At 40.7% G+C, this 57671-nt stretch carries 51 protein-coding genes, 1 tRNA gene and 1 pseudogene (1 of these 53 running past the window's edge); 20 read left to right on the top strand and 33 right to left on the bottom strand.

The window, feature by feature from the left end; translation table 11 throughout:
* On the top strand, window positions 1-1774 hold the 3' portion of the coding sequence (locus KV40_RS22290) for an N-acetylmuramoyl-L-alanine amidase (RefSeq protein ID WP_036486139.1). Its footprint begins 167 nt before the window's first position; 1774 of the gene's 1941 nt are visible here — the last part of the coding sequence; its start codon lies off the left edge, out of view; its stop codon occupies window positions 1772-1774.
* 22 nt (window positions 1775-1796) lie between these two features.
* Entirely contained in the window at window positions 1797-2633 is an 837-nt protein-coding gene (gene murI, locus KV40_RS22285; protein WP_036486138.1) for a glutamate racemase, read from the top strand.
* A 13-nt stretch (window positions 2634-2646) separates the two neighbouring features.
* Here murI and KV40_RS35125 read toward each other — a convergent pair whose 3' ends face one another.
* On the bottom strand, window positions 2647-2790 hold the full coding sequence (locus tag KV40_RS35125; RefSeq protein WP_156114117.1) for a hypothetical protein: 144 nt from the start codon (window positions 2788-2790) through the stop codon (window positions 2647-2649).
* A 925-nt stretch (window positions 2791-3715) separates the two neighbouring features.
* Between KV40_RS35125 and sds the strand changes: the two genes are divergently transcribed.
* Entirely contained in the window at window positions 3716-4690 is a 975-nt protein-coding gene (gene sds, locus KV40_RS22280; RefSeq protein ID WP_036486137.1) for a solanesyl diphosphate synthase, read from the top strand.
* Window positions 4691-4736: 46 nt separating this feature from the next.
* On the top strand, window positions 4737-5735 hold the full coding sequence (galE, locus tag KV40_RS22275; protein ID WP_036486135.1) for a UDP-glucose 4-epimerase GalE: 999 nt from the start codon (window positions 4737-4739) through the stop codon (window positions 5733-5735).
* 6 nt (window positions 5736-5741) lie between these two features.
* Here galE and KV40_RS22270 read toward each other — a convergent pair whose 3' ends face one another.
* The 7 genes from KV40_RS22270 to recA all read right to left on the bottom strand — a co-directional run bounded on the left by KV40_RS22270 (window position 5742) and on the right by recA (window position 14549).
* The gene (locus KV40_RS22270; RefSeq protein ID WP_036486133.1) at window positions 5742-7055 is read right to left on the bottom strand and encodes a glycosyltransferase family 1 protein; all 1314 of its coding nucleotides are present in this window, start codon (window positions 7053-7055) and stop codon (window positions 5742-5744) included.
* Window positions 7056-7146: 91 nt separating this feature from the next.
* Window positions 7147-10086 carry a glycosyltransferase gene (locus KV40_RS22265; RefSeq protein WP_072013870.1) on the bottom strand — a complete coding sequence of 980 codons (2940 nt, stop codon included), beginning with the start codon at window positions 10084-10086 and terminating at the stop codon, window positions 7147-7149.
* 152 nt (window positions 10087-10238) lie between these two features.
* A complete protein-coding gene (gene rpmF / locus KV40_RS22260; RefSeq protein ID WP_036486132.1) occupies window positions 10239-10418 on the bottom strand; it encodes a 50S ribosomal protein L32 in 180 nt (59 codons plus the stop codon).
* Window positions 10419-10477: 59 nt separating this feature from the next.
* Entirely contained in the window at window positions 10478-11248 is a 771-nt protein-coding gene (locus KV40_RS22255; protein ID WP_036486130.1) for a hypothetical protein, read from the bottom strand.
* Between the two features lie 110 nt (window positions 11249-11358).
* Complete coding sequence (gene ctpB, locus KV40_RS22250) at window positions 11359-12687, bottom strand: carboxyl-terminal processing protease CtpB (protein WP_036486247.1); 1329 nt, start codon at window positions 12685-12687, stop codon at window positions 11359-11361.
* A 193-nt stretch (window positions 12688-12880) separates the two neighbouring features.
* Entirely contained in the window at window positions 12881-13366 is a 486-nt protein-coding gene (locus tag KV40_RS22245) for an NUDIX hydrolase (protein WP_052055831.1), read from the bottom strand.
* Between the two features lie 115 nt (window positions 13367-13481).
* A complete protein-coding gene (recA, locus tag KV40_RS22240) occupies window positions 13482-14549 on the bottom strand; it encodes a recombinase RecA (RefSeq protein ID WP_036486128.1) in 1068 nt (355 codons plus the stop codon).
* A gap of 699 nt (window positions 14550-15248) precedes the next feature.
* Here recA and KV40_RS22235 point away from each other — a divergent pair.
* The 3 genes from KV40_RS22235 to KV40_RS22225 all read left to right on the top strand — a co-directional run bounded on the left by KV40_RS22235 (window position 15249) and on the right by KV40_RS22225 (window position 18216).
* Entirely contained in the window at window positions 15249-15485 is a 237-nt protein-coding gene (locus KV40_RS22235; protein ID WP_081942911.1) for a winged helix-turn-helix transcriptional regulator, read from the top strand.
* Between the two features lie 65 nt (window positions 15486-15550).
* On the top strand, window positions 15551-16420 hold the full coding sequence (locus KV40_RS22230) for a phosphodiester glycosidase family protein (RefSeq protein WP_072013869.1): 870 nt from the start codon (window positions 15551-15553) through the stop codon (window positions 16418-16420).
* 950 nt (window positions 16421-17370) lie between these two features.
* Window positions 17371-18216, top strand: coding sequence for a class II fructose-bisphosphate aldolase (locus tag KV40_RS22225; protein WP_036486126.1), 846 nt, complete (start codon window positions 17371-17373; stop codon window positions 18214-18216).
* Window positions 18217-18382: 166 nt separating this feature from the next.
* Here the strand turns inward: KV40_RS22225 and cphA are convergent, their stop codons facing one another.
* Together cphA and KV40_RS22215 are read right to left on the bottom strand one after the other, a co-directional pair.
* Window positions 18383-20995: a cyanophycin synthetase gene (cphA, locus tag KV40_RS22220; RefSeq protein ID WP_036486124.1), complete on the bottom strand. Its 2613-nt coding sequence runs from the start codon at window positions 20993-20995 to the stop codon at window positions 18383-18385.
* A gap of 166 nt (window positions 20996-21161) precedes the next feature.
* The gene (locus KV40_RS22215; RefSeq protein ID WP_036486123.1) at window positions 21162-22010 is read right to left on the bottom strand and encodes a cyanophycinase; all 849 of its coding nucleotides are present in this window, start codon (window positions 22008-22010) and stop codon (window positions 21162-21164) included.
* A gap of 331 nt (window positions 22011-22341) precedes the next feature.
* Between KV40_RS22215 and trmD the strand changes: the two genes are divergently transcribed.
* On the top strand, window positions 22342-23031 hold the full coding sequence (trmD, locus tag KV40_RS22210) for a tRNA (guanosine(37)-N1)-methyltransferase TrmD (RefSeq protein ID WP_036486122.1): 690 nt from the start codon (window positions 22342-22344) through the stop codon (window positions 23029-23031).
* A gap of 51 nt (window positions 23032-23082) precedes the next feature.
* Here trmD and KV40_RS22205 read toward each other — a convergent pair whose 3' ends face one another.
* The 6 genes from KV40_RS22205 to KV40_RS22180 form a co-directional block, all read right to left on the bottom strand.
* Window positions 23083-24177 (bottom strand): cell wall metabolism sensor histidine kinase WalK, encoded by a 1095-nt coding sequence (locus tag KV40_RS22205; protein ID WP_036486121.1) that lies wholly within the window; start codon window positions 24175-24177, stop codon window positions 23083-23085.
* 94 nt (window positions 24178-24271) lie between these two features.
* Window positions 24272-24700: a PA14 domain-containing protein gene (locus KV40_RS22200; RefSeq protein WP_081942910.1), complete on the bottom strand. Its 429-nt coding sequence runs from the start codon at window positions 24698-24700 to the stop codon at window positions 24272-24274.
* Between the two features lie 33 nt (window positions 24701-24733).
* On the bottom strand, window positions 24734-24955 hold the full coding sequence (locus KV40_RS22195) for a hypothetical protein (RefSeq protein ID WP_036486119.1): 222 nt from the start codon (window positions 24953-24955) through the stop codon (window positions 24734-24736).
* A 22-nt stretch (window positions 24956-24977) separates the two neighbouring features.
* Window positions 24978-25856 (bottom strand): glycosyltransferase family 2 protein, encoded by an 879-nt coding sequence (locus KV40_RS22190; protein WP_036486118.1) that lies wholly within the window; start codon window positions 25854-25856, stop codon window positions 24978-24980.
* A gap of 451 nt (window positions 25857-26307) precedes the next feature.
* Window positions 26308-26427, bottom strand: coding sequence for a photosystem II protein Y (locus KV40_RS22185; RefSeq protein ID WP_036486117.1), 120 nt, complete (start codon window positions 26425-26427; stop codon window positions 26308-26310).
* 167 nt (window positions 26428-26594) lie between these two features.
* Complete coding sequence (locus tag KV40_RS22180; RefSeq protein WP_036486115.1) at window positions 26595-27134, bottom strand: gamma carbonic anhydrase family protein; 540 nt, start codon at window positions 27132-27134, stop codon at window positions 26595-26597.
* A gap of 105 nt (window positions 27135-27239) precedes the next feature.
* On the opposite strand from KV40_RS22180, the gene KV40_RS22175 reads away from it, so the two are divergent.
* The 3 genes from KV40_RS22175 (at window position 27240) to ftsH3 (ending at window position 30284) form a co-directional block, all read left to right on the top strand.
* Window positions 27240-27746, top strand: coding sequence for a TIGR02652 family protein (locus KV40_RS22175; RefSeq protein ID WP_036486113.1), 507 nt, complete (start codon window positions 27240-27242; stop codon window positions 27744-27746).
* 6 nt (window positions 27747-27752) lie between these two features.
* Window positions 27753-28196, top strand: coding sequence for a VOC family protein (locus KV40_RS22170; RefSeq protein WP_036486111.1), 444 nt, complete (start codon window positions 27753-27755; stop codon window positions 28194-28196).
* A gap of 237 nt (window positions 28197-28433) precedes the next feature.
* Window positions 28434-30284: an ATP-dependent zinc metalloprotease FtsH3 gene (ftsH3, locus tag KV40_RS22165; RefSeq protein WP_036486108.1), complete on the top strand. Its 1851-nt coding sequence runs from the start codon at window positions 28434-28436 to the stop codon at window positions 30282-30284.
* Here ftsH3 and KV40_RS36775 read toward each other — a convergent pair.
* On the bottom strand, window positions 30247-30480 hold the full coding sequence (locus KV40_RS36775) for a hypothetical protein (protein ID WP_253274351.1): 234 nt from the start codon (window positions 30478-30480) through the stop codon (window positions 30247-30249). The two genes, ftsH3 and KV40_RS36775, sit on opposite strands and share 38 nt — an antisense overlap.
* Window positions 30481-30844: 364 nt before the next feature.
* Here KV40_RS36775 and leuC point away from each other — a divergent pair, with 364 nt between their 5' ends.
* From leuC to KV40_RS22145, 3 genes and pseudogenes are all read left to right on the top strand, one after another.
* Window positions 30845-32272, top strand: a complete 1428-nt coding sequence (gene leuC / locus KV40_RS22155) for a 3-isopropylmalate dehydratase large subunit (RefSeq protein ID WP_036486106.1) — start codon at window positions 30845-30847, stop codon at window positions 32270-32272.
* A gap of 130 nt (window positions 32273-32402) precedes the next feature.
* Window positions 32403-32873, top strand: a complete 471-nt coding sequence (locus KV40_RS22150; protein WP_036486103.1) for a DUF4079 domain-containing protein — start codon at window positions 32403-32405, stop codon at window positions 32871-32873.
* 195 nt (window positions 32874-33068) lie between these two features.
* Window positions 33069-33290: pseudogene (locus tag KV40_RS22145) on the top strand (DUF5615 family PIN-like protein); the annotation flags it as partial.
* Between the two features lie 7 nt (window positions 33291-33297).
* Here KV40_RS22145 and KV40_RS32415 read toward each other — a convergent pair.
* The 7 genes from KV40_RS32415 to KV40_RS32410 all read right to left on the bottom strand — a co-directional run bounded on the left by KV40_RS32415 (window position 33298) and on the right by KV40_RS32410 (window position 41044).
* On the bottom strand, window positions 33298-34920 hold the full coding sequence (locus KV40_RS32415) for a DUF6745 domain-containing protein (RefSeq protein WP_052055830.1): 1623 nt from the start codon (window positions 34918-34920) through the stop codon (window positions 33298-33300).
* Window positions 34921-35025: 105 nt separating this feature from the next.
* Entirely contained in the window at window positions 35026-35292 is a 267-nt protein-coding gene (locus tag KV40_RS22135) for a MoaD/ThiS family protein (RefSeq protein WP_036486100.1), read from the bottom strand.
* Window positions 35293-35295: 3 nt separating this feature from the next.
* Window positions 35296-36225 carry a GTPase Era gene (gene era / locus KV40_RS22130; RefSeq protein WP_036486098.1) on the bottom strand — a complete coding sequence of 310 codons (930 nt, stop codon included), beginning with the start codon at window positions 36223-36225 and terminating at the stop codon, window positions 35296-35298.
* Between the two features lie 2 nt (window positions 36226-36227).
* Window positions 36228-37349, bottom strand: coding sequence for a succinylglutamate desuccinylase/aspartoacylase family protein (locus KV40_RS22125; RefSeq protein WP_036486097.1), 1122 nt, complete (start codon window positions 37347-37349; stop codon window positions 36228-36230).
* 245 nt (window positions 37350-37594) lie between these two features.
* Window positions 37595-38509: an RluA family pseudouridine synthase gene (locus KV40_RS22120; RefSeq protein WP_036486096.1), complete on the bottom strand. Its 915-nt coding sequence runs from the start codon at window positions 38507-38509 to the stop codon at window positions 37595-37597.
* 24 nt (window positions 38510-38533) lie between these two features.
* A complete protein-coding gene (locus KV40_RS37390; RefSeq protein ID WP_371260814.1) occupies window positions 38534-39301 on the bottom strand; it encodes a carbon dioxide-concentrating mechanism protein in 768 nt (255 codons plus the stop codon).
* Window positions 39302-39481: 180 nt separating this feature from the next.
* Entirely contained in the window at window positions 39482-41044 is a 1563-nt protein-coding gene (locus KV40_RS32410; protein WP_052055829.1) for an AEC family transporter, read from the bottom strand.
* 765 nt (window positions 41045-41809) lie between these two features.
* Here KV40_RS32410 and ribBA point away from each other — a divergent pair.
* On the top strand, window positions 41810-43480 hold the full coding sequence (ribBA, locus tag KV40_RS22105) for a bifunctional 3,4-dihydroxy-2-butanone-4-phosphate synthase/GTP cyclohydrolase II (RefSeq protein WP_036486094.1): 1671 nt from the start codon (window positions 41810-41812) through the stop codon (window positions 43478-43480).
* 9 nt (window positions 43481-43489) lie between these two features.
* On the opposite strand, the gene KV40_RS22100 is transcribed toward ribBA, so the two are convergent.
* The 3 genes from KV40_RS22100 to pds form a co-directional block, all read right to left on the bottom strand.
* Window positions 43490-44725: a hypothetical protein gene (locus KV40_RS22100; RefSeq protein ID WP_036486093.1), complete on the bottom strand. Its 1236-nt coding sequence runs from the start codon at window positions 44723-44725 to the stop codon at window positions 43490-43492.
* A 175-nt stretch (window positions 44726-44900) separates the two neighbouring features.
* Entirely contained in the window at window positions 44901-45821 is a 921-nt protein-coding gene (crtB, locus tag KV40_RS22095) for a 15-cis-phytoene synthase CrtB (RefSeq protein ID WP_036486092.1), read from the bottom strand.
* Between the two features lie 122 nt (window positions 45822-45943).
* Window positions 45944-47365: a 15-cis-phytoene desaturase gene (pds, locus tag KV40_RS22090; RefSeq protein WP_036486091.1), complete on the bottom strand. Its 1422-nt coding sequence runs from the start codon at window positions 47363-47365 to the stop codon at window positions 45944-45946.
* Window positions 47366-47643: 278 nt separating this feature from the next.
* On the opposite strand from pds, the gene KV40_RS22085 reads away from it, so the two are divergent.
* Window positions 47644-47850 (top strand): hypothetical protein, encoded by a 207-nt coding sequence (locus KV40_RS22085; protein WP_036486089.1) that lies wholly within the window; start codon window positions 47644-47646, stop codon window positions 47848-47850.
* A 122-nt stretch (window positions 47851-47972) separates the two neighbouring features.
* On the opposite strand, the gene KV40_RS22080 is transcribed toward KV40_RS22085, so the two are convergent.
* Window positions 47973-49097 (bottom strand): 5-(carboxyamino)imidazole ribonucleotide synthase, encoded by a 1125-nt coding sequence (locus KV40_RS22080; protein ID WP_036486087.1) that lies wholly within the window; start codon window positions 49095-49097, stop codon window positions 47973-47975.
* 82 nt (window positions 49098-49179) lie between these two features.
* The gene (locus tag KV40_RS22075) at window positions 49180-49500 is read right to left on the bottom strand and encodes a DUF3067 family protein (protein ID WP_253274349.1); all 321 of its coding nucleotides are present in this window, start codon (window positions 49498-49500) and stop codon (window positions 49180-49182) included.
* A 253-nt stretch (window positions 49501-49753) separates the two neighbouring features.
* Here KV40_RS22075 and petC point away from each other — a divergent pair, with 253 nt between their 5' ends.
* Window positions 49754-50296, top strand: coding sequence for a cytochrome b6-f complex iron-sulfur subunit (gene petC, locus KV40_RS22070; RefSeq protein ID WP_036486085.1), 543 nt, complete (start codon window positions 49754-49756; stop codon window positions 50294-50296).
* Between the two features lie 74 nt (window positions 50297-50370).
* A complete protein-coding gene (petA, locus tag KV40_RS22065) occupies window positions 50371-51363 on the top strand; it encodes a cytochrome f (RefSeq protein WP_036486083.1) in 993 nt (330 codons plus the stop codon).
* Window positions 51364-51442: 79 nt separating this feature from the next.
* Here petA and KV40_RS22060 read toward each other — a convergent pair whose 3' ends face one another.
* Window positions 51443-52093, bottom strand: coding sequence for an L-threonylcarbamoyladenylate synthase (locus tag KV40_RS22060; RefSeq protein WP_036486082.1), 651 nt, complete (start codon window positions 52091-52093; stop codon window positions 51443-51445).
* A gap of 77 nt (window positions 52094-52170) precedes the next feature.
* On the opposite strand from KV40_RS22060, the gene larC reads away from it, so the two are divergent.
* Window positions 52171-53406 carry a nickel pincer cofactor biosynthesis protein LarC gene (gene larC, locus KV40_RS22055; protein WP_036486081.1) on the top strand — a complete coding sequence of 412 codons (1236 nt, stop codon included), beginning with the start codon at window positions 52171-52173 and terminating at the stop codon, window positions 53404-53406.
* A gap of 301 nt (window positions 53407-53707) precedes the next feature.
* Here larC and KV40_RS22050 read toward each other — a convergent pair whose 3' ends face one another.
* The 3 genes from KV40_RS22050 to glnA form a co-directional block, all read right to left on the bottom strand.
* On the bottom strand, window positions 53708-54736 hold the full coding sequence (locus KV40_RS22050; RefSeq protein WP_036486080.1) for an alpha/beta fold hydrolase: 1029 nt from the start codon (window positions 54734-54736) through the stop codon (window positions 53708-53710).
* 192 nt (window positions 54737-54928) lie between these two features.
* Window positions 54929-55000: transfer RNA gene (locus KV40_RS22045), tRNA-Gly, on the bottom strand.
* A gap of 309 nt (window positions 55001-55309) precedes the next feature.
* On the bottom strand, window positions 55310-56731 hold the full coding sequence (gene glnA / locus KV40_RS22040; RefSeq protein WP_036486079.1) for a type I glutamate--ammonia ligase: 1422 nt from the start codon (window positions 56729-56731) through the stop codon (window positions 55310-55312).
* Between the two features lie 359 nt (window positions 56732-57090).
* Here glnA and apcB point away from each other — a divergent pair, with 359 nt between their 5' ends.
* Window positions 57091-57600: an allophycocyanin subunit beta gene (gene apcB, locus KV40_RS22035; RefSeq protein ID WP_036486078.1), complete on the top strand. Its 510-nt coding sequence runs from the start codon at window positions 57091-57093 to the stop codon at window positions 57598-57600.
* Window positions 57601-57671: the final 71 nt, after the last annotated feature.

Below are 57671 nucleotides of genomic sequence, written 5' to 3'. Positions count from 1 at the left end.
TCGTTTAGTCATCGATTTACCAGGAACTACTCTAGGTCGAGAAACAATCAAAGAAAATTACAGCGGCGCAGTTAGAGGCTTCCGTATCGGACAGCCAGAACCCGAAACATCTCGAATCGTGGTTGAGTTAGCCCCTGGATATACTATAGATCCCGACGAAATTGAATTTCGCGGTGTTTCTAGCACTCAATGGTCGGTAAAGATTCCCACGCCAAAGGTAGCTCCTATATCGACAGCCACTCAACCTCAAACCGTTCGTACCAATCCTGCTACCAGACAACTTCCTGGAGTTCGACCCGCTGTTGCTGCTCCAGCTCCTATAGAGGATAATACAGACAATAGTAGTAATGTCTCTTCAGTTGCTAGCTCTCCCTATGTAACCACTACTCGCAACGGCTTTTTTATCAGTATTGATGGCAGTCGCCAAGATCGGATTACTTCCAGTCGTGAAGGCGATCGCTTGAATTTTGACATGGAAGGAGTAATACTTCCTGAAGATTTAGCCGCTCAGTCGGTAGCAGTCGCTCAATACGGCGTAGATGAAATTGAGTTTACTCAAACATCTACTTCCCCTCCAGTCGCTAGAATGAGTTTGAAAATAGCGGCAGGTAGTCCAGATTGGCTGGCAACTTTTAGCCGCATCAAAGGTTTAATTTTGATTCCCAGGGGAAAACTCCCAGATTCTACTACTACCTCATCTTCAATAACCGAAACCTCGGATCGTTCGCTGTCAGAAACTACCGAGACCGTCCCTTCAATAACTGAAACGCCAGATCGTCTGTCTTCTATATCACGAGCGACTGAAACAGAAGAAGCGGCAGTCATTAAGGAGATTGAATTGGTTGACGATGATACTCAACTACGAATTCGTGGCGATCGCGACTTTCAGGCTGCTACCACCAGAAGGGCTAACGGAGTTTACGAAATTAAAATCGACAATGCCGAACTTTCAGATAACTTTAAAGGACCGCGAAGTCTGGAAGCAGATGGTTCGATCGCTCAAATCCGCGTTCGAGAAGAAGGTACTGCTGTAGCAATCGCTATTACTACTAAATTAAGATATCGCCTCGGGCAGCTAGAACCTCAAAACAAAGCGGTTGCTTTTCCCATTCAACGGGGAGCGGCACTGCTTCCCGATGACAACAGCCCGCTAATGTCGCCGCGATCGCTAGAAGTTCCTCAAGCAGAATCAACTACTACTAGCCCCCTGCTTCGTCCCCTACCACCTTTAAATAGTCCGATGGTGGTTATTGATGCGGGTCATGGAGGACAAGATCCAGGCACTATGGGTAATGGTTTGGTTGAAAAAGACATTGTTTTACCGATTTCTCTCGACGTAGCCGAAATTCTCCGCAAACAAGGTATCGATGTCAAAATGACTAGAGACAGCGATTATTTTGTCAGCCTTGAGGGTAGAACCGATTATGCTAACGAAATTGATGCCGACTTGTTCGTCAGCATTCATGCTAATGCCATCAATCTTTCTCGTCCCGATGTTAATGGTTTAGAGACTTATTACTATAAAAATGGACGGCGTTTGGCGGAGACAATTCACTGGAGTATTCTTAATGGAGTCAACATTAAAAATCGTAATATCCGCCGCGCTAGATTCTACGTACTCAGACACTCGGTAATGCCTGCAGTACTAGTCGAAGTGGGTTTTGTTACTGGTGCCGAAGATGCTCCCAAACTAAAAGATCCCAATCATCGCCGCCAAATGGCAGAGGCGATCGCTAGAGGAATCATTTTATATATTAAAGAAAACAATCTATAATACGTTCTATTAATAAAATCAAATGTTAACAAAATCCAATCTAAGAATTGGCTTATTTGATAGTGGTGTGGGTGGACTAACCGTATTGAGAGAAGTCTATCGTCAACTGCCTCAAGAGTCTCTATTATATTTTGCCGATTCGGCTCGATTGCCTTACGGTACGCGATCGCCAGAAGAAATCCTTCAATTTGTCCGCGAAATTTTGGACTGGATGTGCGCTCAAGGCGTAAAAATGATAATTATGGCTTGCAATACCAGTTCGGCACTAGCTTTAGAAATAGTTAGAAAAGAATACGACATCCCAATTTTGGGAGTTATTTTATCTGGTGCTAAAGCTGCCGTAGCTACGGGCAAGCGCATCGGTGTCATTGCCACTCCTGCTACTGTAGCTAGTAATGCCTATCCCCAAGCTATTCAGGAAATAGACCCTTTTACCTCTGTCTGGCAAATGCCCTGTCCCCAATTCGTACCTCTTATCGAACAAAATTTAGTCTATTGCGATCGCACTAAAGAAGTTGCTCGACGCTATCTAGAACCCCTGTTGCAGCAAGACATCGATACTTTGGTCTATGGCTGCACTCACTACAGGCATCTAGAAGGAATTATCCGCTCTCTATTGCCAGACAGGGTTCGAGTTATCGATCCTGCAAAATACATTGTCATGGCAGCAGAAAAGGAATTGTCAATCATGAGTCTAAAAAACAACTTATCTGCTCTACCGACTCGCTTTTGCGTTAGCGGCTCTCCCCAGCAATTTGCCAGCCTGTCTCGGCAGTGGTTGGGTTTCACGCCTAACGTCGAGCAGATAAATGTAAAAGAGCCATCAATTTTTATGATGACTCTCAATTTATTACAATAAGTTATAACTCTAATTAGTTGCTGGCTTTTTCAATCTTCCCCGAAGCTAAAGACTTTGGTCTACTTTGCAGTTCGGCTATTTTTAATGCTCCATAGATTACGAACAGGTAGGCGGCAGCGAAGAAGGTTATAAACACGGGTAAATTTTCGTATTGCATCAGTCAAATAAATATTGTGTAAGTGTAAGGGTTAAAAATTGAGAGCCCGAAAATCCGAGTTTACGGTGAAGTTCCGCAATCGGTATTTAACAGGTTGTTAGCCGAGCGAGTGCGATCGAGCATTAAACAATTGTTCGATAAACGATAAGCTTTAAACAATAAAAGTTTAGCTGTTCGGTGTTACTCGATCTATTGCTCATTGGTAGCTGCTCATTGCTAACTACTATGGCTTGAAGAAGTTAGAACAAACCTAGAGCATATCTGCGGACATAATCGCTGTATTTATATGCCCCAGTGAGTTTGCGCCGAGACTCTCCGACCGACCTTTTTACTCGCTTCAACTAGAGCGTTAATTAAATAGAGATAAAACCGTTAAGTTTTATCTACATTAGTAATAAGCTGGTAAACTACCGCAGAGCAATTTGTTATGTAAACTAACACCGCTTACTCTACTTTGTTCCAATTATGCCGATCGATACTTGCACTTGCTGCGCTCTGATTTAGCCAGTTAAGGCTTTCAAAAAATCGAGCACTTAAAAAACATCAGACTCAATACAAAAATTATCTTGGCTCAAAAGAGCTACTTATAATTTCTGAACCTCAAGTATTTTACTATTTGCTTATCGAGCCGTGCCTTTAAATCTACTAAAACCATTAAGTATTGTATGGTTTACTTAAGATAAAATCAAGATTTTATCGGCACAAATTGGATTGGGCTTCGATCGTATTAGTTCTCTTAAAACTTCTACATCTTAGAATAACACAAGAGTCGGCATTAGCACTTTACTGAAATCAAGCTTAACATCCCTCTTAATCGAGTCTTTAACAGTAGTTGACAGTTGGCTTTACAGTTAGGTTTACTTAAAATAAGTACAATAATATGTAAACTTTCTTAAATTAAACATCTGCCAGATTTGGCTTAACAATGACATTTTCAACTAGTTCGTTATTAGCTCCTGTAGAGCGCGACTTACAGATTCTAACCGACAATTTAAAACAGCTTATTGGCGCACGTCATCCAATTTTGGGGGCGGCTGCCGAACATCTATTTTCGGCAGGTGGCAAGCGAATTCGACCCGCAATTGTGTTTTTGGTGTCTCGCTCGACAATGAGTAATGGAGGTCTAACACACAGACATCGTCGTTTAGCAGAAATTACTGAAATGATTCATACTGCTAGTTTGGTACACGATGATGTAGTAGATGAAGCTGACTTGCGCCGTAATGTGGCTACAGTTCACAGTCTTTTTAACAATCGTATTGCCGTATTAGCAGGTGACTTTTTATTCGCTCAATCTTCTTGGTATTTAGCCAATCTCGACAATTTACAGGTAGTTAAACTGCTGTCAGAAGTAATCAAAGACTTTGCCGAAGGAGAAATTTTACAGGACTTAAACCGTTTTGATGTCAACTTATCAATCGATCGCTATCTTGAAAAAAGCTATTACAAAGCAGCCTCTCTTATAGCTAATAGTGCTAAAGCAGCAGCAATATTAAGCGAAGTAGAGCCAGAAATTTGCGATCGCCTCTATGATTATGGTCGCTATCTGGGATTAGCTTTTCAAATTGTCGATGATATTTTAGACTTCACGACTGCCACTGAGGTATTAGGCAAGCCAGCAACCTCAGATTTAGCAAGCGGTATTTTAACCGTTCCCGTGCTTTATGCTTTAGAACAAAATCCTCAGTTAAAAATACTGGTCGAACGAGAATTTTCAGAAGTCAACGATCTCGAACGAGCCTTAGAAATAATTGAAGCCAGTGACGGAATTAAAAAATCTCGCGAACTAGCTGCTCATTATGCTCATCTTGCTGCTGACAATTTAAGCTGTCTATCTCCATCTGAATCTACTCAAGCTCTAAAAGAACTTACCGATTATGTTCTCAGTCGTTTATATTAGACACAAATCGGTCAAATGGTAGATAGCGTTTATTTTAAAAATACCAGTGTCAACAGAACAACCCACTATTTTAGTTACTGGAGGAGCGGGCTATATTGGTTCTCATGCCTCACTCGCACTCAAAAAAGCAGGTTATCGAGTTATCGTCCTCGACAATTTATCTTACGGGCATCGAGAATTAATCGAACAGGTAGTAGAAGTAGATTTAGTAATTGGAGATACTAGCGATCGCGCCTTATTAGACAAACTTTTTACTACTCATAATATTGCAGCAGTAATGCACTTTGCTGCCTATATTGCCGTCGGCGAATCGGTTAAAGAACCAGGTAAATACTATCGTAATAATGTTTCTAGTACCCTGACTTTGCTAGAAGCAATGCTAGCACATGGGATCGATAAATTTGTATTTTCTTCTACCTGTGCCGTTTATGGTATGCCGCAAGAAATTCCCATGACCGAAGCTCATCCTCATAGCCCACTCAGCCCCTATGCAGCGAGTAAAGATATGGTAGAGCGAATTTTAAGCGATTTCGATATTGCTAGAGGTTTAAAATCGGTTGCTTTTCGTTATTTTAATGCTTCGGGGGCAGACCCTAGCGGCACTTTAGGAGAAGACCACGCACCAGAAACCCATCTCATACCCTTAGCTTTATTAACGGCTTTGGGTAAGAGAAAAACGCTTTACATTTTTGGTACGGATTACGATACCCCAGACGGTACGGCAGTACGAGACTACATTCACGTTAGCGATTTAGCCGACGCTCATGTTTTGGGTTTGGAGTATTTATTGTCTGGTGGTGAATCACAAGTATTTAATTTGGGTAACGGCAATGGTTTTTCGGTAAAAGCAGTAATTGAAACCGCCAGACAAGTCACGGGTAAAGATATTCCTGCCGAAATAACCGACCGCCGTTCTGGAGATGCTCCTATTTTGGTTGGCAGTAGCGATAAAGTTCGTCGAATATTAGGTTGGAATCCTCAATACGCCGATCTAAATAAAATTATTGGCGATGCTTGGCGATGGCATCAGCAACGGCATGGCTAAATCTACTTAAATAAAAAGTTTTTGATAGGCAGACGATAATCTTGTCAAATAATTTTCCCTACTAAAAAATTTGGCTCTTATTTTGCCAGTATGGGACAAATGAGTACGCAAAGCAGTATCTTGAGTCAAACGTTCTAGTTTGTTAGCAATATCATCCGTACTGTAGGGGTTGACATATAAAGCAGCATCCTGACAAATTTCTGGTAGCGAAGATGTATTGGAAGTAATTATCGGACAGCCAAAACTCATCGCTTCTAACACTGGTAAACCAAAGCCTTCATAAAGAGAAGGAAAGACCAGACAGTAAGCACCTCGATATAAATATTCCAAGTCTTCATCAGATACAAAATCTAACACTAATGCCCATTTAGAGATATTGTCTGTTTGAGATTTTGGCAAAGAGTCTAACTTAGCTAAATCCTGCTGCCACAGCCAGCCTTTTTTGCCTACGACTACTAAAGGCATAGTAGTTGAAGACTGCTTATAGGCATCGATCGCTCGTCCTAAATTTTTTTTTGGTTCGATCGCCCCAACAAATAAAATATAGTTATTAGCTTGAAGATTGTGTGTCTGAAGATAGTTTATTACTTCTACTTCTGTTTTATGACCGCGCTCGATCGCTACTGGCTGATAAGTTACTGCAATTTTGTTTTCGGGACATTTATATATTTCGATTAAATCCTGTTTGGTATTTTCTGAAATAGTAATAATCAACTCGGAAGTATCTATAGCAGATTTAACTAGTCGATAATAAAACTTTTTATTATCAAGAGTGGTAGAAGGCAGCCGTAAGGGTATTAAATCGTGAATTGTCGTGATTTTTTTTGCTCCAACGATCTCAATTGGCAGGGGATATGTAGCGTGCCATACATCAATTTTTTTGGTAGGAGCTATTTTTAATTGTAAAGAAAATTTCTTAAAACTTTGATTGGCTAATCGATAGCATAAGGGAAGATGTAAAATATTTTTACGCTCGAAAGACTTGCTATTAAAATTATTTTGTCGTTCGCACAATAAGGTATCTGTAAGCGACAACTGCTTGGCGGTAACAGAGGTATTGAATAGCGTCCTTAAAAAATAGCTTATATAGTAGTTTAAATATTTTAAATCGCTTTCCAAAGTAGGCTCAAAAAACATCTTTTCAACATTTATCTTAGTTAAACCTTGCTTGTGGAATGGGATACTGTAAAGAATATCCACTTTAGCATTTAGTTTTTGTAAAGCTCTAACCAAACTAATTCCATAAGTTTTAATCCCAGTTCCTTTAGGTAATTCTAAATTATAGCCGTCAACTAAAATACGTCTGTTTTGCAAATTCATATGAATGAAATGTAATATATAACAGCAAAAAAAGCACTGTTAATTATCTAAAAGTTTTTCTATTAGCTATAAAAAACAAATAAATTTGTAGCTAAATATTAATACTATAGTCTTCAATTTTTTTAGTAAGATGAGGACTATAACAAGGATCGTGGTCGAAAAAATGCTGCCACTTTTGCTTCATATACTCAACTTCTTTCGCTGCTCTTGCTTGTTTTTCGCGAGTATTATCATAACCTCGACTTTTAGATTCGTAATGATACAAGACTACATGAGGAAGATAGACATTATAATAACCACGCGCGATCGCTTTCAAACAAATATCGACATCATTAAAAGCTACGGCTAAATTGGTTTCAAATCCTTGGATTTGAGAAAATACTTCTCGCCGACACATCAAACATGCACCAGTCAGCGCAGAATAATTATTTATCGAAACTGCCTGCGAAATATATCCCGAATGTCCGTAGGGAAGATTTTTGTGGCTATGTCCTGCAACTCCACCAATACCGAGTACTACTCCCGCATGTTGTATAGTTTTATCCGGATAGAGTAGTAAAGCACCTACCATGCCAATTGAGGGTCTTTGTGCCTGTTCTACCATCGCTTCTAACCAGTCTTCACTAATAACTTCTGTATCGTTATTGAGGAAAAGTAAATAGTCGCCTGTAGCTCGTTCTACGCCGTAGTTGTTGATTCGTGAATAATTAAATGGAATATCATAGGAATAACATTTAAATCGCGCTGGTTCTTGTTGCTGCCAATAGGTAAAACATTTTTTGGTCGCAGACTCGACACTACCATTGTCGATTACTATAACTTCGTAGTTAGGATAGGTAGTTTTAGCAAAAATAGATTTTAAGCAAACATCAAGTGTTGGGGCTAAATCTTTGGTAGGAATAATAATGCTGACCAGTTTGGGTTTAGTGATGCGGTAGCGAACTGTATATACTCCTGGAAAATTAGGTTCGGCAATTATCCGTCCTGGTTCACTTCTTCTGTTTATTGCTTCTGCTAGAGCTTTTTGCGCTGCGTCACTAGCATAAGGTTTGGCGTTGACATTAGCGGCAGCCGATCGCGAATGAATGCGCCAATGATACAGTATATTAGGTATGTGAAAGATATTGTCGGTTTTTTCTGTCAGGCGCAATACTAGATCGTAGTCTTGACTGCCTTCAAACCCAACTCGGAATCCACCAATTTCTTCTACAAGCGATCGCCGATAAACTCCCAAATGACAGGTATACATTCGCGACAAAAACGAGTCTGGACACCAATCTGGTTTGAAAAACGGCTCTCGGTGTATATTGTTCTCGTCTATTTTGTCTTCGTCGGAATAAATAAAATCTGCTTCTGGATATTGGTTTAATAGCGATACAACTTCTGATAGAGCGTGTGGTGCTAATAAGTCGTCGTGATCGAGCAAGGCAATATATTCTCCAGTAGCTATTTCTAAAGCTGAATTGGAGGTACGACTGATATGTCCGTTTGATTCGCGAAAGACTACTTTAATGCGTTTATCTTTTCGAGCATACTTTTCTAAGATAGAGCGAACGTATGGTTGAGTCGAGCAGTCATCAGCTAGACAAAGTTCCCAATTACCATACACTTGTGCCAAAACCGATTCTATTGCTTCGCGCAAAAAATGTGCTTCGGGATTGTATATCGGTACGATAATGCTAATTAATGGTCGATCGGATAACTTAGAAAGTTTTTGCGCGATCTGTTTTAAGTCGGCTGATTTGGGGTAATATCTTTCAAACCATTTTTGATATTTTCGTTCGTTGTTGAGAATATTATTGGCAGCAGTAGTAACTGGTAATTCTTCTACAATTGGTAAGGGAGAATCTCTAACGAGCGAATTTAAATAATTTTGATAGACAATATCGTCTCCAGTAATTTTAAATTTTTGTTTGGCTTCAAACCACCATTTTCTCAACTGCCAAAACTTACTACTTTCCATAGCTACTACTAACTGCTGTAGCTGCTGTTTTTGCTTTTGAACTACCTGCAATTGCTCTTTAAATTGAGGAGATGCAGTTACAGATTGTTCTTGCTGCTGCTTTAGTCGATTTGATTCTTCTTTAGCTAATTGTAATAGCTGTTGCGTTTGTTGCAACTGCTGTTGAAGTCGGGCTAATTCTGCTTCATTTGACTTCAACTTCTGCTGAGATTGTTTTAATTCTCGCGATCGCCAGCTTAAATCTAACCAGTCTTGTAAAATCCAAGACTGGCAAGTAGAATCTATAAGGCTTTCGTTTAGTCCCTCGAAGCGTAAATCTTCGTCCCGAGCTTTTTTTTGTAATTCCAAATATAGCTCGAATGCTCGAGGAAAATATCGTTTAATTAATGCTGCTCGATAAGAATCAATAGAATTATTTTGTAATAACGATTCTTCATAAAGATCTTGTGGTGCTGGTAAATTTAAGCCAAATTTTTTATTAATTTGTTCGACTGTAAATTTGGGATTACTAATAATATCTTCAATTCCAAATAGCAAACACCGATCGCCAAAGCGACCGCCAAAATCCAAAACAGTCCGATTGTAGTTAATCCATTGCTGAACAGCAAAATTAGGATTGGTTTTAAATATAACGTCACCACGACGAAATAGAGAATCGACTACTTCCCAAGGCGAACGATAGACAAAAATAAATTTAGCTGCTGGAATTAATTTCGACCAAAAATCTAAAAATAAAGTAGTTCTAGGGTCTTTCCATCCCCAGATTTGATGCTGTTGTCTAGCTGTAACTAAAGTTTGAGCGATATTTCGATACTGCTCTTGAACTACAATACTCGTTTCTCTCGTCCAGCCAGCGATACTGATTCCTTGAGATTGTAAGATGTTTTGATGGAGTTCGACAAAATCTAAATCTTCAAAATGCCCCCGTTTATTTCCCGCGTCTTCTCCCAATAGGCGATCGCCAATATGTACTCCTGCGCTTTGCAGCAAAGATGCTGTCAGAGAAGTTCCCGAACGGTGCATTCCTGTAATAATCAGTACGGTTTGTTCTCTTAGCGCATTGTTCATAGCTTCAGTCAATTTAAGTGGTTAAACTTTAGCAATGATAGGCTGAAGCTTGCTAAAAAGACAAATAAAAACCAATGGTTAAAGTAAATTTAACTAAATATTATCTTTGTGGCGATCGCAAATATAGCGATCGCCAGGATTTTAGCTCGCGGTTACTCCTCTTCGTCTTCGTCATCTTCATTTTGAAGATACACAAAACTATTAGAGCGTCCCGTCAACACCGATTTACCCAAAGAAAGAGCTTTTTGCGCCTCAAAAGCTGCTTTGCGCTTCCAATGAGCCTTACGACTGTCGCGTTTTGATTTTGAAGTTTTCTTCTTAGGAACTGCCATATCTGTTTGAGGTAAAAGTAAAAAGACAACCTTTCTATTTTAATTGTTTGGCAACAAAATTACAGAACTGTTCCTGGAAAGATGTTTTCTTCTGGCAGTTGTCCGAAATTTTCGTTTGTTGCTGCCAGAAACTTATCCTTGACCATTTCACGAAAAGCTTCAAGATCTTCTTGCCAGTTATTAGCGATCTCAGTTATACGTTCGGCTTTAGAAAGTTCTTTAGTTTCGCTGACATCGTAATTAAAATTGCCAGTAAACAATAGTGCGGTCAAACGCGGCATTTCCTCATGATGCAACCTCGCCTCTGCTACATTAATAGTTAACTGGCAGCGATCGAGCAAATACATAAGGTTAATTCCTGCCTGTACTGGAGATTGACCGATATTTTTCCAAACACCAGAGTTTAATAAAGTCTCGGTAATGTATTTTCGGGGTGTTTGAGGAGAGTTAGGAAAAGGTACTAAAATCTTTGGGCTAAAGCTCAATCCTAAATATTCCGCGTGTGGTAATTTTTCGATGTATCTAACTGCTATTTGGGGAGCATGAATTTCACCGATATTTTTACCGTTGAGAGATTCGCTGATAGTAATCGTACGGGGTTGAGCGGTAATATTAATACCATTTTTAAAGTGTAGTTGAGCTAGATTGGGGTTTAAAATTGGCTGTTGTGATAGCTCCCAATCTTTAGCAACAATACCGCCAAACTTTAAAAAATCTAGACTCATTACGGTAGGAGTCAAATTTCTAGCTGCAATGATAATTGAAATTTCTTCAATCGTTTCTGCCGTCAACTGGGAATCGACTTGAGTTTCTAAATTAGATAACGTCATAGTTAGCTCGCTTAAGTAATTATATACACCTATCTATTTCTTAAGCTGCCCAAAAAAACTATAAATTTACCATCAACTCGTAAACTCTAGTAAGTATAAAACTGCTCGCTCTATTTAGTAACGGCAGCAGGTAGACTTTCGCTGCTTTCAAAAAGATAGTCACGCAAAATAGAGATCGCTCTGGCGTACTGCGGATCGTCCTTAGTACCAATCAAAGTAGGATTGGTGCTGAGATTAGTTTGCTCTTCCATAGTGAGATCGACCTGAATATCTGGTGCAATACCTTTATGATTGATATCTATGCCGCTGGGAGGATAGTAACGAGCAATGGTTACAGCCAGTCCCGAACCATCGGAAAGCGAATGTACTGACTGTACCGTTCCTTTACCATAAGTTTTGGTACCGACTACAGTAGCGCGCTGATTTTCTTTTAAAGCTCCTGCCAAAATTTCGCTGGCACTAGCTGAATAGCCGTCTACTAAAACAACTAGTGGTAGATCGGTAAGAGCTTTACCATTAGCAGAAAACTCTTGATTGCCTCCCTGACGGTCTATGGTCGAAACAATTTCGCCTTTTTCCAGCCACATCCGCGCGATCTCGACGCTAGAAAACAATAAACCGCCAGGATTGCCGCGTAAATCTAACACAAAGCCAGAAGCCTGTTTTTCGCTGAGTTCTTCAATAGCTTGCTGCATTTGTTCGGCAGCATGGGAGCTAAACTCATCTAGCTTGATGTAACCAACTTTATTACCATTTTCGCTATCTAGTCGGTAATCTACAGAGGGTAGTTCTATTTGCGCTCTTTCTAGTACTACATCAAAGTTTGGCTCTCCTTGTCTGGCTATTTGCAGGTTTACTTCCGTTCCCACTTCGCCTTTAATTGCCTGGGATGCTTGTTCGATACTCATTAACTCTGTGGGTCGATTGTCAATCTTGACAATGCGATCGCCGCTTTCAATTCCTGCTTCAGCAGCAGGAGAGTCAACCAACGGTTCGACTACAACTAGCTGATTGTTACTTTCATCAATTGCCAGCCGAATACCCACTCCAGATAATTCTCCAGAAGTTTGACTGGTCAACTGCTCGAACTCATCTGGATCGAGAAAGCGAGTATAAGGATCGCCCAAACTTTTTAGAGAGTGACGAATTGCTTGATAGGCTTCGGCATTATCCGTATAGTTTTTACGTAATAATTCTTGACGCTGTTGCCGCCAATCAACCCGATTGAACCCGCGATCGACAAATTCATTATTAACAATTTGCCAAACCTCATCGACGACGGTTTTGGGACTATCCTCAATTGCTGCCTCAATTGAATTGTTATAAGCAGTAAAGACCGAGGTAAAAGCAAAAATAGCCAGTAATCTTAATGACGAAGCTTTACAGTTTCTAAATCTCAACTTTTTACTCAGATTGAAACGGTTGGCAAAATGATTCATGGGTAAACCGAGCAATACAACTATAAATAAAATATTAAAGGCGATTTTTAGAGTCAAGTTTCAGTCGAATACCACTAATTCTACTCAAACTACAATTTTTTGATTAAGAACAAAGCGGCGCGAGACTTTTTCTCAAATATACTAACCTTCTATTTTTTATTATGTATTGTGATTGGCATTTTGCCCGCGATTCTTAACTAAAAAAGATCGATGTGTCTTTTTTAAACTCAAACAGAAAATCGAGCAGAATTTTCTGGTGGATAGAACCTAATGCTTTTTCTTGTCGCGCTCGTTTAGAATAACAACGTCCGCGTCGAATATCTTCTATACTGACTAGATCTAAATCCCATCCCTCATTTAATTCCAAACTGCTTAAATCTACTGACAGTGGTGCGTGAAAAATATGGCGAACTATCTTACTGTCTTGGTAGCAGCGAAACTCTTTCAGTCGCTCGGCAGAATAATTAATTTCTTCTAGCAACTCTCTTTTAAGCCCCACATTTGGAGCTTCTTCTGGCTCCAGGTGTCCGCCAAAAAGTCCCCACACTCCTGGATAATAAATATTGGGAATATTATCTCTCAACTGCATTAAAAATTTGCCATTTTGATAGAGAATCGCCATTGCTACAGAAATAGGGGCAGCGATCGCTTTATAGTTATTAGCCGAATAATAATTCATATAGCCGAACTAGTTTTATCTCTTGTAGCAAGTAGTTATTATTCGCTTCTATGCTAGCTAGCAGAATAAACAGTGTAAAGCTAACGCTCACCAGCCCCTAATCGCACCTTTAGGTCTATTCTTCTTCCGAATCGCGATTGATTTCAGCTACTGAGTTAGCAGAAACCGCTACTCCCATAGCTAATTTTTCTTTAACCTGTTGTTCGATAGTATTAGCAAGTTCTTCATTTTCTATTAAATACTTGACCGTATTGTCTCTACCCTGACCGATATTTTCACCGTCATAGCTATACCAAGCACCCTTACGCACGACGACATCTGCATCTTCAGCCAAGTCTAACAAACATCCCAGACGAGAGATTCCCTGTCCGAAAATAATATCGAATTCAGCAATCCGAAACGGAGGAGCGACTTTATTTTTTGCTACTTTAACTTTGGCTCGAATACCATATTCGCCTTCGCTCCCTTTTTTCAAAGTTTGAATGCGTCGAATATCCAGGCGTACAGAAGCATAAAATTTGAGTGCCGTACCACCAGTTGTTACTTCGGGGTTGCCATAACTGATGCCAATTTTTTGTCTTAGCTGGTTGAGAAAAATTACCGTCGAGCCAGATTTACCAATATTACCCGCAATTTTTCGCAGTGCTTTACTCATTAACCGCGCCTGCAAACCAACTTGAGTATCGCCCATTTCCCCTTCAATTTCAGCGCGAGGTGTTAGAGCTGCTACCGAGTCTACTACGACTAAATCTACTGCTGCCGATCGCACAAGCTGATCGACTATTTCTAATGCTGACTCTCCATTGTCTGGTTGTGCTACCAGCAAGTTTTCAATATCGACTCCTAAAGCAGCTGAGTAAGTAGGATCGAGAGCATGTTCGGCATCGACAAAAGCGGCTACGCCACCTTGTTTTTGAGTTTCGGCAATGGCATGTAGAGCCAGAGTGGTTTTACCAGAACTTTCTGGACCGTAAATTTCAATTACTCTGCCTCTGGGTAAACCACCACCCAGGGCAACATCTAACGTTAATGCGCCGCTGGGTATAGTTTCTACTCTCATCTGAGCGGCATCACCCAAGCGCATAATCGCGCCTTTACCAAAATTGCGCTCGATTTGTTTTAAGACTAAATTTAAAGCTTTTTCTTTATCGGGATTGCTAGAAATGTTTACGCTGGTTGCCATAAATGCCTCTATTATTAAATTTTTAAATAACCTTAGAAATAGCTGCCCTTATTTGGTGCGCCAATTTCACTTCTATCTTAGGTCTAATTGTTCTGATTTCGTTTGGCTGCTTAGAAAAGTTTGGCTGACGCTTTGAGATTATGCCACAAAACGATACCACGGCTCTGTAATCGTAGAATACAGTAAGCACAAGTGCCGTTAGCTGACAGATTACGCCAGCCCAACTTCTTTATGATACTAACGTATTAACCCAATTGGGTATTAATAAAATATGTAGATTTTATAGTAATTCTCGATTGAATAAGATCTATTTCAATCGAGTTATGAAACAGGGAACAAGCAACAGGCATTTATGACGGAAGCTCGGCAAGTCAGACTACGTAAGACACCGATTGACAAATAGCGAACCTCTCTGTGTGAGGTTTCTTCAGACGCGAACACAGCGCGAACGCGCAAGCGGCACCAGCCCCTGTGTTCGCCTGCATCGCAAAGCGATGGCGAGTCGCAGAGCGCGACTGACGGAGCAAGAAGCATAGTTCCCTAACTTGCCACAATTGGTTGCCACTTTTCAAAATCGCGAGTATAACAGCATAGACAACCTATAGCTTTTGCTAGTTAGCTTAATTCGCGCTGCTTGTTTTGCCGTGCGAATTAAGCTGCTGCGACTAATTTATTGCTGCGATTGAGGAACTGTTTTTAGTGATAGCGATTAAAATTATCAGTCCCACCCCAGGACCAAATACTACCGAACAAATTTTGGAGATTATTCAGGCACATAGCACTGGTATTACTATAAAACAAATTAGCGATCGCGTTCAACGTCCCATATCGATGATTCAAGTTTGTTTAAAAAACTTAATCTCTGCCAAGCAAATCTACGCTCGCCAAAACAAAATGGGTGTAGGCTCGATTTATTATCCTCGGCAACAAAAATAGACGGCATTGCATCATAAGAGGATGGCTGAGATTAAGCAGAGGAGCAGAGAAAAATTTTAAGCAATATGAATTATCGTAAGCAGCTATTTATCTTGGCGATCGCTCTAGGAATTTTCTTGTCTTTTAGCATTGATAGTTTATCTCAGTCAAAACTTCCGACGTCAACAGCTATTCATTACGATGTTTACGAGCGATCGCAACAAACAATTCATGCCGTTACTATTCCTCATGACAGTAATTATCGGTTAGTACCTTCGGTAGTAGGTGAATTGCAGGGTATTAAAGAATTTGCCGAAAAATATAATGCGATCGCAGCTATCAATGGCGGTTATTTCGATCCCGTAAATTACAAAACCACTTCTTATATCGTTCGGGATGGAAAATTAGTCTCCGATCCTCGTACCAATGAAAGACTAATTGATAACCCCGATTTGCAACCATATTTGGGCAAAATCTTAAATAGAGTTGAGTTGCGTCAGTATCTCTGTCAGGAAGAGGTAAATTACGATATAGTCTTACATTCGGTTCCCGTTCCCGATAATTGCACTCTTAAGGCTGCCTTGGGAGGTGGTCCTGGTTTGTTACCCCAAGATACTTCTGTAGCTGAAGGCTTTATTGCTTACCAGGATAAAGAAATAATTCGCGATGCGATCGGTAGTAATAGTCTTAATGCTAGAAGTGCAGTAGGAATTACTCCTGAAGGCGATCTTATTTTAGTAATGGTGGCACAGCAGTCGCAGCTACCCAGTAACTCAGGAATGTCTCTACCAGACCTAGCCGATTTTATGTCTACTTTAGGAGTAACTAAAGCCATGAATCTCGATGGCGGTAGTTCATCGGCTCTGTATTATGACGGGCAAACCTTTTATGGCAAAGTAGACTCGGAAGGGAATAGAGTCGAGCGTCAAATCAAATCGGTTTTACTAATTTACTAATAAAGTAAGAGCAAATGTCAGGTAAGCGAGCCAAACTCATGGTTTGTGGAGTCTTTTACCCAATAATGCTTGCAGCAGTTAATTTTAAGCTAAAGGCTAAAAGCTTTTTGATAAAGTATAAGTAAAAATTTCTCGAACAGTATGAAGTTAAAGCAATCTCGCTAAATCAAAGCATACAATAAATAAAAGCAAACTATAGTTAAGATTATATAAATCCGCACCCAGGCTGTAAATATGTCTGGGTGTTATTATTTTTAACCAAATACAGCACTTATCGGTCGTATATGACCCACTTCGGTCTGGTTAGGCACTAGGCACTAAGCACTAAATGGTTTAAAATTTTTGTCTGAGCCAACTTGGTACCAAACTGAGCGGCGACCTCTTAAAGGGTACTCTTCGAGAAGGCTACGCCAACGTTAGTTGCTGCACAAGGCAGAGCCTGACGGCTCAAAGCCGCCTAGCGGCGTTTGGAAGCTTTGCTTCCTGCGCTTGAAGTCGCGCCGCAAGAAGCGACGCTTGCACGCTTTTGCGTGCTGCGGGGAAACCACCAAGACCGCACTAACTCCGCGGAGGAAAACTCCGCATGGGAACGCGCCGCTGTTGATGTGAAAACCGCTGTATATTCTTTTATATTCATTAACTGCAAAAATCAAGAAGAAAGCTTTTGCTGTTGTGTTTGAAGAAGAAAAGAAAGCTGAAGACAAGTAATTGTAGTCATTCCAATTAATTTCCGTATGGTCAACTAGCTTGTTGTTAGTGGTTAGTAGTTAGGGGAGCCGACGCATATGGCGACGTTGTTAGTAAGGTTAAAGCTAATTCAATCTCAGTGACTCATACCTCTGGTTTCTTTTAGGAATGACTATAGTATTGCGAACAATTCGATCTAGAGTCGTTTGTCTGCCACTTTAAGATAGTACGATTACAGTAAAAGAGCCTATAAAAACAAATTTATGCTCACTTCTACCAAAGAACTTCTAGAAACAGCCCAAAAACATTCCTACGCTATTGGTGCTTTTAACTTGTATAATCTCGAAGGAGCTAAAGCAGTTGTCAATGCTGCCGAAGCCGAAAATAGCCCCGCCATAATTCAAATTCTGCCTCATGTACTGGATTACGGCGGTTCTGCTTTGGTTGCACTATTTTTAGAAGCAGCAGACTCTGCAAAAGTACCGATGTCAGTCCACTTAGATCATTGTGGCGATCGCAGCATGATTAAAACGGCTTTAGAAGCAGGTGTTACATCGGTTTTAGCCGATGGTTCCGAACTTTCTTTTCAAGATAATCTGGCTTTTACCAGCGAAATGACCGATCTAGCTCACGCTAAGGGAGCAACAGTCGAAGCAGAAGTAGGCAGAATTAGCGGCACAGAAGACGGAATGACCGTTGCCCAAAAAGAAGCTAAAATGACCAATCCTCAACAAGCAAAAGAATTTGTAGCCGAATCTGGAGTAGATTTTCTCGCTGTCACCATCGGTAATGTTCACGGCAAGTATCACGGCGAACCGCAATTAGATTTCGATCGTCTTGCCAAGATTCGCCAACAACTCCAGATTCCTTTGGTGTTACACGGTGCCTCTGGTTTACCTGCAAAAATGATTCGACAGTCGATCGAACTGGGGATTTGCAAGTTTAACGTCAATACCGAAGTGCGGAAAAAATATCTCCAGTTTTGGCGCGAGTACGGAAGAAAAGAATCTCAAATCGATCTCTTAGATTGTCAAAAGGCGGCAACGGCGGCGATGCAAGAGGTAATTGCCGAAAAGATCGGGTTGTTTGGTAGTGCTGGCAAAGCTTGACTATCGCAGCAAGTAGCAAGTAGCAAGTAGCGAGTAAAAAATTTTTACTCTTGCCTTTTGCATCGCGGCGCGTTCCCTTGCGCCGTCTTACGGCGCGGGGTCGCCACTCCTTTTGTCTAACAAAACCGATTAATGTCCTAACCTACTAACGTAATGCTATAGTTTTCTACATTCGCTGTTCGATTAGCTCGATCGCCCGAGTGACTTGTTCGGGAAATATTACTACCAAACTATCTTTTTCTGCTCCCTCTAACCCCAAGTTAATTGCTTCTACCTCATTAAGTACGGTTTCGTAACTAGCATTGGGGTTCTCTTGATAGATACCTTTGGCTATTAGATCGGCTGCTTCCCCTGTTTTTCTGCCTCTAGAATCGTCATCTTCCTTGATAATAATGCGATTGAAAATTTGCGCTGCAATTCTACCAAGTAAAATCAAGTCTTCATCGCGGCGATCGCCAGGTCCACCAACTACGCCAATTCTCGTGCCTTCCCAGTTACGAACAAAATCTCCTACTGCTTCATATCCATGAGGGTTATGAGCGTAATCTACCAAAGCATGATAGTCTCCAACATCAAACAGATTCATTCTGCCTGGAGTTTGGTTTGCTGAAGGCTTGAAGGTACGAACGCCGCGTCGAATGGTTTCGATATCTACCCCTTGGACAAAAGCTGCCAAACAACCTGCCAGCGCATTAGCGATCATAAACGGTGCCATACCGCCCATAGTCATCGGTACTTTCACTGCTTTCTCCACTCTTAGAGTCCAGTTACCTTCTAGAATTGAAAGATAGCCATTTTCGTAGACTGCTGCCAGACCGTTACGACGGGTACTTTCGGCAATAAGTGGATTGTCGGGATTTAGAGAAAAATAAGCTACTTTACATTTAACCTGCTGCGCCATAGCTGCCACTAAAGGATCGTCAGCATTGAGAATGGCGTAACCATCGGGCTTTACGGTTTCGGGAACTACGCTTTTTACCCTTGCCATCTGTTCGATGGTATCGATGCCTCCCAAACCCAGGTGATCTGCTGCTACATTGAGTACGATGGCGATATCGCAGCGATCGAAAGCCAACCCAGAGCGCAAAATACCTCCTCTAGCGGTTTCTAGTACCGCTACCTCTACAGTGGGGTCTTTTAAAATCATGCCCGCACTATAAGGACCTGTGTTATCCCCTTTTTCCACCAAATAATTTTGAATATAAACGCCATCGGTAGTGGTATAACCAGTAATTTTTCCTGTCTGACGATAAATATGTGCTGTCAATCGGGTAGTAGTTGTTTTGCCATTGGTTCCCGTAATGGCAATAATTGGAATTCGACTGGGTTTATCGGGGGGAAACAACATATCCAGTACCGATGCGCCTACATTACGTGGCAATCCGCGACTGGGAGCGGCGTGCATTCTAAAACCTGGAGCGGCATTGACTTCGACAATAACTCCGTCTACCTGACGCAGGGGCTTACTAATGTCAGGAGTCACCATATCGATGCCCGCAATATCCAAACCAATTATTTTGGCAACCCTTTGAGCGAGCCAAATATTTTCGGGATGAATTTCATCGGTACGATCTACGGCAATACCACCCGTACTGAGATTGGCGGTATCACGTAAATAAGCGGTTTCTCCTTCGGGTAAAATGCGATCTAAACTATAACCCTGTTTTTCTAATACCGCTTCGGAAGTTTTATCGATCGCAATTTTAGTCAAGACATTATCGTGTCCCTCTCCTCGGTCGGGATTGCGGTTGGTAATTTCAATTAGTTCTTTAATGGTAGAGCGACCATCACCAACTACATGAGCGGGAATTCTTTCTGATACTGCCACTACTTTGCCATTAATTACCAAAACTCGATGATCGCTACCTCGATAGAAGCGTTCGACGATGACCGACCGCGTTTTAGAAGCCGCGCTAGCGAGATCGTAAGCTGCTTCTGCTTCATGCCAGCTATTAATATCAATAGTAATACCGCGCCCGTGATTGCCATCTAAGGGTTTAATAACAATAGGATAGCCACCAACGTCGTCAATTGCCGTTTCTAGCTCGTCTAGATATTGAATTACTGTGCCTCGCGGTACGGGAACTCCCGCATCGCCTAACATAGTTTTCGTTCCTTCTTTGTCACAAGCCAATTCTACAGCTAAAATTCCTGTATTTTGACTCAAGGTAGCCTGGATACGCTTTTGATGAATACCATACCCCAATTGCAGCATGGCTCTGGCACTCAACCACATCCAGGGAATTTTTCTAGCTTCGGCTTCTTTAATGATTGTTTCTGTTGAAGGACCGAGAGCGGTATTGGCTTTTAGATCTTTGAGATCGGCTAAATCTTGTGCTAATTCTGCTGCTGGATAGGTTCCCGTTTCTACTATAGATTTACACAGTCTGACTGCCGCTCGTCCTGCATAGCGACCTGCTTGCTCTTCGACATACTCAAAAACTACATTAAAAGTTCCTGGTGTTGAAGTTTCTCTGGTACGACCAAAGCCTACAGGCATCCCTGCTAATTCTTGTAGTTCTAATGCTACGTGTTCGACAATATGTCCCATCAGAGTCCCCTCACGAACTCTTTCTAAAAATCCCCCTCGATAACCGCGAGAGCAGTAATGCTCTATGGTGCCAGGTAAAACTTCTACTAAACCTTCATAGAAACCTGGAATTTCATTAGAGGGTTTCTCTGTCAATTCTTCCAGGTCGAGCAGCATCAAAATTAGCTTGTGTCGCCGAATGCTCCAATAGTTAGGTCCACGTAAGGTCTGGGTTTTCAAAATTTTCATGGTTAATTTCTCGTTCGATTCGGAGGCACAAAACAGCTATTCTGACTATTAGTCGCAGCGAGCTTCATCTTAAAACGACGAAGTAATCTGTGACTTAATAAGTTTCTCTTTTCTTGAAATCGGCTAACTGTTCTTCACGAACAATTTAGGAGTTTTTCATCGTGTTTTAAAAACTAGTAAAGGGTTGATGTTTTTGCAAGTCGTAGCGATCGCCATGAGCTAATACGTGTAGTTTTAAGTTGTGAATACTTAATGGTTCGCTACCTAAAGCTTGCGGTTGGTTAGTGTATGACAATTGACGGGCATCGATAATTGTCACCGTTCCCCTACCAAGAATTTGGATGGTATTGTCAGATTCAAACATGGCACAGGTATCTTCATCAATACCGATGCCGAGTAAGTTAGGATGTGAGGCAACTGCACTCAATAATCTTGCCAGACGATTGCGAGCATAAAAGTGTTGATCGACCAAAACTTCAGGAATAATGCTCAAACCCATTGCGAGATCTACTAGAGCGCGATTGGGAAATTCACCACTACTACCGCCAGCAATCATGTGTTCTCCCATTACTGCCGCTCCCGCACTAGTTCCTGCCAAACTTATTTCTTGTTTCTGCGATCGCTCGACAATACGGTTCATTAAAGGGGTTTCTGCCAGCAAGCCGCAGAGACGTAACTGATCGCCACCAGTCAAAAAAATTCCCGTACACTCATTTACAAACTTTAAATAGCCCGAATCTTCTCCTCCAGAGCGTTCGCGTACATCTAAAATCCTAACTTCTTTCGCTCTCATATCGCTAAATATCCGTTGGTAGCGATCGCCAATTAAAGTTGGCTCCCTTGAGGCACAGGGAACAATACCGATAACTGCTTCCGAACCTCCAGAACGATTTAAAAAAGTTTGTAATATTTCTCGCCCATGTATTTTGTCTTCAGCACCACCAATTACTAAAATGGCGTTTTTGGTTGATTGAGCAAAAGCAGTTATCTGAGTTTTTATTTCTGTATTAAACATAATTGGGCTTACAGACAAAAATCATTCTATATTAGTTGGTAATAACAAAAATAATAGTGTTAATCTAGCTAGTTCTTAAAATTAAAAAATCTTTTTATTGTTGAATTTATAACAATTAATATTTATCACCAAACATTATAGAGTTAAATAGTAAAGTTTGTTGAGATCGATTTTATTCGAGTTTGCTTATTGTATAAAATTTATGAGATTTTTGCATCGCTTTGTTTGGGAAAAACTTAATATACGATTGAAAATCGATACATTCGTTTGAATGACGATATCGCTCGATCTTATAAAACCTCAATCTTCGGTCATCATTCTTTAAAATACCGTGCAGTTTGATATCATTACTTTATTTCCTGAATTTTTCACCTCTCCCTTACAGACTAGTTTATTGGGAAGAGCGATTACCTCTGGCATTGCTACTGTTAATTTTACTAATCCTCGCGATTTTGCTACAGACAAACACCGTCGAGTCGATGACGAACCTTATGGTGGAGGAGTGGGCATGTTGCTCAAACCAGAACCTATTTTTAGTGCTGTAGAATCTTTAAAAATCTTACCGCAGACAGAGATTATTTTAATGACTCCCCAGGGCGAACCGCTCAACCAACCTTTGCTGAAAAAACTAGCTCGTCACCAACAGCTAGTTATAATTTGCGGACACTACGAAGGAGTTGATGAAAGAGTGCGCCAAAACCTGGTTACTAAAGAAATATCTTTGGGAGATTTTGTGTTAACCTGTGGCGAGATACCAGCTTTGGCTTTGATTAATGGTGTAGTCAGGCTGTTGCCAGGAACCGTTGGTAAAGAAGAATCACTCAAAACTGAAAGTTTTGAAACCGAACTGCTTGATTATCCTCAATATACCAGACCTGCTAATTTTCGCGGTTGGGAAGTCCCACAGATTTTGCGTTCGGGAAATCATCAGGCGATCGCCGAATGGCGCGAACGAGAAAGACTCAAGCGAACTAAGCAACGTCGCCCTGATTTGTGGCAAAAGTGGCAAGATCGCGAATGAAAGACTATAAATTAAATTTAGACAGAACTGACGATACAGTTTAAAAGATATTCAAGCTATAGGTAGACAAAAACGAAAGATACTGCCTTTACCTGGTTCGCTTTCTACTTCAATGACTCCACCTTGTAACTCTACCAGTCTTCGAGCGATCGCCAGCCCGATTCCCGTGCCTCCCGAATGACTGGAACGAGAGCGATCGGCGCGCCAAAAACGTTCAAAGACATAGGGTAAATCTTCTTTAGCAATACCTACTCCCGTATCGATAACTGCTACCCAAATATGTCGATTGTCCTGACAGGCTTTGACTGTAATCGTTCCCGTTTCGGTATAGCGAATGGCATTACCCAACAAATTAACTAATATTTGTTCGATACGGTCGAGATCGCCTAAAACTGGCGGTAAGTCGGAAGGACAATCGAGTTTTAAAGTAGGTCCTTCTTCTAGTAACTGATCGGCAAATCTCTCAACCAGGGAAGACAATAGAGGATACAGTTTGACCGAACGTAAATTAATCGATAGATAGCCTGCTTCGGCTTTAGAAAGTTCTTGTAAATCGCGAATTAATCTTTCCAAACGTCTAGTTTCTCTAACCAGACGCGAGTACATCTCTGGCGTACCCTCTAGTTTGCCATCAGCCAATTCTTCTAAATAACCGCGCATTACAGTTAGAGGGGTACGTAATTCGTGAGTGAGATCGCTAATTAATTCTCTACGTCTCTGTTCGACATTCCCCAAACTACTGGCCATAGAATTAAAGCTAACGCTGAGTTGGTTTAGTTCTGGGATTTGATTTTCTGGAACTCGTTCTTCTAAATCTCCTGCGGCAAACTTTTGCGTAATTTGTTTCATTTGCTTGACGGGTTGAGTAATGCGGCTAGAAAGTAGATAGCTCAATCCTGCAGCCGTACCTCCCCCAACAATTACTGAGACGATCGCACTACGATTCCAGGCATTTTCAAATCCCTCTACCAAATAGGTACGAGCAGAACGAACTGTAAATAAACCTCTTTTTTCTAATTGTTCTAAACGCAAAACAAACATTCGCGGTGAAGAAAATTTAGCGATCGCCACAAAGCTACCCAATCCCACCATCATGACTAAAAGGTGAGAAAAAAACAGACGAGTTCCCAAGCTTAATTTTGGCATTTATTGCCTTTTAGTTATTTTTGTATTTTGTACCAATTATCTCAAGCAATCGGTCGAATTTGCAGCAAAGTAATAGTGCGGAGCGGAATTTCAGCTAACCTATAATACTTAATGATAAAAAAAGACCTATGCCAGGAGAAAATTCAAAAGGTACAGCTTGCACTCCATTCAATGTGTCTCCTACTAGTTGAAAATCACTACTATTGTTAGCGTATGGAGTATAAGTGCTAGCACTACTGTAGACAGGATAATTTCCTTGAGCAGCAGTCAATTCTAATGAAGCTATTCCAGTATGCTCAAAGAAAATTAATTCTAGGTCGTGAGAACCAGTAGATAAATTAGTCGTTCCCCAGCGATCGGCATCAGGATGTAGAGCATTATCAACAATAACATCAGCACCGTCTATACGAAGGCGCACGCCGTCATCAGAATTAGTTAAAAATGTCCAATCACCCGCAGTATTTACTATTAGTTCAGATGTTACTCGAACAGCAAAATTTTCAACATTGGATACGAGAGGAATACCTGGAAAAGCATTGTTTTCACTGTAATTCCCTCAAGGCTGACCATATCCTGCATTACTTAAATTGATAGTATCGTAAGTTCCCGTTGCCGTACTACTATTACCATCAATTAAGGCATCAGCATCTTCCAAACTATCGACGGCAGTAGACGAGTTGAAAAAATCTACGGTAAAAGCATTTGCTTCTTCAGCAAAACTCAAACTAATTGCAAAAACAATTAATAGTAATACATTGTAAGATGTTTTGCTATTCACAAGAAATATATTAAGTTCAACTTCAAAATCTTGATTCTCCGCCCATTTGTAAACGAATAGTTTCGCCCAATCTTATGTAATGAATATAAATAATAATAAAAGTTAATTTAATTTTTCCCCAAATACTTTTTAGATTTCGATCGCCAAGAGTTTTTCTAATTGCCGATCTAACTGGCGGTTTTATTTTTAGTTTGAGAGGACGGCGATCGTTCCAGTCAAAAGTTCCTCCTGTAGTCCTAATAGCTTTTTTAACTAACTGAGCTACAGAATTTCTAGCTGGATGTGAAATCCTGACTTCATCAGCATAAATTATAGGATAACCATAAGCAAAAACTCGCTGACCCCAATTAGCATCGCCCCCAGATTTTAGTCGAGCATTAAACAAACCTACTTCTTTAAAAATCTGTTTGAAGGTAAAGAGATTTGCAGTTGCTCCATAGTGATGCTTTTCTACGTAGTCTTGCTGTTTTAAGTGACAAATTTTATCAAAAACTTCTGCTGCTGTAGGACGGTTGGTATTTTTAAAAAAAATATCTATTCTACCTGCAAATACAGCATAATCTGTTGAAGATAAAAGGCGTTTTACTCCTTTTTCTAACCAGTCGGCAGCAGGAATACAATCGGAGTCTGTAAAAGCTATTAGTTCTCCTTTAGCAATTTTAATTCCTTGGTTACGAGCAGCATAAGAACCTCGTCGTGTTTCTGTAGTTAAAACTACTCGATCGAAACAGGCGACAATCTCAGCAATACTTTCTTCTGAAGCATTATCTACAACAATAACTTCGTATAATTCTTGAGGGTAAGTTTGATTTTCTAAAGCTGTCAAACATAACTTCAGTCTCTCGCGATCGTTATAGACTGGAATAATCACCGAAACAAATTTTGCGACAATATTATTCATGTTTTTGCCAATCAAGCGAGCTAAACGATCGGTAAAATTATAATTAAACTCGATTTAATTTATCTCAGTGTTATTACCGATCTTTTTTAGTTTATAAACTTCTTTAAGTGTTCGTAATTAAGTTATCGATATTACTACAGAATTGTAATACGAATTACAAATTAATAGTTTAAAGTTCTTCGGGTTTTATCCTAATTCAAATAGCGAATACAAGTTAAATTGTAAGCTGTAAAGCTATAAAATAAACTACTAGTGTCTTTATTTTTTCATCTGGATATTATGAAACTATTAATAATAAAATTTTTTGCTCTAAGCATAGTTTTATTGTGTGGTATTAGATTAACAATCGTAATTTGAAATTTTGGTAGACTGTCAAGCAAAAAACCGTCCGATTGAAAGCAAATAATCGAACGGCAATATATTAAAAAATCAATTGATTCTGGTCGGTCGCCTATGACTCTCTATTCAAGTATCTTTGTAATTGAGTAAGAGCAACCGCTCCAATATTAAAAATAGCCCAACTAGCGGCGACTGCAATCGGTGCAACGACAATGAGAACACGCCAATCCATAAAAGTTTTTCCTCCCAAGAACGATCGATTTTATATTAAAGGTTTATGAATGCATGAATGGTAAGCACGCATAGTATATATATAAATGTACCAGCTTTTACGATCGATTTTAAAATTCCGTCTGGGCAAAGCAGGTCAGAGGTTATATGAGGCTTACTCCAAATTTGTTAACTTAAATCTAGGTCTGTTTTTTTACCCGCGTGAACTAAAGCCAGATCGGCATAGTGTCGAGCGTGTTCTAATAGTTCTTCAGCTTGGGCAGCAGAAACATCTTTAATTTTTTTGGCAGGTACACCAACAAAAAGCGATCGCGGCGGAACATCTTTAGTGACTACACTGCCAGCACCAATAATACTTTCTGCTCCTACCGTTACCCCATTTAAAACGATCGCGCCAATACCAATTAAGCATCCACGTTCGATATGTGCCGAGTGAATGACCGCTCGATGTCCTACGGTAACGTAATCTTCCAATATAGTTGGTTCCCCAGGATCTCCGTGTAAAATTGCGCCATCTTGAACGTTAGTGTACTCACCGATGATAATTCGTTCGACATCGGCTCTAACTACTGCACCGTACCAAATGCTAGAGTTTTTTGCTACAGAAACATCACCCATAACCGTAGCGTTTGTGGCTACGAAAGCTGCGGTTGAAAGCTCGGGATGTCTCCAAGATGAATGATTGGTATCAATAGAAGTGCGGTCCATAACGATATACTTATAAATACCTATATTTATTTATTATTTTTTGAATAACTATTCCGCTTGACATTGAAGCGTGATATAAGCTGAAAGAAAAACTTAGTTTGAACAATGAACCTTAGTTTACAATATCCCATATTCGGCTCGGAAATTTCTTGTCCACACTGCCGTAAAACTATACCCGCTTTGACCTTAACCGACACTTATCTTTGTAGTCGTCATGGTGCTTTTGAAGCCGATCCCAAAACCAAAGAATTGGTACATTTACCATCGGGAAGGCGTTGGCGACTTTGGCAAGACTGTTGGTATCGTCAACACACCCATCCAGACGGAATTCGTTTTGAAATTCACGAAGCTTTGGATCGGCTATATACGGAAGGGTATCGGGCTACTAAAGTAATTATTGCCAATCGCTACCGAGACTTAGTAAGTTCTTATTTAGAACGCGCTCATCCCTGGCGGGAAAATATAGATCGTAAAACACCAAAACTATACGGACTTCCCGTAGCTTTTAGTCCAGAGTCTCTAGACGAACCCCGTTGGGAAATAATCAATTTTTCTTTAGAAAAAGAACCAGGAGTTCCTCGTAATTATCCCTATCGTTTTTTACTCGATTAAATAATAATGCATCATGTCTCAATTCGTACGGCGAATATTCGTAGGGCGATCGCTTTTTACGAACAGTTAGGTTTTACTGTAGGCGATCGCTTTACTACAGGATATACCCTTGCCTGCTGGATGGAAGGCTTGGGAGGAAGAATCGAGCTTATTGAAATTCCTCAGCCCAAACCAGCACCCGATGCTTTTAATGATGAAAGTTATGTGGGCTATTACCATCTTTCTTTCGACCTGACAGAAATTACGACCGACTTGCCCGCTTGGTTGTCTAGTTTGCAAGCTAATTTAACCGAGGCTGCCAAAACCGATACTCAATTAGCTCGCTCGTTTAAAGTTTTATTAGAACCACAGCAGCAAATAATAGGCGATCGCCTTTACGAAGTCGCTTTTATTGCCGATACTGATGGTTTACCTCTGGAGTTTATACGGTGTTTGGAAAAAACATCGTAGTAATGGCATTTTATAAAACGCCATTACTACAAATCATGAAACGCTTTAAAATTTAAATTTTAAAAATTTTGCTCAATATTTCCTGAGAAACGTTAACATAAATTAACAACCTAGTATATTAAAAACAAAAATTGTGAGAATCGCCGCTAAATTCAAGCCACATTTTAAAAGTGTAAAAATATATATAGCGATTCTTTAATATAGATTTCATATCCTCAGCTATAGGAGGCTGTAAGAGTGAGTAAAGACAACAATAAAAAATGGCGTAATGCAGGATTGTATGTACTGCTAGCCATAGTTGTGGTGGCTTTAGGAACTGCCTTTTTAGACAGAGAACCTCAAAGCCGTCAAACTTGGGCATATAGTAAATTAATTAATGAAGTTGAAAACGGTAGAGTAGAAACCGTTAAGATTACTGCCGATCGCACTAAAGCGCAGGTAATTGACAGTGAAGGTACGCCAATTTTGGTTAACTTACCTCAAGATCGCGAATTTATCGATATCTTGAGTGAAAATGGCGTAGATATTGCCGTTTTACCCCAGAACGATGAGGGATTTTGGTTTAGAGCCTTAAGCAGCCTCTTTTTCCCAATATTGCTGTTAGCAGGACTATTTTTCTTATTGAGACGGGCGCAAAGCGGTCCTGGTTCGCAGGCGATGAACTTTGGTAAATCCAAAGCTAGAGTTCAAATGGAACCAAAAACACAAGTCACTTTTGGCGACGTTGCAGGCATCGAACAGGCAAAATTAGAACTAACCGAGGTAGTAGACTTTCTTAAAAATGCCGATCGCTTTACGGCAGTCGGTGCCAAAATTCCTAAAGGCGTATTGCTTGTAGGACCTCCAGGAACTGGTAAAACCTTACTCGCTAAAGCCGTTGCTGGCGAAGCTGGCGTACCTTTCTTCAGTATTTCTGGTTCGGAATTTGTAGAAATGTTCGTCGGTGTAGGTGCATCTCGCGTCCGCGACTTGTTCGAGCAAGCCAAATCTAATGCTCCCTGCATCGTGTTTATCGATGAAATCGATGCCGTAGGTCGTCAACGCGGTGCTGGACTTGGTGGTGGTAACGATGAGAGAGAACAAACTCTCAACCAGTTGCTGACCGAAATGGATGGTTTTGAAGGCAACACGGGAATTATTCTCATCGCTGCTACCAACCGTCCCGACGTATTAGATGCCGCTTTGCTGCGTCCAGGACGTTTTGACCGTCAGGTAGTAGTAGATCGTCCCGACTATGCAGGTCGTCAAGAAATCCTCAAAGTACACTCTCGCGGTAAGACTCTTTCTAAAGATGTCGATCTAGATAAAATTGCCCGTCGTACTCCTGGATTTACTGGTGCCGACTTGGCAAACTTACTAAATGAAGCAGCCATCTTAGCTGCACGTCGCAACCTGACCGAAATTTCGATGGATGAAGTCAACGATGCGATCGATCGGGTTTTAGCAGGTCCTGAGAAGAAAAACCGCGTGATGAGCGAAAAACGCAAAGAATTAGTAGCGTATCACGAAGCAGGTCACGCTTTAATTGGTGCTTTGATGCCAGATTACGATCCCGTACAAAAAATCAGTATTATTCCTCGCGGACGTGCGGGTGGTTTGACCTGGTTTACTCCTAGCGAAGATCGTATGGAGTCTGGTTTGTATTCCCGTTCCTATTTGCAAAACCAAATGGCGGTAGCTTTAGGCGGTCGTTTGGCAGAAGAAATTATTTATGGTGAGGAAGAAGTAACCACTGGTGCCTCTAACGATTTACAGCAGGTAACTAAGGTGGCACGCCAAATGGTCACTCGCTTTGGTATGAGCGATCGCCTGGGTCCTGTAGCTTTAGGTCGTCAAAATGGTAACGTGTTCTTGGGGCGCGATATTGCCTCCGACCGCGACTTTTCCGACGAAACAGCGGCGGCGATCGACGAAGAGGTACGTAACTTAGTAGATCAAGCCTATCGTCGTGCTAAAGAAGTGTTAGTCAAAAATCGTCATATCTTAGATCGCCTGGCAGAAATGCTAGTAGAAAAAGAAACTGTCGAAGCTGACGAGTTACAAGCAATTCTCAATGAAAATGAAGTAACAATGGCGGCATTAGCTTAGTTTTAACGACTGCATCGCTCTCGATGCGGTCATAAATAGCTTGTTTAGCAACAGCATCTTGAAAACTTAAGATGCTGTTTTTTCTTGGGATTTGGCACTCGTTATACGCTAAGCCAATAATTGCATCTTGAATTGGCTTAACAATGTTATCAACATCCATTGCAACTGAATCATAAAAATAAGTTACTTGCAACATAACAGAGCCAGTAGCTGTTTTCTGCTTTGACGACCAGTATTTATTCAGCCTCTTGCTTTACAGTTTCTTTCCAATCTTTTAAACGCTGTCGTCTGCGAGTCTGTTGAGATACTGGAGGACCATTAATTATAAACTCAAACCCTGTCAAAGTATTGCTAAAAATTAATTGAGATTTTAAAACTATCTCATATAAACAAATCACAATTATTGCAATCTTATCTTTAAGATTACAAAATTGTAATTTTAATTCTCGATCGGGGTGTTTGTAGCATCCGAATCTGTTGGAGATAACTCAGCAGCAGATGTAATAAAAATTGTAAAATAAACGACAGATATTTAATAAAGATAACTATTGATAAATTATATGAGTAAAGGAACGCTATTTGATAAAGTTTGGGATTTACATACCGTTGGTACTTTGCCTTCAGGACAAACTCAGTTATTTATCGGCTTGCATTTGATTCACGAAGTAACTAGCCCCCAGGCATTTGCCATGCTGCGCGAGCGAAATTTACAAGTCTTATTTCCCGATCGCACTATTGCTACGGTAGATCATATCGTTCCCACCGAAAATCGCCAGCGTCCTTTTGTCGATGTGTTAGCAGAAGAAATGATGCAGGCACTAGAAAATAATGCTAAAGACTACGACATTAGATTTTATAATGTCGGTTCGGGCAATCAGGGTGTGGTTCACGTTATTGCCCCCGAACAGGGATTGACTCAGCCAGGGATGACCGTTGCCTGTGGTGATTCTCACACTTCTACTCATGGTGCCTTTGGCGCGATCGCTTTTGGTATTGGTACTTCGCAAGTAAGGGATGTTCTCGCTTCTCAAACTCTGGCTCTCACTAAGTTAAAAGTCCGCAAAATTGAAATTAACGGCGATCTTGCCCCTGGCGTGTATGCCAAAGACGTAATTCTCCACGTTATTCGCAAACTAGGGGTAAAAGGTGGCGTGGGATATGCCTATGAATATGCAGGAACTACCTTTGAAGCCATGAGTATGGAAGAAAGAATGACTGTATGTAATATGTCTATTGAAGGTGGTGCGAGATGCGGCTATATCAATCCCGATCGCACTACTTTTGAATATCTTAAAGGTAGAGACTTTGCTCCTAAAGGAGCGGATTGGGATAAAGCGGTACAGTGGTGGCAGAGTATCCGCAGCGATGAAGATGCTGAATACGACGATGTAGTGACTTTTGATGCAGCAGAAATTGAACCTACAGTAACCTGGGGCATTACCCCTGGTCAAGGATTGGGAGTGAGTGAAGCTATTCCCACTACCGAAAGCCTTCCTGCTAACGAACGGGCGATCGCCGAAGAGGCATATAGCTATATGAAATTAACTCCTGGCAAACCTATAAAAGGAACTAAAGTAGACGTTTGCTTTATCGGTAGCTGTACTAATGGCAGGTTGAGCGATTTGCAAGAAGCAGCGAAAGTTGCCCAGGGCAAACGGGTAGCATCGGGAGTTAAAGCTTTTGTGGTTCCAGGTTCGGAAAGAGTCAAACAAGAAGCAGAAGCTGAAGGTTTGGATAAAGTTTTTCTCGAAGCTGGTTTTGAATGGCGCGAACCAGGCTGTTCGATGTGCTTGGCAATGAATCCCGATAAACTTCAGGGCGATCAAATTAGTGCTTCTTCTTCCAACCGCAACTTTAAGGGTCGTCAGGGTTCGGCAACTGGTAGAACCTTACTGATGAGTCCTGCAATGGTGGTAGCGGCAGCAGTAGAGGGTAAAGTTGCTGACGTGCGCGAATTAGCTGAGAGCGATCGCTATTCTGCGGTTTGAGTTGCCAACCTCAAAATAAGATAAGGGAAATGTTGTCTTACTGACTGGTTGGAATGAAGAATTAAGTTATGTTATAAAACAGAGTTCGATCGACATTTCATTTCAAAAATTGATTATAGAGGAGAATAATATGGAATCAGGAATTCCTGATGCGATTAAAACTTGGTCGCAGTTTGGACATCCAATTTTTATGTGGATCTTATTAGGTCTTACAGTTTATGCTTTGTATCTAGGCTGGCAGGTTCGCGTGACTCGCGATGCCGATAAAGAAACGCGCAAAGAGCTAGTTAAGAAAAATTTTGGTAGGAGACATCATAAAGTAGGTTCGATACTTTTAGCTTGTATGGTATTGGGCAGCATTGGCGGCATGGCGGTTACTTATATCAACAACGGTAAGCTTTTTGTCGGTCCCCATCTGCTTACAGGATTGGGTATGACTGGTCTTATTGCTACATCTGCTTCGTTAGTTCCCTTATTACAAAAAGGCAATAATTTTGCTCGCTATACCCATATTTCTTTGAATCTCATTCTTTTAGGATTATTTAGCTGGCAAGCTGTAAGCGGAATGCAAATCGTACAAAAAATTATTAGTAAAATGTAGAGTTTACTGAGATTTTAAAGATTTAACTATTGTTTTATCAAACGGACGTAAGGTTTTTAAAGTTGCTTTACGTCTTTTTTTTATTTAGTGCGCAAATATTGATAATTTTCCTGAGTTGACAGAAAAAGATATTAGAGCCTGTTTAGAGTTTGCCGCCGATCGCAATCGACGCATAGTAACTTTGGTAAGTGCAGATTGAAACTGTTATTTGACCAAAATTTGATCCGCAAACTAGTGACGCGTTTGAACGATCTTTTCTCTGAATCTAGCCATGTTCAGTTTCATCAGTTAGCAGACAAGACAGATACAGAAATATGGGAGTTTGCTAAGTTAAACGACTTCTGCATTGTGACTCAAGATGCAGACTTTGGTGAACGAAGTCAATTATACGGTTCTCCACTCAAAGTAATTTGGCTACATTAAATCACTTGTTTAAATTAAAATACTGTTTGGGATGCAATCCATGACGTGCTCTTAGTTTATATCCATCTGAATAGATAATTGCAGGCTTGGTTTCATTGTGCAATCGATCTCGGTCGTCCACAGACAACTCAATCGGGCGATCGCAAACTATACAGATGCGTTGGGCAGGATAAAACCATCCACACTCTGTAAACACTGCTTGAAGAATAGTCCAAAGCTCAGAGTCATGAACGCATTTAAGAATTGAGATGCAGAAATCAAACAAACTAAACCAACTGCTTAATTCTTCAGGCTGAACCCAGCTAGATGGATAATCCAAATTCCAAGAGCGTTTAATTATAAGAGCATTGCAAAGTTGCTTAAAAACAGTCTCGCTTAATTGGACGATTATCGACTTCCATAAGTTATCAATAGGACTTCGATCTGAGGGATATAACCCATAATTTTTACCTATCTTGCAATTTAATGATTGTCCACGGCACTTCTGCTTTACAAGTTTTCGACCAGTATAAGGACTATCGGCAAATACAACTACAGGCTCATATGCTGATTTATTGGCAGTATAAAATTGATGAATAGCTTCAGTAGCTTTTTGCCGATCGATAGGAGTAGTCTGAAAGGCTACTGCTCGCCATTTTTTGCGATAAACATCTAAAGCAGTAACTTGAAACTCACTAATAAATTGAATTTTTATGCCTAATTTTTGAACTAATAGTTTTTTTATGTCTATATCTGACTCTGATAATAGCCATTTTCGCTCGATTTTATTAGGTGGTAACTCTTGTAAAAGTATCTTTTTGATAGATTTCTTTTTTTCCTTTGTGTACCATTCAGGTCGCCACTGTTCTGGAAGAAGTTTTCCATACTGAGCAGGTAATACGACTCCACAGTAAGCGTAGACACAAAAACCATCTGAGAAAGCTAATGCAGGTTTTCCTTCTGCATGTAAACGTTGTTTAGCATCAAAATTAACATATGTTGGGTGGTCAGAAATAATACAAACTTCTTCAAATGGAAATATCCAACCACATTCTGTTAATAAAGTTTCAAAAAGTTTCCATAGTTTAACATCGTGTTCACAGTTTAAACAATTGCAAAGCCAATCTAGATAACAGCCATCACATGCCCAATATTCAGGAGCAATATAGCAATTGCTATAATTCCAAGCTTGAGTTTGGAAAGTTACCCAAGCAGGTCGCCATGCTTGTGCCCATAATACTGAAGACAAACACATATGTAATTGATGGTACAATTGCGTTTGCAACTCATAGTTTGGTTGTTGCTTGAGTTTTGCTGGATAGACTCTTACATCTGAATAGCCAGTGATTTGAAGTGTAATTTCTTCTTTCAAATGTCTTTGAAACTGCTTGCTCAAACTAAGAAAAGGAGAGTAACTCTGCCTCTCTATCAAGTTTTGCAACATAGAGGTGCCACTAAAAGGACTATCGGCAAACAATAAAATTGGGACAGCTCGATCGAGCCGCTTGTAAATCTTTTCGATTACATCTTCTGCTTTTGAGCGGTTAATTCTGTTCGTACTGGTCGCAATTCTCTTCCATTTTTCTTTGTAGCTTGAAACAAGCTTGAGTTGCTCAGATGTAGGAGAAGGAAGAGATTTAACCATATTTCGATTATTATCTTTGCTTATACTTTTTGCAATTCTAAAATTGATAATTTCGTCTCAAGATAATCGAAAAAAATAATAAGTAAACAATGCAAGCCTTTTTATCTAACCACCACTCACAGGAGGAATCAATACCACCTCATCGCTGTCTTCAAGCAAAGTATCGGCTTCAACAAATTTTAAGTTGACTCCAAAACGAGTAATATCGCGCCACTTGGCTAATTCTGGTTTTTGTTCGATTAAGTAATCTAATACCGAATCTACTGTAGTTGGTTGGGGAAAGTTTAGATTTAGTTCTGGTTTGCCAAAAACTTCTTGATAAACGGCAAATAGCTTGACTGTAATTGCTATTGATGAGTTCGATCTATCCATAAATTATTCTTCTACCTGATAGCCAAATTCCGCCAAACGCAAGCGCGACTGTCGCCATTTTGGTTCTACTTTAACAAATAACTCTAAGTATACGTTGCCCGAAATTAGCTTCTGTATTTGCTGGCGTGCAGCAGAACCGATCGCCTTGAGCATACTGCCTTTTTTACCGATGAGAATTCCTTTTTGGGAATTGCGTTCGACATTGATTGCGGCATAAACTTTAGTGATTTTTGGGGTTTCTTCGACCTTTTCGATCGCAATTGCTACTGAATGGGGAACTTCCTGTTTGGTTTGTAGTAGTATTTGTTCTCGAATTAGTTCCGCCATAATAAAGCGTTCTGGTTTATCCGTAACTAAATCGGGAGGATAGTAATATGGACCTGATTCTAAATATTCAACTAACGAGTTTTGTAAGCTGGGCGTTCCTTCCCCTGTTATTGCCGAAAACTTGACTAATGACCAGTTGCAATCGCCTATTAATTCTTTATAGCTATCATCGATAAAACTATCAGTATCCGATCGCAAATCTATTTTATTTAAGCCCAAAATTACGGGAACAGAACTATTTTTTAACAAGTCGGCTATAAAGCGATCGCCCGTTCCTGCCTTTACCGAACCATCAACGACAAATAAAATTAAATCTACAGATTCGATCGCTATTTTGGCATTTTTAACTAATACCTTACCTAATTCGTGGTGGGGTTTGTGTATTCCTGGCGTATCGACAAAAATTATTTGCGCTTTTTCTGTGGTTAAAATTCCCTGTAAACGATTGCGAGTAGTTTGAGCGACGGGAGAAGTAATAGCAACTTTTTGTCCGATCAAATGATTCATTAAAGTAGACTTACCCACATTCGGTCTACCAATAATGGCGACAAAACCAGATTTGAAACCTTCTGGCGCGATAGGAATAGTTGTTAAAAGTTCGTTCATGATTAAAGTTCTAAAATATCTAAAACGTATTCTCCTTGATTGACGCAATTATTAGTAGAAATATCGAAAACTATTCCTGAAGTTTCGGCACAAATATCAATTACTTCTGGTGGCTGCTGCTGTTTATTGAAGCTTAAAAGCTGATACAAGCGATCGCCAGCGATCGCTTTAGTTCCTAAAGGTAATCTCGCTTGAATCATACCTCCAGTAGGAGCATAGTAACTAATAATTTTATCTCTTTCTACTAAATTTACTTTTCCTGCGATCGCTGGTTCATCTAACTGCAAGATATTTTTATAAGTTAGATAATTAATAATCCCCTTAAATCCTTTGTCGATAGAATCGGGGTTCATTAACATACCAGAACCTAATTCTAAAGTCCAAGATTCAACATCAAAACGAATATCTTTACCTAATTTTTTTAGCTCTCGTTCCAATGCCAACCAGGGTTTTAAAAAAGCCTCATCAAAAGCATCTCCATCATATTCATCGAACAAAATTGCATATTCTAATAATAAATATGGAGCGGAATTTTCTCGATCTTGAAAACAAAAAGTATAGTCGATCGCTTGGTTGCTAGAACTATGAATATCAATTACATAATTAGCATCCAAACACAAAGATTGTAGTTTAATGCGATATTGTTTGCTAATTTCTAAACTACTAGGTTCTTGTAGGGCGAATATTTCTTCTTGCCAGGCGGCTAAAATTTTATCGAGATAGTTTTGTCTAATTGCTTCTGGTTTGTTATCGATTTGAGATTTAGCAAACTTTTCTAAATCTTCGCATTCTTTTTCATAATCCCAAAAAATACGATTCCAATTTTTGCCATCGTAACTATTAAATCTTCCTGTAGAAAAAAAATGCGATCGCTGATTTACACCCAAAGGATTACAGACGGGAACTAGCCAAATTTCGCCGTTAATTTGCGACTCGTCTAAATTAGATAAAAATTCAATTAGCTGATAGATAACTGCATTACCGACAATCTCTGCACCGTGTAGATTAGCTTGAATATAAGTTTTTTTACCAGGCTGCCTACCAATAAATTTATATACCTGTAACGCAATATTATCGCCAGAAGCTAGTTTGCAAAGTTCGATAGTAGAGATGTTGGGAATCATTAGACTGTATGTTTGTTCAAAGAACGAGCTATAGCAATTTTTTAGTAATCCTACTTCATTCAAGGGAATGGGCAGAAGTTTTATAAGTATTATCTGACACTAAGATTCTATTAATCTCAATTTTTTTATCAGAAGTTTTAAATGCGACATCCTATACAAATGATAAATATTCTCAATTGTATATGAAGTTGTCATAGTTTTTAGATGCTGCGGTATTTCTTATTTCTACAAAAATATTTTCGTTTTTATACCGATAATTCTAATGGTGGCTTACATTCCAAAGTTATTTTGTCACCCGATCGCGGATGAGTAAAGCCCAAGCGATAAGCGTGAAGGTAATAACCGCAGTCACTAGGAACGGGAAGTTTTTTATCCTCAGAGATTGATGAAATAAGGCGCGGTTTTCCTCCAGGTAAATACAAAGGATCGCCTAGTAAAGGAAAACCTGCTGCTGCTAAATGAATTCTGATTTGATGGGGACGACCAGTAAAAATAGTTACTTCTACTATAGTGCGATCGCTCTGACGAGACAAAACTCGGCATTCGCTACGGGCAGATTTGCCTTGAGAAGTTGCACCGTAAATGTAGCCTAAACTAGAATGGGGAATTTTGCCGATGTGATCGCTAATAATTAGATGTTGGGGAATGTCAGTACCAGACACTAAAGCTAAATATACTTTATCAATCGAATTAGTTCGCAGTTGGTGACTCAAGCTAGATTTTGCCAGGTGCGATCGCGCTAGCAGCATTATTCCTGAAGTTCCCCTTCCCAAACGATGCACTGGTACTGGTATAGGTTGTGAATATTTTTGTTGGAGTTGCCACCATAGAGTATGTTCTAAAAAACCACCTCCTGGTAGTACGGGAAGTCCTTTGGGTTTGGCGATCGCTAGTAAATCGCTATCTTCATACAGTACTGTAAAATCTAGAGGAACTGGCGGTTCGTTCCAAGGTGGACGATGATAGGCCAACTTTTGTCCTGCGGTCAATTTGGTTTCGGGAGTTGCAGGACTTTCATCGAGTAAAATCTGTCTTTTAATAATTCTTTCTCGCCATTCTTCTTTACTAGAGTGACGGTATTTGCTGTTGTAATACGATAAAATCGTTTGTCCCGCGTCGAATTTATTAACCCGTTCGCGATAAATCCAGCCTTGATTCATACCAGTAGGGCGAATCGCAATTCGCTATAGTTCTTCGATTTCCATCTGTCTTCTTTTGAGGGGAACTGATTTGGTATCTGCTTGGGGTAATTCCAATGGCTGTTTTTCTTTTTCTTTAACTTTATTAGGTAACAATACTGGTAGGGGTTCTACTTCATCTAACCAGTAGCTGGCAACAGGGAGAGTGTGTTCTAAATCTTCTAGCAGTCTGGGAATAATCATGATCGAGTGGAGTTCGCCAATCCGTTCTGCTTCGTGCATTCCCGCATCAACTGCGATCGCTACATTAGAGATCGAACCGCGAATAATTGCCGTACACAAACCATCGCCAATTTTTTCATAAGAAGCTAACTGTACATCTGCTGATTTCAACATCGCGTCTGCCGCTCCTACCATAGCAGGAAAACCTCTAGTTTCTACCAATCCGATCGCACGGTTACTAAGGCGACTATAACCCCTTCTGCTTTGAGTAAGTTCTAATAAATGACTGCCAATAGGAAATACGGCTTCTAGATTGGGCATTGGTCGGGCTAAAACCAGTTTAGATACCAAGCTGCCAAATTGTTCCGCTGTTCTAGCACCTTCTTCTACAGCTAATCGCACATCGGCAATATTACCTCTAACCACAGCAGTACAGTATCCACTACCAATCTTTTCATAACCAACCATGGTTACTTCAGCCGATTTGAGCATCATATCGGCAGTACCGACAATGGCTGGAAAACTTCTAGTAGATACTAATCCCAAGGCACTGTCTTGAAACGGATGTTCTTTTAACGAAGGTTCTGGTATGGACTGATTTGTAGTTGGGTTTTGCCTCCGATAATCTAGATTAGTCATTCAATACTTCCTAATATAAAAATGCCCCTCATACCTAGTTTAAGCTAGAACAATAGATTCATGCTTATACCAAACATAGAATTTGTCTATGAAAACCATAAATAATTTGGTTCATAGACTAAATTTCTGCCTTTATTTAAACAAAAGCCACCATAAGGGCAAGATGAGTGGAAAAGCAACCGTACTGAGCAAAATACTGCTGGCAGCTATTTGTCGATTGAGATCGTACTGTTCGGCTAAAATCACGTTAACAAATGCAGTAGGCATACCAGACATTAACACCAAAGCCAAACGACCATCTCCGCTTACACCCATTAAAGTCAGACTCAAGCCTGCTAGCAAAGGCAAAATAAAGATTTTAATAGCTGTAGACGACAAAACTTCGTGCCAACTGGCAATTTGCTGAATCGTGCTTAACTGCATTCCAATCAGCAAAAAAGCACCAGGAACGACGAATAAACTTGAGGTTTGGATTCCCGATTCAATCGGATTGGGCAGCCATAAATCTTTACTCAACCAACCTACAATAAAAGCCCACAAAGAGGGAATCAAAAAAATGTGTCCTAGCTGTTGCCGCCAATTAGGTTGTCGGTTGGAATGACTGTAATAATTAGCCAAAAGTACTCCCAGACCATAACTACCTAAGACATTGTGAGCTACACCATAAATAACAATCCAACTCCAGTAGGCTTGACTGACCAAAGCTGGAGCGACAGCCAAACCAATAAAACCAGTGTTGCCAAGCATAGAAGCTAAAACAAAGCTACCTTTACTAGTTCTACTATTATTAGCGATTGCAGGTCGCTCTGTAGAATTCTCAACAGGATCGGGAGAATAGGTAGAAGAAAGCGATCGCCGATCGATAACTGCCACAGGTAAAGGATTGTGAAGCTTAGATGAAGCTTTCATTGTCGGAACAGCTTCACCGTAGGGAACTGTTCTCTGAGAGTTTCCCGACCTATAGGTATTAGAACTTAGAGAGCGATAACCCCAAGGCACGCCAAATTTTATTGATGAATTCGATCTTTCGTAGTCGCAACCAGTCTCTGGTTCTACATAAATTTCCGTCTTTGGAACTGTTCCGTTGCCTGGATGAAAATTAGTCTCGCAACGAAATCCATAAATGTTTAAAGCAGGTAAGGAATCTGTGGCTGAAGTTTTTTGGCTTTTATAAAGGGGCGTGCGTACTCTATTTTGGCGATTGGCGAAGCCAGCGGAGGGGCTGTCACCTGAATTTACTTCAGGTGCTTGTAAGCCCCGTCGCCGAGCGCGATCGCCCGTATTGTAAGCTTTTCTAGAGAATAATTTGCTTGAGTTTCCGTACAGAACTTTTACCCGTGTCGGCACAAACTTCGTTAGCTGCTCAACTGGGTTCGACCACCGTGTTTTTTTGATATTAGTCAAGTGATGTGATGATTTCTGCCGCGATTGGCTATTGCCAAAAAAATTAAAAGCTTTCCAGCAAAATAAAGCCAGGCACATTCCTACCAGAAACATCACAATAGCTACTGTGGGTGGAAGTAAAGCTGTTTCTTGAAAATTGGAGCGACGAACTAAAGCTAAAATTTGCCAGGGAATTCCAATCCAATACAAGAGTTGTCCGAGTAATTTTGGGGTTTTAGCGGTAATAAATCTTCCCCGCGATAAAAAAATTCCCAGGCTTGTCCAGAAAATACTTTCAGCAACTATGAACATTTAAGATCGTTAAATTATTTGACTTGGCAGTTTGCAGAGAAAAAAACTCGCTCGATCGCTAACTTGCGATCGCTAAAATACCAATTGCTTAAATCCAAACTGTTTAAACCTCAACATTTATTTTTAGTCAAGCTACTTTATACTTTTCTTAACAGCTTATTTTAGTATTATTAAACCAAAAAACGCACCAGATTTCTACTAAATTTTGGGCAGAACGTACTGCAATTTATTTAAATTTTTAAATTCCAGGTTAGCTGATTGAAAAGTTTGCCAATTTTATTAAACCTCATAGTTTCTATTGCAATTGCATTTTAAAACATTAAAACTTAAGAAGTGTAATGTATAAGGTGAATCGCAATTTTTTATGTATTTTACTTGACAAAAATTGATAGCAGTTTTCAAAATTTTCAAGCAAAATATAGCGTTTCTTATAGTGGTGAGGTACGCGCTCTACGCTCAAGATAAATCACTCAAACCCTAGTGCCTAGTGTCTGGTAAGACCGAAGTGTACCTTATTCAACCGAGAATTGCTATATACGTGCGGCAACTTTTGGTTGCCTGAGCTACACTGCCTTCCAAACAGCTATTTTGAATAAGTTATATCTTTAATAGCCTTAGAGTTGTAGCTTGGTAGATTGAAAGTTGCAATCGCGAGGCGGATGCCCTGCCTGTAAAAGCCGTACTCATGTCGCTTGCAAAAAAAAAGCTACAATTAAGGAAAAAAGTAGATAGTAAGTTCGCGCTGCTGTAAAATAAATTTTGTTAGTGAAAACGCCGCAAAACACCCCGATTAATTTTGATTCTATAGATTCTGCCCTGGCCGATATTAAAGCAGGACGTTCGATAGTAGTAGTAGACGATGAAAATCGAGAAAATGAAGGCGACATTATCTGCGCCGCTCAGTTTGCTACGCCGCAGACTATCAATTTTATGGCAGTAGAAGCCAGAGGACTAATCTGTCTGGCAATGACTGGCGAACGTTTGGATAGCCTGGATCTGCCATTGATGGTGACCAAAAATACCGACAGCAATCAAACAGCTTTTACAGTTAGCATCGACGCTGCACCAAAACTTGGGGTAACTACGGGAATATCTGCTGAAGACCGCGCTCGGACGATTCAGGTAGCAATCAATCCTGTCAGCCGTCCCGAAGATTTGGTACGTCCGGGACATATTTTTCCTTTGAGAGCTAGAACGGGCGGGGTTTTAAAACGGGCGGGACATACAGAAGCAGCCGTAGACCTGGCGAGACTGGCAGGTTTGTATCCTGCGGGCGTAATTTGCGAAATTCAAAATCCTGATGGTTCGATGGCGCGGTTATCTCAGCTAGTCGAATATGCTCGTCAACATCAACTAAAGCTAATTAGCATTGCCGATTTGATTAGTTATCGCCTGCAAAACGATCGCTTTGTCTACCGAGAAACAGTTTGTAAATTTCCCAGTCAGTTTGGCGATTTTCAAATTTATGCCTATCGCAATACCCTCGATAACAGCGAGCATTTGGCAATTGTCAAAGGAGAACTGGCAGAACTTGCCGCCAAACCAGCTGTAGTTAGAATGCACTCCGAATGTCTCACGGGGGATGCTCTCGGATCGATGCGCTGTGACTGTCGAATGCAGCTTCAGTCGGCTTTAAAAATGATCGAGGCACATGGTTTGGGAGTAGTAGTTTATTTACGCCAGGAAGGTAGGGGAATTGGCTTGGTTAACAAGCTTAAAGCCTATACCTTACAAGATATTGGTTTGGATACGGTAGAAGCAAACGAACGCTTGGGATTTGCTCCAGATTTACGCGATTACGGTATGGGAGCGCAAATACTCAACGATTTGGGCATTAAGCAAATTCGTTTGATTACTAACAATCCTCGTAAAATTGCGGGTTTAAAAGGTTATGGTTTGGAAATTGTCGATCGCCTGCCGCTATTAATTGAAGCCAATGACTATAATTCTGAATATTTGGCAACCAAAGCCAAAAAGCTCGGTCACTTGCTGCTGCAAACTTATTTGATTACCATCGCTATATCTTGGAAACAAGAATTAAATTCTGTTGCCGCTCGCTATCAAAAACTGGATAAAATACGCTATCTAGCTCAAACTCACGATTTTCTACTGCAAGAAGAAGCTAGACCTATTGCCGTTGCTCTATTCAACCGTTCGTCGTTGATTTTTCATCTAGGTTTCGACCAGCCAAACTTAGCCACCTCAGATTGGTATCGAGATTGCCATCATCCTTATATGTCGGGGATAGCCAATTTACTAGATACTTTAGTAAGTTGGCACGAAGTAGAAAGTTTGGAGTTTTTGCTCGCTCCTGGTGACGATCCGATGACGGGGTTGCAAGTAAACCTCGATCGACAAACCTATCCCTTGACCACTAAGCCATCCGAACTCTGTGGAGATTTAGCCAGTCAGACTATTTATAGTTTTAGTCGCTAAAGTACAAATTCAAACTGACTTTTTAAATTTATTACTCAATTTGAGCAAATTACCGCCAAACAAATAGCGATCGCTGCGTTTGAGCAGTCCTTTCAAATCGGTTTCAAAATAGCTGGTTGTAGCTCTTTTGATTCCTCTAACTAAGTCATGGCGACCTCTAGCTTTTAGAGGTTCGATTAAATCTTGGTAGCAAGACAGTGTATATAGATCGCTAATATAGGCTGCTTTAACTAACAAGTCTTCAGATAAGTCAGAAGCAGAAAATGCCGTAGCGCGATCGAGTTTATCTAAGGCTATGAGCGTAGTCATAGTTCTGACACATTTTTCGCATTTACCGCAGTTTAATTGTCCCTGGCGATAGCTTTGGTTTTCGCTACAGACTCTCAGGTTTTGCAAACCCATATCCCAGTCGGCAATTAGCTTAGTCTTAGCCCATCTAGACAGAGTAAGATCTTCATGAGTAATCTGTAACTCGCTACTGCTATAGTTAGGATCGATTAAAGGATGAGAACCCCAGGGTGCTAGATGTTCTAAATTGTAGGTCGAGGCGATCGATACCGTACTAAATCGCGATGCCAAGGCATGAGCTACAGCCGCTAGTGCCGCACCTTGATACTCAAATTTCCAAAAATTAAAATCTCGGTCTAAATCTTGTAAGTGAGAATAAATATTAGTGGTAACGGGAATCAAATTTAGCCCTGCATCTACGGCGATTTTAGTAGTTGCCTCAATTACTTTTGTGTAAGACTGTTCTGGTTCGGTTTCGCCGCTCAACAGTCCGTAAATCAAAATCCCGTCTTTTACCGCTCGCGGATGTTCCTCGGCAAAAGCCAGACGGTTGGTTCTCAAAGCCGATAGAGAATCTACGCCACCCGAAAAAAATAAACCCGCTCGCTTGCTTTTCGGCTCTGTTAGCGATCGCTTGCGAACTATAGCCTCAATAGGTATGGGCTTACGTTTTTCTCCATACCAGTAGCTAAAGATTTCCATTACTGCGGTCAAACCCTTATATAATTCAGGAGAAATTTCTGCATCGATAGCAATTCGGCTTTCTCCGTAGCGCATGGCAGGAATTATCCCCGCAATTAGAAAAGCCTGGGGATTAGCGGTTAAATCTTCGGCAAAATCCTCTGTAGTTTCAAAAAAAATTTCCTGACTGGGGCGATCGCGCTTTTCCCAAACCAACGTAGCTATAGCTCTTTTATGACCGCTATCGATCGCAGTTCTAATATTTTCAATTCTCATGTTTGTAGCGAGTCAGCAAGTTACGAATTACTTCATATTTCAAAAGTATTGTAACAGATTGCCAGCTACATTGTTACTACTTTAATAATGAGCAATTATTATTTAGCATTCAACATTTAACAATGTTCGCTGCTCACTGTTTATTGCTCGCTGTTCATTGTTCATTGAAAAATTGTTATAAGACTTGCGCTCTCAACCAGGCGACAGGTAAAGCCAATGACTTTTTATAGTTGGGTACGAAAGCCCTACGGCTAAACACATCATAGTTATTAGCTTCGATCGCGTCTAAAATTCCTTGATAGAGCATTAGAGCCGACCACACCGCCAAACGAGAATCCAGATAGCGAATTCCTATCTCTGCCTGCTGATAGTAGTTTCTCGCTCGTTCGATCTGATAGCGCATAATTGCTCGCCAGCGATCGTCGATAACTCCTGCTAAAAGTTCCTCTTCGGTGTAGTTAAAAGCAGCTAAATCTTCTAGAGGCAAGTAAATGCGATCGCGCCTGGCATCTTCACCCACATCCCGTAAGATATTGGTTAGCTGCATGGCAATGCCCAAACTTACCGCTTCATCTGTAGGAATGTATGTCGTGCCTTTTTCCCAGGGAACAGAATTAGAGCGATTTTTGATGCCCAACACTGCGTTTGACATCAAACCTACCGTACCTGCTACCCGATAGCAATAGAGCTTTAGCTCTTCAAAAGTTTGATAGCGATTGCGGTTTAAATCCATTTGTTGTCCTGCAATCATGTCTCGAAACGGCTGAATATCAAGGGGGAAACGGTTGATGGTGTCTACTAAGGCAACATCTGTATCATCAATGGGCTGTCCTGCAAAAACTGATTCTAGCTGCCGTTCCCATTCTGCCAGAGTTTCTTGAGTTGTATATTGTGCTTTGGCACCGTCTACCAGTTCGTCGGTCATACGGCACCAAGCATAAATTGCCCAAATAGCCCTACTTTTTTCTTTGGGCATCAACAAAGTGCCGAGATAAAAAGTTTTGGCATATTCTGCCGTAACCTGACGGCAGTATTCATAAGACTCGGCGGTCGAGACGAGATTTTTTTTCGGTTGTGATTTTGGTAGTTGCAACATTCACAAGCAAACAGAAACACTGTCTTTTTTTTGGAGGGCAAAGAGTAAGATTATATTTTTAGTCGCTTCGCTCGTTTAGAATTGTCTCATTCTATCAACCGTTTTATGCCGATCGTCTTAAGTTAGATTTCTACAGCAGTTTTTTTCGGTTCGTTTTCGTTAACTATGGCGACTGGATAATCATTGGCGATCGCCTTAGCAGCTAGTTTACCAGACAGCACCGCACCTTCCATACTTCCCAAATATTCTTGCATAGTATAGCTACCTGCGAGATAAAAGTTATCAATAGGAGTTTTCTGTGTGGGACGATATGCCTGTCTGCCAGGAATGGCTCGATACACCGAACGTGGAGTTTTGACCACCTTGGATTTTAAAAGTTGGGCGCGATTGTCGCCTGTAAAATCATCGGGAAACAGCTTTTTAAGTTCTTCCATCGTTGCCGTAATAATTTCTTCATCGGATTTGGCGATCCAGTCTTTGGCTGGTGCTAACACCAACTCCAGCATCGATTTATTGGGGTCGGCATAACCCTTACAGGTATTGCTCATGTCGGCGTAGACGCTGAGTAAAGACGAACGAGAAAACAATAGCTGATCGATATCGGTAAGCTTGCGGTCGAACCAAAGATGAAGATTGATTACTTCTACACCTTCAATATTGTGAAGTTTTTGAAAGAATTTTATATTTTGCCAAGCTGGAGGCAGCATCTTTTTGAGGGGATCGACAGACATTGCCGAAACGTAAATATCGGCTTTTATAGTTTCTTCTGCCTCACCATCACTTCTTAGTTCAAAACCCGTTACTTTACCCTCATCATCGGTCATAATCTGTTTGAGCGGTGCGTTTAGCCGCACTTCGCCGCCGCGTTCGGTAATATAGTCTACCATTGGCTGACACAATCTTTCGGTAGGGGAACCGTCTAAGAAAGCCACCTTAGAACCATAACGCTCTTTCAAAAAACGATTGAGTGCAGTCAGGGGAATAGTTGCCGAAACATCATCGGGGTCAATAAAAGTAAGAGCTTTAGAAGCGGCGATAAAAATATCGCTATTGACGCGATCGCTTACTCCTTGTTTCTTCAGCCATTCTAATAGGCTGTATTTGTCCATATTTTCAACGTATTTTTGACCTCTGACAATTGCTGGCAACAAGCCAATGGCAAAACGAATTTTTTGCTCCCAGGTCAGCATATCGTTATTACGCAAAATAGACACTATGACGTTAAAAGGTGCGGGAATGTCGGGAACGTCAAAGCGCGAATAAGTCCCTGGTTTTTCTGGCTGATTGAAGATTAGAGTATGTTCTTTCCACTGCAAGCGATCTTCAATTCCCAGTTCTTTGAAAAGTTGCAGCATATTGGGATATGCCCCAAAAAATACGTGCAGTCCTGTTTCATACCAATCTCCATCTTCATCTTGCCAGGCAGCTACCAAGCCTCCAAGCACATTTCGTCGTTCTAAGACAATTGGTTGATGTCCTGCATCTACTAAATATTTGGCACAAGCCAATCCAGCTAATCCTGCTCCAGCGATCGCAACACGCATCTAAAAATTTTAACTTTAATAAGGTTTTTAATTACTCAAATTATTATAGTTTGCACTTCGTTACATTTGCTCGAATTTTTGTGGATCGAGCCAAAGATCTAAAAATATTTCGGATTGACAAACTAATTCCATGCGATTTTTGCATTAATTTGTCGATCGATTGACAATAACATTGCTAAAAAGTACTTTTTGTTACAGTTACTTAAAACAGTAGTCATTGTTACAAAAACTTTTATAGACTGAAAATTGATTCAGTAATTTTTCGGAGGGTAAAAACCATGAGAACTAATCCAACTCATCATCGCGTTGAAGTTAGCGAACATCACGACAATCCAATTTATACCGTACTTTTAGTTGTTTGTAGCTCTTTTGTTATTGGAGCGATTCCAGTGATTTATGGTTTGAGTCTCGATACCGCTAGCCCAAATCATAACGCTACTACTACTCAGCTTTCTCCTTGGAGCGTTTTGGGAGAGAGAGATTAGCGAGTAGTTAGTAGAGAAGCAGGAGAAGTTTCTTGAGTAGCGAGTAGCGAGTAAAAAGTTTTTATTCTTGTCTTGTCTGTTTCTTAGAGCTTGAAATTTTCTGTCCTCTGCCCTCTATCTCCTCACTCATACCAAATCGTTTTAACTTGTTCAATTATCGATTTAGTTTGGGAAATTGTTTCTCTATCTAATAAGACTGTAACGTGACCTAGTTTTCTGCCAGGATAAGAGGTTTTGCCATACCAGTGTACGTAAGCATTGGGAATAGCATTAAGGCGATCGCGCTGCTGTTGATAATCTGACTGTGAATTTTCGTAGCCGAGTAGATTAATCATTACCGCACCAGCAGATTTCAACTGCGGCGAACCAAGAGGTAAATTAGCGATCGCCTGTAGCTGCATGGCAAATTGAGAAGTATGACAGGCATCTAGGGTGTAGTGTCCCGAATTGTGTGTACGGGGGGCAATTTCGTTTACCAGGACTTTTTCTTCTGGTGTCAAAAATAATTCGATACCGAATAATCCCACTACCTGCAGCCGTTCTAATATCTTGCTGGCGATCGCCTGACATTTTTCCGCCACCGTTTCCGAAATATCGGCAGGAGCAATTACCCAGTGACAGACTTGCTCTTGTTGATAGGTTTCTACTACGGGATAGGTGACAATTTCTCCCGATGCGCTACGGGCAGCAATTACCGCTAATTCTTTAGTAAAGGGAACGAACTCTTCAAGCATTATTGGTGCAGAATTAGATTCTAATATTTTTTCTAATGAAGGGCGATCGCGCACAATGAAAGTTCCTTGTCCGTCATAACCATGACGACGCGCTTTCAGAACCAGGGGAAAATCGCCAAAAGAATCAATATCTGCTGCTGTCTCAATCGCGGCAAAGCGAGGTACATCTATGCCAATTTGTCGAAGATAGCTACGCTGTTCGTACTTATCTAATAGAGGTGACAGGGTAGCGAGGTTGGGACTAAAACAAACTCCCCGCTGTTCTAGAGTTTTTAGGGCATCAAGATCGATAAATTCATTTTCAAAAGTGATAATATCGCAGCGTTTTGCTAATTCTGCTGTTGCAGCTACATCTTTAATATCTGCTAACACTACTCCTGTGGCTCTACTTACAGCAGGATCGGCTTGTCGTGGAGTTTGAACGATTAGTTCCAGATTTAGTTTTCTAGCGGCTTKTGCCATCATCCAAGCCAGTTGTCCGCCGCCAATTACTCCAATTCGTTTGCCTTTCACGATCGCTCAATCCCATCAAAATTTAACAAGAACGCTAAGAAGACTAAAGGTTAAAAGCTTTTGAAATATTTCTTAATAAAACTCAAAAATCGTTTAAAATCCACTCAGAAGTGCGCTCTCCCAAGTCTACAGGAATACTAACAGCTTTTCCCAATCGGGGACGTTCGCGAGTTTTTTTGATAAAGTCCTGAATTTGTTCGACACTACCCCAGGCATTTAAATAGTCGGCGATCGCATTCAGATGTTCGCAGTATTCTTGTTCTGACAGGGGAAAAGAAGCCTGTTCTAAATATTTCCACATTACCTGAACGAAAATCTTGCCCTTAACCTTTCTCAGCCGAACATCGTAGGAACGCCCCCACTTTTCTAATATTATTTCTCGTAAGCGATCGCCTGTTATCATGGTTTTGTCTTCTCGGAGTTAAATTTTAGCTTTGATTGCCAACGGGTACTCAATCTCTGTAATAATTTAATACATTGGTTTGTATTGGGTTGAGAGAAAAATTTTCCAACCGTACGCCGAATTGTTAATTTAAAGACAAGATTCAGATAATGTCTCTGTCGCTAGCTAAAAAAAGCCAGCGATAAGACTTAAAAAAATGAACTAATTTTGCACTTGTCCCTCTCTAATTTAGAAAACTTTACATTTTATCGTTATGGCTCAAGTTTCTGGTTCTTCAGATGTCCCCGATATGGGGCGCAGACAATTTGTAAATTTGCTTACTTTTGGCTCGATTACAGGTGTAGCCTTGGGAGCATTGTATCCTGTCGTCAAATACTTTATTCCCCCTTCTAGCGGTGGTGAAGGTCAAGGGGTGACTGCCAAAGACGCATTAGGAAATGATATTATCGCCAGCGAATATCTAACCGAGCACCAAGCAGGCGATCGCAGCTTGTCACAAGGTCTAAAAGGCGATCCTACCTACATCGTAGTTAAAGGAGACGATACTATTGGCGACTATGGTATTAATGCTGTCTGTACTCACCTTGGTTGTGTGGTTCCCTGGAACGGCAACGAAAATAAATTTATTTGTCCCTGTCATGGTTCGCAGTATAACGATGCTGGCAAAGTCGTTCGAGGTCCTGCACCTCAATCTTTGGCTTTGGTTCACGCTACTGTAACCGAAGATGACAAAATTCGCTTTACCGAGTGGACGGAAACCGATTTTCGTACCGATAAAGATCCTTGGTGGACGTAATTAGTAAAACTCGATTATCGTAACCAACACATCATTAATAGAATTTATAATTTTTGAGATTGTCAAACAACAAAATGACCATTAAGAGACTATTGGCAGGGTTACAAACTGCCAAACGAGTAATAACTAGAACAGTATTTGTAGCGATCGCTACTGTGGCGATTTTCTTTGCCAGTGATGTAGCTATTTCTCAGACGGCTGCGGCATATCCTTTTTGGGCGCAACAAACCGCACCCGAAACACCAAGAGAAGCAACGGGAAGAATTGTCTGTGCTAACTGTCACCTAGCCGAAAAAGCTGCCGAAGTAGAAATACCTCAGTCGGTATTGCCCGATACAGTATTTGAAGCTGTAGTAAAAATTCCTTACGACTTAGATAGCCAACAGGTACTTGGAGATGGCTCCAAAGGCGGTTTGAACGTTGGTGCGGTACTGATGCTGCCCGAAGGCTTTAAAATTGCTCCCGACGACCGCATTCCCGAAGAAATGAAGGAAAAAGTCGGCAGTATGTATTTTCAGGAATACAAAGAAGGAGACGACAACGTAGTTTTAGTAGGTCCCTTACCAGGAGAACAATATCAAGAAATTACTTTTCCAGTTCTCTCCCCCAACCCCAAAACGGACAAAAATATCAACTTTGGTAAGTATGCGGTTCACTTAGGGGCAAATCGCGGACGGGGACAGGTTTATCCTACAGGAGAGTTGAGCAACAACAACATGTTCAAAGCTTCTACTGATGGTACGATTACCTCGATTGCTTCTCAAGAAGGTGGCGGTTATGAACTGACTATTTATACCTATGATAATGGAGAGTCTGTAGTCGAAAATATTCCCGCAGGACCAGAATTAATCGTCAGTGAAGGACAGAAAATTGCCGCAGGTGACGCTTTAACTAGTAATCCTAATGTAGGTGGTTTCGGTCAAAAAGATACCGAAGTAGTCTTGCAAAGTCCCGCTCGAATTGCTGGCTTGTTAGTTTTTGTTGGTGGCGTAATGATCGCACAACTATTGCTGGTAATTAAGAAAAAACAAATTGAAACAGTTCAAGCTGCGGAAATGAACTTCTAATTTGTTTTCCATTTTTAATAAAACTAAAAGGACAGATTAAACACCTGTCCTTTATTATTTTTCGTGTAACGAAATAATTTCAGACAATTTCCAGCCATTTCTCTACTTCGGAAAATCCCAAACCCTGACGCACGACTGTGGGGATTTCATTAGTAAAATCGATAATTGTAGAAACTTCAAATGTTTGTTCCAAATTACTATCGATAATAATATCTACTTGTTTTTCCAAGGCATCAAACAACAAAGCTTTTTCTACTCCCATAGTGGGAAAATCACCTTCTTCATCGGGTAAGTGAGCCGAAGTAGAAATAATTGGATTACCCAAACTTTTTAGTAATTCCTGACATATTATAGAATCGGGAACGCGAATCCCCGTAGTCTTACGTTTGGGACTCATGACTAATTTAGGTACTTGTTTGGTAGCGGGTAAGAGAAAAGTGTACGAGCCTGGAATTAAATGTTTCATAATTCGATAGGCGCGATCGCTAACTTTGGCATATTCGGCAATGTTAGATAACGACGAACACAAAAAAGTTAGGGGTTTATCATTAGAAAGCTGTTTGATCTGTCTGACCCTTTCTACAGCAGATTTGTCATTTAAATCGCAACCAATTGCATAAACCGTATCGGTAGGATATAGCATTACCGCACCTTGTTTTAACTCGGCGGTTATTTGTTCGATAGAACGCTGTTGGGGATTTTGAGGATGTAATTCGTATAGAGTAGCCATAAAAAACAATAAACACTAAATATCGCTCGCTCGTTAAGATAGATCCGAGATTCGATAAAAATACTGTCTCGTATTTTATGAGTAAAGTTGGTTATTTGGAATGTCCTACGGGAATAGCTGGCGATATGTGCTTGGGAGCATTAGTCGATTTAGGCGTACCCTGGGAATATTTGTGCGATCGCCTTGCAAGTCTGGGAATCGAACGAGAATATCAGTTGAAACAAGAAAAAGTTAACCGTAACGGTCAGTTAGCAACCAAAGTTTGGGTCGATCTGCTAGAACCTCATCACCACCAACACGGCAGACATTTACCGCAAATCGAACAAATTATTACTTCAGCTACCATCAGCGATCGCGCTAAAGATTGGAGTTTGCAAGTTTTTCGTAACTTAGCAATTGCCGAAGCAGCAGTACACGGCATTCCACCAGAAAAAGTCCATTTCCATGAAGTAGGCGCGACCGATGCCATTATCGATATTGTCGGTACCTGCTTGGGACTAGATTGGTTGGGTATAGATAAGCTTTATTGCTCGCCCATGCCTACTGGTGGTGGTATAGTTAAAGCCGCACATGGTAAATTGCCAGTTCCCGTACCTGCGGTAGTCAAACTCTGGGAGACACGAGAAGTACCAGTATATAGTAATGGTATCGAAAAAGAACTGGTTACGCCAACGGGAGCAGCGATCGCCACTACCCTGGCAACTAGCTTTGGTTCGCCTCCCACTATGAGGCTCGAAAAAATTGGCTTGGGTGCGGGTTTGAGAGATTTAGCCATACCCAATATTTTGCGGTTGTGGTTGGGAACGACAAGCAGTAATGATACTTCAGCAATGCCAGTAGATCGACTTCCTAAAGAAACCATAACTGTATTGGAAACTCAAATTGACGATCTCAGTCCGCAAGCTATTGCTTATACCTCAGAAAAATTATTACAAACTGGTGCTTTAGATGTTTTCACTCAGGCGATCGCTATGAAAAAATCGCGAGTTGGTATCTTACTCACCGTTATCTGTCATCCAGAGTTAGTAGCTACCTGCAAAACCGTTATCTTCCGCGAAACCACTACTTTGGGCATTAGAGAAACAACTCAAACCAGAAGTATTTTAAATCGAGAAATAGAGACGGTAGAAACTAAATATGGTGCGGTAAAAATCAAAGTTGCCAGTTGGGGAGAAGGTAACGCAAAAGAGATTGTTAACATTCATCCAGAATACGAAGACTGTGCTGCTTTAGCCAAGAAAAACGCTATTTCCTGGCAAGAAATACATCAACAGGCGATTGCACTCTGGCAAAATAATCGATATCGTTCCTGAATGTTCCTTAGAATATAGAATATGCGATCCGGCAATATTCAATCTTATTAATGCTGGAAACGGGTGTTTTATTCATCTGAGAGGTTGTCTGAGAAATCTAATGAGCTACTTTCAAAACACGGATTAAGCTCGTTTGCCTTTTAGTTGTGGAGATTCATATACCGAATCACTACTCAATTGAAAATTCATTATTAAACCATGCCTGCCCAGGCTATCTAGCAAAGCGAAGCTCTTCTGCTTTTTGATGTACCTTAGACAATCGACAACCGCTGTATTTTAACCATTAAGATTGTTTTATAATTTAATAGCCGTTTTTTTCGGTCAATAATTCTCTAACTGCTCTTTTAATAAACGCTTCATCTTCAGAGTTTTGATAGGGATTACCCGCTCGATGACCCCAAATAGAAGGAATGGGGCGATACTCTGCATTAGAAATTAATTCTGCTTCTGCCTGACAATCTTCGGGAGTAAAATACAAATCTGTCGTTGCTGGCATGACTAGAGTTTTAGCAGTAATTGAGTTTAGTGCCTGATAATAATCTCCTTGATAATTAGAATTATTACTGACATCACACTGCAACCACGTATCTATCATCGATAACAAATCATGAGGATCGCGGCGGCGGTAGTTAGCCTCCCAACCCCGCAGTAAATAATCTTCTAGAGACTCGTAACCAAACTGATAATAAATTCTTTCTCGATAATATGCCTGAGATGCTGCCCAACTAGCATAAATTCGGGCAAAAGCACGATAACCGCGATCGGGAATACTGTCAAACCTAGTGCCATTCCAAGCAGGATCGGCGGTTAGAGAAGTTCGCAAACTTTCTAAAAAAACTTTATTATGAACGGTAGTACGTGCAGTACCGCAAAGAGCCGCGATCCGCTCGACGCGATTGGGATACAGCGCACCCCAATGATATGCCTGCTGCGCTCCCATCGACCAACCGTAAACTAAAGTCAGTCTTTCTACTTTAAATACTTCTCTAAGTAATTGTTCCTGAGCGCGAACATTATCTACATGGGTAAACCAAAACCCCGACTCTGCCAAACCACAGTCTTCACAATTGCTAGGGGAGCTAGACAAGCCGTTACCAAACATATTGGGGATGATTATAAAATACTGGCTGGGATCGAGAATGCTGTTAGAACGAATTAACCAGTCAATATCGCTATGCTGCGCTCCGTAGGAGGTAGGATAGAGAATGGCGTTAGTGCAATCGCGATCGAGTTCTCCATAGGTTTTATAAACAATGGTTGCTTCGGGTAATACCGCCCCGCACTGTAGAGAAAAATCTTTGATAATAAACTGATTGGCTTTGTTACTCATGTTGTTGAAACTATTAATTGAGAACAATAACCATTATTTCAACTAAAAACAAGTTGTCGATCGATTACTTTAGTGCGATCGCTATTTGGTTCAGAATTGGTTCAGTACCAAGAAAACCAGATATGAATCAGAGATGTAGCTCAGTGGTTAGATTGTCACCGAAGCTAGGTATGTGAGGGGTTCTACCCCGAAAGCGGGTGACGCGATTCGAACGCGCGACATTCACCTTGGCAAGGTGACGCTCTACCACTGAGCTACACCCGCAATTTATCAAATTCCTTTTGGAACTGATGAAACACACAGCTTAAGGGGTTTAACAGGCTGTGCTATGTTCTTGCCAATGACTATTATGACATAAAAACAGAGTTTCGATCGAGAAAAAACTAAAATTACTAAAAACTCCTTTTACATAAGCGTTTAATCCTAGCTTCGTCCAACGCGCATAAATTCTCCACTCCTCCGTTATCTAAAAAAATTAAGGATGTCGATCGATTCAACATCCCTAACCGATGGTTTAGCTATAAAAGCAATCGTAGAATTACGCTTAACCTTTTTATCCGCTACAAGCTGCTTTTAGCAATCATAATAAAGCTCGAATTCATAGGGATGGGGACGCAAGCGCAAAGGATTGACCTCTGCATCTAGCTTAAACTGAATCCAGTTTTGAATAAAATCTTCAGTGAATACTCCCGAATCAGTTAAGAAAGCGTGGTCTTTTTCTAATGCTTCTAAAGCACCTTCTAAAGAACCAGGAGTAGAAGGAATTTTACTCAGTTCTTCGGGTGATAGTTCGTAAATGTCTACATCTAAAGGATCGCCTGGGTCGATTTGGTTTTTCACCCCATCGATACCCGCCAGCAACATTGCTGAGAAGCCTAAATAAGGATTAGAAGAAGCATCGGGACAGCGGAATTCAAATCGCTTGGCTTTGGGATTGCCGCCAGTTAGCGGAATACGTACTGAAGCAGAACGGTTTCCTTGAGAGAAAGCCAAGTTTACAGGTGCTTCAAAACCAGGAACCAGACGCTTGTAAGAATTAATCGAAGGATTGGTAAATGCCAAAAGTGCGGGTGCGTGTTTGAGTATGCCACCAATAAAATGCAATGCTGTCTGGCTTAAATCGGCATAGCCATCACCAAAAAATAGAGGTTCGCCATTTTTCCAGATCGACATGTGCGTGTGCATCCCCGTACCGTTGTCATTAAACATCGGTTTGGGCATAAAAGTAGCAGTTTTACCGTATTTTTTAGCCACGTTTTTGACTACGTACTTATAGGTCAAAACGTAATCTGCTGCATGAACCAGGTCGGCAAACTTAATTCCTAGTTCGCACTGTCCTCCAGAAGCTACCTCGTGGTGATGTTTTTCAATGGGTACGCCACATTTTCCCATAGTTAGTAACATTTCGCTGCGGATGTCTTGAAGAGTATCACAAGGAGCAACGGGAAAATAACCGCGTTTGTGACCGAGTTTATAGCCTAAATTGCCGTTTTCTTCTTTGCTGCCAGAATTCCAGATACCTTCTACAGAATCGATGTGATAGTAGCCTTCATTTTCTGATTGATCGTAGCGCACGTCATCAAAAACAAAAAACTCTGGTTCGGGACCGCAATAAACCATATCCCCAATACCAGTGCCGCGCATATATTCAACCGCTTTTTGAGCGATAGAGCGCGGATCGCGATCGTACCATTCTCCCGTACGGGGTTCTTTAATCGAACAAATCATGCTGAGAGTCGGGATTTCCATAAACGGATCGATCCAGGCAGTGGCAGGTTCGGGAACCATTGCCATGTCCGAAGCGTTGATTGCTTTCCAACCGCGAATACTAGAACCGTCAAAAGCAACTCCCTCGGTAAATGCCTCTTCATCGATGAGGCTGCGATGAAAAGTACAGTGCTGCCAAATACCAAATAAATCGATAAATTTTAAATCGATTAGTTCGATATCGTTGTCTTCAATCATTTTCAAGACTTCTTGTGCAGTCTCAGCCATAAACTAGCTCCTTACTAATTAATTTTTTTAAACTCGAACTATGCTAAAAAACAGTAGCATCAAAGTTTTGTTAAGTCTGTAACAGAATTACCACCTTTTAACTGACTGTAAATCTGTAGATTTTAAAAAAATGTAACCAAATTAACAAAACTCCTGATATTTAGCTGGTTAGAGATAGTTTGAAATAGTTTTTTTGAGCGCAATTTCAGCATCGCACTTTTAATATTTGTAATTGAAATTAGAGTCTCTGATACGTGTTGTGGGATTATATGATAGATACAAATTTATGATGGGCTAATATTTAATTATTATTTGTCCGCTAACTTTAAAAAAATTGCTGTTGGGAGAAATCAAATCAGATGCGGGATGCAGTCACCAGCTTAATTAAAAATTATGACGTTGCGGGTCGTTATCTCGATCGCAATGCTATTGACAGTTTAAAAGACTACTTTGAATCGGGAAAAGATAGAGTAACAGTTGCTACCATGATTAGCGGTAATGCCGCTGAAATCGTCAGAGATTCTGGTACCAAGCTGTTTGAAGAAGTTCCCGAATTACTTCGTCCTGGCGGTAATGCCTATACAACTCGTCGCTATTCTGCTTGTTTGCGGGATATGGACTATTACCTACGCTACGCAAGTTATGCTCTAGTTGCAGGTAATATGGACGTTTTGGACGAACGAGTGTTGCAGGGTTTGCGCGAAACCTATAATTCTTTGGGCGTACCGATCGGTCCTACCGTTTCGGGTATCCAAATTATGAAGGAAATGATTAAAGGAATGGCATCGGAAGCAGGAGTAGATAACACCTCTTTCTTAGATGAACCTTTTGATTATATGACTCGCGAACTCGGCGAAGTTTCAGTTTAGATTAGGCACTAGTATCGCTACGCGGAAGTTAAAAGGAGCGGCGATCCACAGAGGCTAACGCCTCAAAGTCT

The organism is Myxosarcina sp. GI1, assembly GCF_000756305.1.
Taxonomy (GTDB): Bacteria; Cyanobacteriota; Cyanobacteriia; order Cyanobacteriales; family Xenococcaceae; genus Myxosarcina.
The sequence above is the reverse complement of the archived record's forward strand: the minus strand, read 5'-3'. Positions and strand labels throughout refer to the sequence as shown.

Bases quoted from the DNA above. Each gene is read 5' to 3' on its own strand.
- murI (WP_036486138.1), top strand. From the start codon at position 1,797: ATGTTAACAAAATCCAATCTAAGAATTGGCTTATTTGATAGTGGTGTG.
- KV40_RS35125 (WP_156114117.1), bottom strand. From the start codon at position 2,790: ATGCAATACGAAAATTTACCCGTGTTTATAACCTTCTTCGCTGCCGCC.
- sds (WP_036486137.1), top strand. From the start codon at position 3,716: ATGACATTTTCAACTAGTTCGTTATTAGCTCCTGTAGAGCGCGACTTA.
- KV40_RS22270 (WP_036486133.1), bottom strand. From the start codon at position 7,055: ATGAATTTGCAAAACAGACGTATTTTAGTTGACGGCTATAATTTAGAA.
- KV40_RS22265 (WP_072013870.1), bottom strand. From the start codon at position 10,086: ATGAACAATGCGCTAAGAGAACAAACCGTACTGATTATTACAGGAATG.
- rpmF (WP_036486132.1), bottom strand. From the start codon at position 10,418: ATGGCAGTTCCTAAGAAGAAAACTTCAAAATCAAAACGCGACAGTCGT.
- KV40_RS22255 (WP_036486130.1), bottom strand. From the start codon at position 11,248: ATGACGTTATCTAATTTAGAAACTCAAGTCGATTCCCAGTTGACGGCA.
- ctpB (WP_036486247.1), bottom strand. From the start codon at position 12,687: ATGAATCATTTTGCCAACCGTTTCAATCTGAGTAAAAAGTTGAGATTT.
- KV40_RS22245 (WP_052055831.1), bottom strand. From the start codon at position 13,366: ATGAATTATTATTCGGCTAATAACTATAAAGCGATCGCTGCCCCTATT.
- recA (WP_036486128.1), bottom strand. From the start codon at position 14,549: ATGGCAACCAGCGTAAACATTTCTAGCAATCCCGATAAAGAAAAAGCT.
- KV40_RS22230 (WP_072013869.1), top strand. From the start codon at position 15,551: ATGAATTATCGTAAGCAGCTATTTATCTTGGCGATCGCTCTAGGAATT.
- KV40_RS22225 (WP_036486126.1), top strand. From the start codon at position 17,371: ATGCTCACTTCTACCAAAGAACTTCTAGAAACAGCCCAAAAACATTCC.
- cphA (WP_036486124.1), bottom strand. From the start codon at position 20,995: ATGAAAATTTTGAAAACCCAGACCTTACGTGGACCTAACTATTGGAGC.
- KV40_RS22215 (WP_036486123.1), bottom strand. From the start codon at position 22,010: ATGTTTAATACAGAAATAAAAACTCAGATAACTGCTTTTGCTCAATCA.
- KV40_RS22205 (WP_036486121.1), bottom strand. From the start codon at position 24,177: ATGCCAAAATTAAGCTTGGGAACTCGTCTGTTTTTTTCTCACCTTTTA.
- KV40_RS22190 (WP_036486118.1), bottom strand. From the start codon at position 25,856: ATGAATAATATTGTCGCAAAATTTGTTTCGGTGATTATTCCAGTCTAT.
- KV40_RS22185 (WP_036486117.1), bottom strand. From the start codon at position 26,427: ATGGATTGGCGTGTTCTCATTGTCGTTGCACCGATTGCAGTCGCCGCT.
- KV40_RS22180 (WP_036486115.1), bottom strand. From the start codon at position 27,134: ATGGACCGCACTTCTATTGATACCAATCATTCATCTTGGAGACATCCC.
- KV40_RS22175 (WP_036486113.1), top strand. From the start codon at position 27,240: ATGAACCTTAGTTTACAATATCCCATATTCGGCTCGGAAATTTCTTGT.
- KV40_RS22170 (WP_036486111.1), top strand. From the start codon at position 27,753: ATGCATCATGTCTCAATTCGTACGGCGAATATTCGTAGGGCGATCGCT.
- KV40_RS36775 (WP_253274351.1), bottom strand. From the start codon at position 30,480: ATGTTGCAAGTAACTTATTTTTATGATTCAGTTGCAATGGATGTTGAT.
- leuC (WP_036486106.1), top strand. From the start codon at position 30,845: ATGAGTAAAGGAACGCTATTTGATAAAGTTTGGGATTTACATACCGTT.
- KV40_RS22150 (WP_036486103.1), top strand. From the start codon at position 32,403: ATGGAATCAGGAATTCCTGATGCGATTAAAACTTGGTCGCAGTTTGGA.
- KV40_RS32415 (WP_052055830.1), bottom strand. From the start codon at position 34,920: ATGGTTAAATCTCTTCCTTCTCCTACATCTGAGCAACTCAAGCTTGTT.
- KV40_RS22135 (WP_036486100.1), bottom strand. From the start codon at position 35,292: ATGGATAGATCGAACTCATCAATAGCAATTACAGTCAAGCTATTTGCC.
- era (WP_036486098.1), bottom strand. From the start codon at position 36,225: ATGAACGAACTTTTAACAACTATTCCTATCGCGCCAGAAGGTTTCAAA.
- KV40_RS22125 (WP_036486097.1), bottom strand. From the start codon at position 37,349: ATGATTCCCAACATCTCTACTATCGAACTTTGCAAACTAGCTTCTGGC.
- KV40_RS22120 (WP_036486096.1), bottom strand. From the start codon at position 38,509: ATGAATCAAGGCTGGATTTATCGCGAACGGGTTAATAAATTCGACGCG.
- KV40_RS32410 (WP_052055829.1), bottom strand. From the start codon at position 41,044: ATGTTCATAGTTGCTGAAAGTATTTTCTGGACAAGCCTGGGAATTTTT.
- KV40_RS22100 (WP_036486093.1), bottom strand. From the start codon at position 44,725: ATGAGAATTGAAAATATTAGAACTGCGATCGATAGCGGTCATAAAAGA.
- crtB (WP_036486092.1), bottom strand. From the start codon at position 45,821: ATGTTGCAACTACCAAAATCACAACCGAAAAAAAATCTCGTCTCGACC.
- pds (WP_036486091.1), bottom strand. From the start codon at position 47,365: ATGCGTGTTGCGATCGCTGGAGCAGGATTAGCTGGATTGGCTTGTGCC.
- KV40_RS22085 (WP_036486089.1), top strand. From the start codon at position 47,644: ATGAGAACTAATCCAACTCATCATCGCGTTGAAGTTAGCGAACATCAC.
- KV40_RS22075 (WP_253274349.1), bottom strand. From the start codon at position 49,500: ATGATAACAGGCGATCGCTTACGAGAAATAATATTAGAAAAGTGGGGG.
- petC (WP_036486085.1), top strand. From the start codon at position 49,754: ATGGCTCAAGTTTCTGGTTCTTCAGATGTCCCCGATATGGGGCGCAGA.
- petA (WP_036486083.1), top strand. From the start codon at position 50,371: ATGACCATTAAGAGACTATTGGCAGGGTTACAAACTGCCAAACGAGTA.
- KV40_RS22060 (WP_036486082.1), bottom strand. From the start codon at position 52,093: ATGGCTACTCTATACGAATTACATCCTCAAAATCCCCAACAGCGTTCT.
- larC (WP_036486081.1), top strand. From the start codon at position 52,171: ATGAGTAAAGTTGGTTATTTGGAATGTCCTACGGGAATAGCTGGCGAT.
- KV40_RS22050 (WP_036486080.1), bottom strand. From the start codon at position 54,736: ATGAGTAACAAAGCCAATCAGTTTATTATCAAAGATTTTTCTCTACAG.
- glnA (WP_036486079.1), bottom strand. From the start codon at position 56,731: ATGGCTGAGACTGCACAAGAAGTCTTGAAAATGATTGAAGACAACGAT.
- apcB (WP_036486078.1), top strand. From the start codon at position 57,091: ATGCGGGATGCAGTCACCAGCTTAATTAAAAATTATGACGTTGCGGGT.